Raw genomic sequence first — 57671 nt, forward strand, 5'->3', positions numbered from 1 at the left:
AAAGAATATATTCCTAGTGATATTTATACTCCTGATAATTTTAAGGTTGATTGGAAAAACGATGAAGAAGTGAAAATAGAAGTCATAAGGGAAAACAATAGAGGAGAGACCTATATAGAAGACACGATAAAGATTGTTTTATCAGAGTGAATTTTAAAAACTTTATCAACTTAAGGGTGCAATTGTTGAGTAAGAGGAACACAGAACATCTGTAACGTTCCTTCCTTTTTTGAAGTTAAAACGAATTAACGGAATTTCATGCCAAGATTTGATGTGTTCAATTAGAATACAAGTTTAGTAGAACAAAAAAATTAGGAGGATTTGATTTTGAAGTTAAAACCAATTTTAGGAAACATCATTTATTCTATTGGTTTTGTTTTCCTATTTATAATCATTAGTAAGGTATCTTTGTATTTTGATGAGATGCAAAGTCAAACCTATAGGATTTTTCCGTGGGTAATCTTGGTATGTCAACACTAAATCGAACAAATTTTTAAAGGTCCATTAACTTGTATTCAGTCGGTGCTAAATAATTTAGGGATCCGTGAATGCGAATATGATTGAACCAATGAACATAATCAAAAAGTTCAAGGTCAAGTTCGTGTTGGTTAAGAAAATAAGCCCCTTTAACAAACTCTGTTTTGATGGTCTTAAACGTAGCTTCTGCAACGGCATTGTCATAAGGCGTACCTTTTTCGCTTAATGAACGTTCAATGCCAAACGTTTCTAATGCCTGATCAATCAGTTGGTTTTTAAACTCACTTCCTCTATCCGTGTGGAACAATTCAAGATGGTGAAGATTGTAGGGAACGGATGCAAAGGCGCGTTGAACTAAGGCAGCACTTTTATGAGGTCCTGCACTGTGACCAATAATCTCGCGATTATATAAATCTACTAAAACGCAAATATAATGCCATTTCTGGCCAACTCTCACATAGGTTAAGTCGCTTACAATTACTTTTAGTTCTTGATCCTGGTCAAACTCGCGATTTAGGGCATTCCCCACTCCTGACTCATTACAGGATGATTTTGATGGCTTAAACTGAGCAACGGTATACTTGGAGACTAGTCCTTGTTTTTTCATGATTCGACCAATACGACGTCTGGAAACGGTCCAGCCTTTCTTTTTCAGTTCTACTTTGATCTTTCTCTGTCCATAATTACATCGACTTTTCTTGAAAATAGTTAGGATCAGATCTGTTAATTCTTCCTCTTGGTCATCACGAATCTTAGCTTCATAATAATACGTACTTCTGGCTATTTGCAGGACGCCGCACATTGCTGATACCGAGTATTTGTGTCGATTATTCCGAATCACATCTACTTTCGTCCCATGATCAGCGCGGCCTGCTTTAAAACATCGTTTTCCATTGCTAGTTTTTGATTTTCTTTTCGAAGTTTGAGTAACTCTTCTTGTTCTGGTGTACGATTGTCTTTTTCTTGAAACGATCCACTATCTTGATACTGTCGAACCCAATTATCAAAGGACGAAGGTGTTAACTCATAATCTTTAATGATTTCTGAGCGGGGTTTACCAGATGCATGTAGTTGAACCATTTGTTTTTTAAATTCCTTGGAAAAGCTTCTTCTAACTCTTCTGGCCATTTTATAAAACTCCTTGGTTTTTTATTTGAACCAAGTCTAACTGACCTTAACTAAATCGTCCAATTAAGTGTAACCGATTCAATCTATGCAAACTTAATATATATACTTATAGGACTGTATCTCAGGCTACCCAACTTTTTAAAAAATTTTAAAAAACCAGGGAAATGGAAAGTCAATTTAAACAATATTTTATTTATTTGTATCCCAATGCTTTATATTTCCTTTTATCATTACTTACCGTTTTCCTATCCCATTCCAGATATACTAATACATACAACTGGTTATTTTAGATTTGGAAGTATAATAACTGGATACTTTTTGCTAAATAGCATTAAAAAAGATTATTAAACTAAAAGCAATAGTTGGAACATGCTGTCGCTACCACTGTTGAACTAACGACGCAGTTATGTTGAATAAGAACGTTTTCAAAAATTCGTGATTAAATAATAAAATTAAAAAACAGATAGCTTAGAGTTGGTGAAAATATGTTAGATAGAAAGTTTGATTTATTAAAAGCATTTCCAGTTAAATTAAAGGAAGATGTCACGGTTGTCTTAAATATGATAAATCAATCAGATAAACTTGATTTCTCGGACAGTTTTGAGGTTGATTTTTCGGGAAGTACGTTAAATATTCCCGAACGTATTTACTACAATGAACCTTCATTATCTCAATACAATTCATTATCAGATAAACAACAAGTAATATTAAATTGTTTATTTACACGTCACCATGATGGTTACATTAGAGAACTAAATTTAAAACAGATAATTCATAAGTGCAATGATTACAATTGGATAATTCCGTATCTGATACGAATAACGGGTGAGTATGTAATTGAAATTTTGCAAGTGATAAAAGCTAATCTTGATAAGGTTGATAAAGGTATAATAAAAGAATTCATTACCGAAAATCCAATTTTTTATAATACAACGGAAAGCCGAGTAGTCAGTTATTGGGATAGTTATTACCGTAATAACTATCCAAACAAAGAGGATTATGTAGGTTATGAAATCATTAAGTATTTCAACTCATAATCAGTTCTTTCTTATTCTATTAACGGGAGCAATTGTTTACCAAGGGTATTCACCTTTTCTTGTTGAAGAAAGGCGCAGGTTAGTTGAACAAGTTGTCGAATTGAAAGGGAGGATAAAATGGATGAAATACAATGGAATATACAAGAAGTTAAGCATTTTAAAAAGAAGCAATTAGTCCAATACAATCTCGTAATGCTTTTGTTATTCGTGCTGTTTGGTTATTTTATCGAGAACGGAAATCCCCCCCTCCTCATTGGAGGATTTTGTGTGCTTTTATGGATACTAGTATCCATCACGTTCTACGCCCTAAAGACGGGAAGACCTATTGGTACAAAGACAACTAGAATGGTGCAGGAATTTGACAGAAATCGCTTGGGAGAGAAGCGTTGGAAGCAAAGAAAAATGACTGAGGCTATCATCATGAGTGTTATAAGTATTCTTATTACAGTTTCAGTGTTTGTTAAGGATTTTAACTCTGTAAGATTAGACTTTCCTATCAGTGCCTTCCCATTTATCGGGGCTTGGATAGGCTATAATATTGGAGAGATTATCAGAATGAACAATTTGTAAGAGTAATGGAAAAATAAGTAGAAACTCTTATTCAAGTAACGGGTGCTTTAGTTGAATAAGGAGTTGTTTTAGTGTCGCAGCTACTATTGCTTGTTGAGCTAGCGTGAAAGGATTGTTTAACAAGGATGTTACTATTACATGATAAAAATTGAATTAGATTATGTTTATGGAGGGGAATTTATTGAAAAAAATAATTATTGGAATAACTGTTTTATTAGGACTTTGGTTAATACTTGATTTGGCTAATATCAATACCTCATATGTAATTCCAACTCTGATTGAATGGCCTACAAAATTTATACTTCCATGGATTTTCCTTTATTGGTTTGTTAGATTAGTAAAAACACAAGAAAAATAATGAATTAAAAGAGGGATAATAAGTTTATTTAGCTAAAGGTTGCTTTAACACAATAAAATACAACCTATTCTTATTTAACTATAGGTCAAGATTGTGGAACAACGAGTTGAAAAAGGGGGAGGAAAATGAACTCTCACATTAAGGGGGAAATTAAATCACTAATAATCGTATTAAACATCGTTCTCGTCTTATTCGTTGTTGTTTTGTTCTATTGGCATTTCATAAAGTCAGATTATAAAGGTGTAATAACAAACCTACAAGAAGATAACTTTACTTTAGAACCGATAAATGCTGATGAAGAAGCAGAGTACAATGTATATAAAATCTTTTTTAGCAAAAACACAAAAATAAGAGGAAAAGGAACCACTGTGGATGACCTAGATGAAAGACAGCAAATAAAAGTTTGGGTAGAGAAAATTAACAAACGTATGGTAGCAAATAAAATTAATATTATTGAAGAGTAATAATAATTTCTTTTCTATCTAAATCAGCTAATTGATGCTCAGTGCTTATTGCGCTAACGAAGAGCTTATCTTCAAGAAGGATAAGTTCCATTTTTGTAAGCAAATTGCAGTTCAATTGGTGTGTATGAAGCTGCAAAAGGAGCCTTTACCGATATATCAGTCATGGTTACATTAAAAGGTGCTTACAACGGTACTAAAAAAGGAAAAGACGGCTCTGTTAACGGTGCAGATGGAAACGAAGATAGTTCCAAAGGTTGGGGCAAATACTGGAACGGATACTGGTACAACGACTCGTGCTGAACGTATGCTGAAACCTGGTGAAATTACGAATAGGATGGGGAAAGACGTATTTGGAGCATCTGGTTCTATCAATGGTTCATCAATGGGTCCAGGTGCTGCGATATTTATTCTTCCTAACCTTGTACTGGTTGATACATTAAAATTGGTTCCAAATATTTTCTTAACGTATATTTTCGTTAAAATGTTGTCTGTACCCCATAATTAAAAATAAAAAGGATGTTTGCTATGATTCCAGCTCAATCAGCATTTAGTCTAAAAGGAATTGGTATGTTATTACGACTAGTGGCCGTTGTATTCTCCAGTATAGCAACGATTCTATCTACGCTCCTGCCATTGATTTTCTATTATCAAATTTCGTGGATAACCTTATTGGAAACCACCTCTGTGCTTTTAGTAGGTGCTATTTTGATTCATGGTGTATTAACGCATGTGTTAAATGATATAGCGGATCATCAATCGGGAACAGATCAATATAGTCCAGGCATACTTTCTGGTGGAAGTAGAGTGATCCAAACGAATACAATGACTTTAACCATGCTAAAGCAGCTTGGCACATTGATGAGTGTTTTCTTAATTTTAATGGCATTTCTTTTTACTGTATTCGGTTATCTAGAATTCGCCATTTTAACCTTAGTTGGTATATGGGGTGCAGTGTCGTATTCTTTGAAGCCATTTCAATTTTCTTATATTCCTTTTATAGGTGAATGGTTCAGCTTATTTCCTACCATGCTAGCGATAGCCATTGCCTTGCCATGGATAATGCTAGAATCTATACCATATTGGGCATGGCAAAATGCGCTTGTTAATGCCGTTTGGTGCATGGCATGGGTCATGTTTCATCATATTCCAGACAGACATGCAGACCAAAAAGCAAAACCAATGAAACGAACGTCTGTCGTATGGGCAGTAGAACGTATGGGAACTAAAGGAGCCAAATTCCCTATTTTACTTTACTTCATGATTGTAGGATTGCTAATCATCTGGATTGCTTTTGCGCGTCCGGTTGCCGCAATAGGTGTTGGTATTATCTTAGTTTATGCAATCTGGATTGTCTTAAGAGTAAATGGAGAGAATATAGAGGAAGTAACAGCAGTTGAGAAGCGGCTGCTTTGTCTCGCTCTTGCTATCGCAATATGGTTAGGTATTTTTGTATAATGTAAGACTTCCATCGGTGAGGGGTTTAGGTCTGTTAAGTAAGTGATTAAAGGAGTAAAGTAGATGAATCAAAGGCAGTGGAAAAAGTGATTCCAGTTACTCTTGATTGTTTATTATTCTCATCATATATATCCTACCTAATCTCTCTATTCATAGGACCATTAACATAATACTCAAACAAATCCGCATAATGTTAATTAGATATTTAAGTTACATAGAAGAAAAATTTAAAAACCCTGATATTGCTTCAATGAATAGTAAGTAATCGAATGTACTCTGGATGACGTTTATTCAGAATTTAGAATTAAATAATGAAGCATTAGAAGAAAAACTGTAAAGTGTAGTCCATTTTATTCCTTGTTTAACAAACCGGTGCTTTCCTTGAATTAGGAATTGCATCCTTGTTCAATTAACGGGCAGGTTAGTTGAATAACAGAATTTATTTAAGAACTTTTACCATATTCGTTCCTATTATGGTTAGGAGGTGTATGTCGCATGAAATGGTTATTACTTCAAATCCTAACATTAGGTGCTATAGGAATATTGATGGGGGTATTAGAATGGAATGAGGGTAAGAGAGTCGTAAGCTCTTCTGCAAATTGGACCCCAGCAAACAACGTTTACATCACATTTATTATCGTAACAGTGGTTTTATCTTGCTTCTATTTAATTTTTTTATTTGAGGCAAAAAAGAGTAACAATATTTTAGAACGATCCTTTTGGAATTTGATGCCCAAGATTAGTATCTCGGTTGGTGTTTTATCTATAATTCTGTTTTTAGTAGGGGGAACTGTAGGACCCATTATGGCCTGGGTTGAACAGTGGCGGTCACTCTTATATGTTTTCCTTATATACTTTCTATTTTTAATATTTCTCTTTATTTTTTCTATTGAACATAAGAAACAGAGAAATAACAATCGTATTAACAAAACTATCTTTACTTCCTACATATGGACAATAGTTCTGTTCTTTGTAATCTTTTTTGTTTTTTAATGCACAAGTTTTGAAAAATTGCATGTAAACTTACGGGTGCAAATATTTAATAAGGAGTTGTCGATGCGGTAGCTCCTATTGTGTTAAAGCGGCAGAATTACTCAACTAAAAAGTAATAAAATGGAGGGATTTTGTGAGAAAATCTGTTGGAATATTTTTAGGAGCCTTTATAGGTAGTTTTATTCTTTTTATGATATTAAGTAACTTCTTTCAAGTGGATGGTGGAAATCCATTGGAACCTATCGTATTAGCAATTGGAACGGTCATCATTTTATTGCTTTGTTATTTAGTTACTTTAATCCATTACCTTATAAAACAACAATCCCATTCCAGAAATACTAATACATAAAACTGGTTATTTTAGATTTGGGAGTATAATAACTGGATACTTTTTGCTAAATATTATAAAAAAAGATTATTAAACTAAAGGTTCGTTACTTTAAGAAGGAGAAGGGGGAGTATAAATGGAGTTCAATATTGGAAATGGTGTTTCTATTGTTCTACCTCCTTTGCCTATAACTATTATTTCAATAGTAATCATCATACTTTTAGTGAGATGGAGTAAAGAATTAGAAACACGCCGTTTTACTATTTTCTTTTATTTTCTAATTAGCACTTATATTGCACCAATCTATTCTCAAAGCACAGAAAAAGGTGTCTTTGAGCTTTGGCTTCCTATTGGTTTTATATTAATTTTAATCTATATGTATGGTAATAAAAAATACCACCCATCAAAAATAAAAGCGAGTGTTTTAGGATTCTGTTTAGCTTTGTATCAGTTAATTCTTAAATATTTCGGTTAGATTGTCATATCATTTTGCACTATCGGGTCCAAGGGTGAAATAAAAGCTATAGATGTGGCAAATACTTTTGTGAAAAATGAATTTTATTTAAAATATGCAAGGGGGAATAACTATGACTATGAAGTTAGAGTTTCCTTTATTTATGTTCATCATGTTTTTAGTTCTTGCTTTCAACTATTTCGAATTATTTGAATTTTTAGGATTGTAGCAATACGTAATAGGTCCTATTCCTTTACTATTGCTAGTATGGATTTTATTCGACAAGTTAAAGCTTAATGAAAAGAAAGTTGGTAACGAAGTAGGAGTCATGATTATACTATCAGGTTTCATAATTTGCATACTTTTTGATTCGTTTTTATTTTACTAATTGACTTATTTCATTAACCCGACACCACAATATGTATTTTTGATTCGTTACATGAAATCATATGGCCATATATTAAAAATAAAAATGGTCTTTTTTAATTTTTATTCATTTTTATAAGTAATAGCTACAATAAACTTTAACAGGGCCTTTTATATAATAAAATAGGACAAGCCATTCACACTAATGATAAATGGCCTGTCCTTTGTATTAGCCTATTCAATTACTTCTATTCTTACATTCTTACGTCCCCACGCGAGTGCTTGGTTTTGATTTGGGATAAAAACATCAATTTCATTACCGTTAATGCCGCCACCGATATCTGCAGCAATTGCTGTTCCGTAACCTTCTACTTTTACTATAGAACCAAGTGGTATGACACTCGGATCTACCGCAATTACTTTCGCATCAGAATAGGTGTTTAAATTTAGTCCCATCTTTGTGACCCCAGTGCAGCCATTGCAGCTTGCAGTATATGCTGTACTTTCGACGGTTAATGTTTTACCTGCTGCTACATTACTTCTACTAGCAATACCATCTAACCTTGCTCGCGTATTTGGTCCCGCGATACCGTCAGCTGCAAGACCTTGTTGCTGCTGAAAGCTAGTAACTGCTTGTTTCGTCCCAGAACCATATATCCCATCAACAGCTGATTGATAATGCCCAGCCTTTTTCAACTGACTTTGAATATGTAGGACCTGCTTACCTATATTTCCTTGTCTTAATACTTGTACTGCATGATTTGTCTGGGGTCCAGCTATTCCATCCACTTTTAAGTTTCGCTTTTGCTGGAAATCCTTCACCGCTTCAACCGTGATATTTCCATAATATCCTGTCGCGGTATGATATGGAAACACACCTTTTGTCATTAAATAATCCTGCAGTTCAGTAACATCTGACCCTGAACTTCCATTCGTAAGTGTACGGTCACCTAATGCCGCTTCTGCAAGTAAAGGTGAAGCAACAAATAGAATAGCTCCCATCATTAATGCTGTACACCAAACTCTTAATCTTTTATACATTAAAAACAATCCTCCCTAATTTCTAGTTACTTCATAGATTTCGAGAGAATATATCGAGACATGGAGGTACCAATAATAAACACAACTTTACACCCGCGATCATCCATATTTTTGTAGTTAACCATTTAAGAAGGTGTAGTTCAATGTGCGAGTTTCTGCTAGTTTGATAAATCTCCTAAACCTTCCTCCCCATCACAACATTCCTATTCCTAAAAGTTAGTTCAAATCTATTTGAAGTAAGTCGTGAGAAAAGCGAATGAATGATATATAAACAGAAGCTTCTCGCTACAATAGTAAAAAAACAGTATCACTATAAAAGTGACACTGCTTTTAGTTGATCATTTATCTTAAAATTTTTGAATTGTTGTAGTAGATGGTTTTAAATTTACTCGCTTCACTTTACTCGCTTCTTTTATACTTTTCACACTTGGTTCTTTTAAGAAGAACGTACAAACGAAACAAACCACTGCTGCACAGCTAATAAAAATAAAGAAAATAGTTGGACTAACGAAGCTAAATACGGTTAAGAAAATCGTAGCACCTATATTACCAAATGCTCCAACCATACCAGAAATCTGTCCGGTAGCACTTTTATTGACGAGCGGAACCATGGCATAAACAGCACCTTCACCCGCCTGGACGAAAAATGAACATCCCATCGTTAATAAAATTGCTACCCAAATCGGCCAAGTAGAACCAATCAACGACATACCTATATAACCAATTGATAGCCCGGCCATTAATATGATAAGCGTTCTTCTTCTACCGAATTTGTCACTTAACCAACCACCACCAGGTCTAGAGACAAGGTTCATGAAAGCAAAACTACTAGCAATAAGACCAGCTTGTGCCACACTCACCAAAAACGTTTCTTGAAAGAATTGTGGTAAAACAGAAACTACTGCTAATTCTGAACCAAAGGTACAAAAATACGCAAATTGTAAAATAGCAACTTGCTTAAAGGAATACTTTTCTTCTTCTGGTACACCGTTTCTTAATCGTTCTTTATTTACATCCCAAATTTTATAGATATTGTATACAAGAAGTATCGCTAAAAAGCCATAGACGATAGCAGCGACACCATTGCTGATAAAATTTAATTGATAACTAAGTCTATAAGTCAAGAAACATAGAATCCCATACACCGGTAATGTCATCAAAATTAACCCGATTAAATCCTTATAGCTACAAATTTCCAGTGCACCACTTCTTTTCGGTCGTTGATAGGATACTCCTTCAGGCGTATCCTTGACAACACGCATAAAGATAAACCCATATACTAAAACGATTAAACCAGTTAGAGCAATCGCATAACGCCAGCCATTATCTCCACCAAAAATAAACGCTAATGTAGGTAGGGTCATTGCTGCTGCTGCGGAACCAAAATTTCCCCAGCCTCCGTAAATTCCTTCTGCTAAACCGACTTGTTTAGAAGGAAACCATTCGGAAACTAAACGAATACCAACGACAAACCCTGCACCAATGATGGCAAGAAACATCCTTGAAATCATTAACTGCATAAACGAAGTTGATAATGCAAATGCAAAACAGGGAATACTGAGTAGGATAAGTAATCCTGAATACACTCTTCTCGGTCCGAAGCGGTCTACTAAAACTCCTATCATTACTCTTGCAGGAATCGTTAGTGCTACGTTTGCAACTAGTAAAATAGCGATCTGATCATTGGTAAGTCCAAATACTTCTTTTAATGTAGTCATAAATGGCGCCATATTGAACCAAACTACAAAGGTTAGAAAAAACGCTAAAGTTGTGAAACCTAATACCTTTACATTCCCTTTATACATATTGTTTTCCATAGAAATCCCCCATTTCTAAAAAATAAACTGAATATTCCGATAATTTATATAAGCAATACTCCACCTCATGTAGAATATTGGTATAGTTGATATTTTCAAACTTCTTACTCTTTACTAGGCGTGATATTTACAGCACTTACTTTAAAACCTGGCATCTTACAGTATGGATCTAATTGATTCGATACCAATCGATTTACATTTTGAGATTCTGTCCAGTGGAATGGCACAAAAACGGTATCCTTTCGAATCGAATCGGACCATTTACTTCTCACAACGATCCATCCAAATTTAGATTCCACTTTTACAAGCGTGTTTTTCTTTATCCCATACTGCTTTGCTGTTTCTGGATGAACCTCCATAAAAGCTTCCACATTGTGTGCAGCTAGTGAAGGACTTTTTCTCGTTTGTTCTCCCGTTAAATAGTGCGACATTACTCTTCCCGTTGTTAATAGAAGTGGATACTTTCTACTAGTCTTTGGTTTCTTAACCTCTCCATGATTTGAAAAGAAAGCCATTTTTGCTTTGCCATCTGGATGTGCAAATGACTGTTCAAATAATCGCAACGTGCTCGGTTCTGTAGGACTTGGACATGGCCATAGCACTCCTTTTTCCTTTCTCAAACGTTCATAGGTGATACCGTAATAATCAGATTTTCCACCTTTACTCGTCAATCTTAATTCTTCGAAAATTTCTTCTACAGATTGGTAATTAAAATATTTTTCTTTTCCCAAAGCGTTAGCAATTTCACAAATGATTTGCCAGTCATGCTTGGCATTGCCTACGATAGGGTAGCTTGCCTCTCGTAACATGACCCTTCCCTCTACATTTGTCATCGTGCCCGCGTCTTCTAAATAAGAAGTTGCTGGTAACACAATATCTGCAAGTTTGGCAGTGTCAGATAGGAATAAATCCGCAACAACCAAAAAGTCTAATTTTTTTAATGCTTTCTTTACAAAATTCGCATTAGGATTGGAGATAATGGGATTAGAGCACATGATAAACATGGCCTGAATCTCACCCTCCTCGATTTTTTCAAACATCTCATATGCTGAAACACCTTTACGTGGCAGATCTTTTTCATCAATGCCCCATAATTTTGAGATATGTTCTCGATGCTCTTGATTTTCAATCGATCTATATCCAGGTAGTTGATCCGTTTTTTGACCATGCTCACGAGCACCTTGGCCATTTCCTTGGCCAGTAACAGCGCCATATCCTGAATAAGCTTTGCCAATTTTCCCTGTAGCTAAAAGTAAATTGATAAAACTTCTAACTGCTGCAGTGCCATCAAGCTGTTGTTCAATTCCGCGTGCTGTAAAAATCATTCCTGTGGTTTCTTTCCCAAAAACGATTGCTGTTTGATAGATTTGCTCTTTGGACACCCCTGTTAGCTCAGCTACTTCATCTAAATCAATAGATTCCATCTGCTCTTTTAGTTCTTCAAAACCATTAGTTCTAGCAGCTAAAAAATCTTCATCTAGTAATTTTTCATCTATTAATATCTTTAATAATCCATTAGCTAAGGCAACATCTGATCCTGGTTTATTTTTCAAATGAAGATCAGCAAAATTTGTTGTTGCCGTTTCTCTTGGATCAATCGCTATAATATAAGCCCCATTTTCTTTTGCCCGTTCAAAATAAGGCATGATCGTTGGTTGACACTCTGCAATGTTTGTTCCTGCTAAAATAATACAGCGTGTTTTTGGGATTTCATCTAATGTCATGGAAAACCCTCGATCCATCCCAAAGGTTTGATTAGCGGCTGTTGCAGCTGCTCCCATGCAAAGTCGGCCATTATAATCAATATACTTCGTCCCGAGGGCTACACGAGCAAATTTCCCTAAAAGATATGCTTCTTCATTCGTGATAGAGGCACTGCCATATACTGATAAAGCATTATTTCCTTCTGTTTGTTGTAGTGCAGTAAATTTCTCTTTGATAACCTCCAATGCTTTATTCCACGAAACTGGAACAAACGTACCATCTATTTTCATTAAAGGTTCTTTTAAACGATCTCGATGGAGCGCATGTTGATGTGCGTTTATTCCTTTAATACAAAGTCGACCTTCTGAGGTGGGGTTATCTTTCCCAATAGTCTTATGGATCTTTCTTGAGATAACAGTTTGCTCGATTAATTGCATTTTGCATTGCATACTACAGTATGGACACTGTGTATCATATACTTTTTCCTTTTGAACAGCGTCTTGTTTATCTCTAAAATATTTCAGCATTAGCTCTGTCACTGTTATTCCTCCTTCACCAAAAGGCCGCTTTAGCTTTTAACGACTACATGCATTCTCTGATTGCTATCTTTTTTCAAGCTCTCTACTAAATAGTGTAAAAGCTCTTCATTAAATAATACTTCGCGAAGATGAACCATCGAAACGCGATTGATCCATTCCCACGTTCGCTCTAAATAATGTGCTGATTCGCGGTAATATTGGATAAAGCCTAATGTAAGCTGCAAAACTTCTTCCGCAGTTGAAGCCACCGTAAGTAGCTGTCCGGTTCGTACATTTCTCCCGCTACTTCCTCCAATATATACTTCCCAGCCCCTGTTAATTTTAATAGCACCAATATCCTTTGTAGTGGATCCAGCCCCGTTATGCAAACAAGCGGAAACGCCCATTCGAATGCGATAAGGTACTTTTATAAATTCTGTCTTTCTTTCTAGCATGCTAGCTAACGCTATGGCAGGCTCTTTGTCACACGAACAATACTGATTACTATTTGTCGTTTTCACACTCTGAACCATATTTGCAGAAACAGAATGAAGTGGCATATCTAAATCCTTACAAAAGGAAAGAAAATCTGCTTTTGCTATACGACTAAGGTGAAGTCGTTGATCACTCGATAAAGATAAAGTAGTAATGTTATATTTTCGTGCTACTTCTACTATTTTTTGCAAATGATCCGTTTCTACTAATCCTCCATATAACTGTGGGACTACAGAATAGGTTTCATCTTCTCCTACCAGCGCATTCATTTTTTCATTAACATAAAGTGTTGCTTGATGCTTGTCATACTCGGGGTAAATCATTCCGATATAATATTCTAATGCTGGAAGACATTTTTCACATCCATCTAAATCCTTCCATTCAAGCTTTTGCATTACCTCGTGCGTACTTGTCAGTTTATATTTTTGAATAGCTGCCACCATTTCATTTTCACTTAGATCAGTACAACCACAAAAATTTGTTGGAGCTGACGTCTCATGGAAGTGATCACTTTGAATGAATGTTAATAACTCACTTACTACTGGCTTACATCCTCCGCAAGAACTAGATGCTTTCGTGCAGGTCTTAACCTCTTGAACAGTGGTCAGATTCTTTTTTAATACACAGTCTATAATCGCTCCCTTTGACACGCTATTACATGTGCAAACATAATCAGCTCTTGGCAGGGTTGCAGCATAGGATGTAGAGATATCCTGAGGCTGTAGTAATACTTGTTTTTTATCATCAGGAATAAATTTCTTTTTCACAATGACGTCTAAAATTCTGGATGCTTCACTTGTATCACCAAATAACACTGCACCGACTACTTTATTATCCTTAAAGAATACCTTTTTATAGGTGGAAGCTATTTCATCATGATATTGAATTGCCTTTGTCTCTTCATTCTTTGTAAAATCACCAACAGAAAATACATCAACTCCAGATATTTTCAGTTGTGTAGAAAGTGTAGAGCCTTCGTAGCCTGCAGTTAGTTTGTTACATAAATATTTGGCGAGAACAACACCTTGTTCATAAAGTGGCTTAACAAGTCCGTAAACCATCTCATTATGCTCTGCGCATTCGCCAACTGCGTAAATGTCTTCCACTTTAGTTTCTAAAAAATCATTAACGAGGATTCCTCGGTTTGTATCAATACCCGCTTCTTTTGCAAGCTTTATATTTGGTTTTACACCAACAGCCATCACAACTAAATCTGTTTCTACGATCGAACCATCAGAAAAGCGTAATCCCTCTACCCTTTTTTCTCCGACAATTTCTTTGGAAACTTTCTCTAGTAAGAAATGCATCCCTTGGTTCTCTAGTTCTGTTTGAAGCATCGTCGCAGCAGTTGGATCGAGCTGTTTATTCATAAGAAAATCTGCTAGATGCACGACATCTACTTTCATTCCTAAATTCAATAATCCTCTAGCAGCCTCTAATCCTAATAAACCTCCACCAATAACCACAGCTTTTTGATAATGCCTCGATGCTTCCATCATCGCTTGGCAATCTTGAATGGTTCGAAAGGAGAGAACCCCTTCTTTATCGATCCCAGGAAGCGGTAAAATAATCGGATCAGATCCGGTTGCAAGAATTAATTTGTCATAGTTCACTTCGTGATTTTTATCTGTTTTAATCGTTTTTTTATCTTTATTAATATCAATGACAGTTTCATTTGTATAAAGGGTTATTTTATTTTCTTTATACCAGTTCCAGTCATTAATGGTTATATCATCAAAGGTTGTATCACCTTGAAGAACAGAAGATAACATGATCCTGCTGTAATTTGCATGTGGCTCAGTTCCAAAAATGGTAATATCATATAACGTGTCGTCTTCTTTTAAAATATTTTCGATACAGCGTAAACCCGCCATCCCATTACCGACTAGCACTAACCTTTGCTTATGCATCCTTACAACCTCCAACCAAATCTACCTTAACTTGTAAAAAGAGTATCACTAATACATGTTTACCGTCATCTGCTCTGTAAGATAATATGACGGAGAAATATTTTTTCTTTTTCAGATATAGGAAGCCCAATCAGCCGGGGCTTTCATTTCCAATACATATTAGCAAGACTTCTAAGAACAAATAAAAAGCTACCAAATTATAATAAGGAGTTTGAATCTTCTCCGCTATAATCGGTAGCTCATAATTAATGAATTTATTCTAATACCATTCATTTTTTCATTAAATAAAAATCCCCTCCATTTAAAAACGAAGAGGATTGTTGTGCCTATTTATTTTCATATTTTGCTGCGAGCAATCCTAAAGCAGAGCCAAGTATTGCTCCACCTAAAACCTCAAGTGGTTGGTGACCTAGGAGTTCTTTTAGTTCCTTTTCATTTTCTACAAACTCTAAACTAGGAAAATCCTCTGAAATTACTGCGAAATGATCCTCTAAATTATTCACAAGTCGAGCTATTTCACCCGTATGCCTACGAATGCCTTGTGCATCATACATTACAATGACACCAAAAATAACTGCTATTGCTGTTTCAGTATGGCGGGACCCTTTATTGGAGGCTATGTAGGTAGATAGCGCAGAAACACCGGCAGAGTGAGAGCTTGGCATACCTCCTGTAGCGATTGCCTGTCTTACATCCCATTCCCCTGACACTTTTTTATGGGTTAATATTTTTAAACCTTGCGCAATACCGATTGCTGCTAAACCTGTAAATAATCCTTTATTCATTTTCCTCATTGCTGTATCCTCCTGACTTTTTTTCCTCTTCTTTTCATTACCCTATATGCGTTACTTTATTCAATATTTTTCATCTGGTGGCTCTGTTAATATTTAATATTGATATTTTAAAAAAATTGAACACTTATTATTGATATTTAAATTTTACAATAACTAAAAGGGGTTTAATTCCAAATATTGAAATATATGATAAACTAAGATTATCTAAATATACTGTTACACAAATTTAGACGAATTAATGTCTAATAAAGAATAATGGAAAATAATAAGATGTTAAGATGAAGCACATTAGTATTATTGAACGGTATAATTAAAAATATTTGGAGGAATAGTTATGTGGGTAATACTAGGGATTATTGCAATAATAGTGACTTTTATAAATCTTTATATGTATGCAGCGGGAAAGGATTATAAGCTTGCCATGGCGTTAGGATTATCATTTACAGCATTAACACTTTGTGCAGAATACAGTCTTGTATCAGATTGGGTAGAAGTGGAAGATTGGGCAGCTTTAATGGATGTAGTACCTGGTATGGAAAGGGCATTATGGTTTTTGACAATTGTTTCTATCTTACTAAATATAACACCTATACTTTTAGAACGAAAAGGTAAGAAATAATGAATTATTGTCGATCATTTATATAATATGCAATTTTTTTGTAAATCTTTATATATAACTAACTAATGCGCTAGTTCAATAAGGCAATAAATTAAACAGAACTCTCAATTTTATGGAAGTTCTGTTTTTTCTATTTTGCTAACCTAAAGCCAATTTGTTGTATTTCATTGATTGAATAATTTTCATATGATTTTTGGTATTCTATATTTAGTTCTTCATTTTTTGACATTTCCCATTCAACAGCGACTTTGGTTGGCTTGTAATGAGCTAAATAATCAACTAAATCTATTACTTTCTTTTCTTTTATTTCTATTAGTTCTTTATCCTGTTCAAAATGATAGGTTCCAACAAGTATTAATTCCTTTTTCAAGTATCTTTCCTCCAATTACCTCTCTATACATTTGCTCCAATTTCTATTATAAGGAAATGTGTTTAATACCTTTCAATAAAAATTAAATCAGCAGAAGGGGTTAGATATTCCTTTTCTCCTATTTTAAAATCAGCACCCTGACGTGCTACTTCAACATATTGATCAACTATTCCATCATTCATGAGCACTAATAGGTATATATCATCTCTATAGTCGATATTACTCGGATCATTAAAATTAACATCTAATCGTTCTTCAATTTCTTCTTGAGTAGTATAAGGTGTAAAAAGGAATGCCTTTTCCCAATCAAAGGACGTTAATGATTTAAGACTTATTTCACTACTGTTTTTATTTTCTACTATCGAATAAATCGTTTCACTTAAATCTGGATGGTGCTGGACATTATCACATCCTGCTAATAAAAGAGTGATAAGAACTACAATTAATTTCTTAATAACAAATCTCCCCTTACATTCATATCTAAAATCATTCATAATGGTCATTAACCAATTTTCCATACTTTCCCTTTTTTTGCATATTAGAAAGTCAATCTTTTACCATTTTCCTGCTCTTTAATTAATAAAAAAAAAGTGCACTTCTTATTTTAGATAAGCAATCGTTAGCTAGATTTCTACATTGACAATTCCTCGCTCCGCTTATGCGACAGTTATTTAAATTATGAGGTCTTTTACAACAACTTATATATCAATAATTGTTGAAATACACAGTGTCATCAAAAGTCATTCCAAAATGACTATATTCTATAGTAACATTATTTATTTCTTTATTATGAATGACACTAATTCCATAAATTTCATCATCTTTTGAATCAGCTTCATAATCTATTACCATGCCTTCTTTTATAGCTACCTCATCTATATTAACAAAATCATATTCTCTTGCTTCTTCACTTTTATAATCATCCAATATGATAAAACCTTGTACCGCATTACTAACTTGCAATTTTGTTTCTAAAGGCTCTTCATTATTATTTACCGAAACATTTAAAATTTGCACTTCACGAAAGCCATTATTACCAATACCGATAACAACGGATTTATTATATTCATTCGAAGCAATAGTGCCAACCTCCAATGGTGGATTAAATTTCAATAGAAAATAACCACCACCAATAATTATTACGAGAATAAGAATCCCAAAAAGTTTCCAATTTAAACCACCCACTAAATCAGCAAGATTACTCCCGTGAAAACTACTAGAAGGGTTTTCTAATTCTTTTTGCCTTATTTTTTCTCTTCTTATTTCAGGAGTTTCTTTATTTTCATTCATTTTAATCCTCCTTAAATTTAACTATAGCTAATAAATCTTGGTAAACGCTTCAGCTCTTTCATTTAAAAAGAAAACTAAACTTTATCTCGCTAAGAATTCCATTGTTTTTTTCCAGGCAAGGGAACTGTGGAAAAATAATAAAGATGCTACGGCACCAAATAGAAAGATCATATATATATTTGATGCACTATTATATCCACCAAGTAGAATTAAAAAAATTCCAATAATTAATAAACCACCCACTACATATACGATAAATTCAGTAACATATTTAAGAAGTTTATTACGAAACTGAATTTGGTTTAAATATATATCTGCGAAATAAGAGTAAATACTCCCGCCTATTAAATATACAGGGCATGAGTAAATAAAATATATGAAAAGTAATCCTGTAAAAGAGAAATAACCAACTCCAGCTTGCTGCTCTGCTACAGGCGTATATTCCGAAAAAGCGAAGGTTAGCGAAAGAATTAGTGCAGAAAGCACTGAAACAATAATTTTCTCTAAAAATATCATTTATTCATCCTCTTTTCCCCAAATACTAAAACTGATAAAATTAATTTATACAAACCTTTATTGATTTAAAAAATAACGAACCTGTTTAGCACAACAATTAATACTTTGTTTCTATGATTTAATCAAGAAGATAATTGCCACCGCTATAAGCATTGGTGTTAACATACTTTTAATTTTATTTATCCTCCACATGTCCACTGTAATCGTAAGCCCCGCTATCATTAATAAAAAAATCCCAAGGAACTTAATGCTATTTAGGGTCAGTAGATTTCCAAAAGATGCGAATAAATAACCTATTACAAGTAAGCCAATAGTGAAAATAAAATGTGGTGACTTAAAATCTTCCTTTGCAGAGTCCCTTTCATCTGTATCCATTTTTAAATAAGTTCTAACAACCAAAAAAGTTGGTATTCCCCACGTAATAAGGAATGTAACCAATGAATCAGTATCTATCTTCAAATCCACCCCCCCTGCCAAAATTCACTCTTCAACTATTGATATCCTTTAATTTAGAGACACCATTTCACAAAGTTGGAATCATTACTTAGGATTTTAATCGTGTTTTATTTCTTCTATTTTTTCATTAGTCCCATCTTCATGATTATAAAAAACTTCATTATCTTGTATTGGGCTTATGGCATACCAAAATCTTTTATCTCCTTCAACTTCCAAAATTTTTGCTTTTTCTGTCCCTACAAATACCTCTGATATTGAATTGTCGCTAATTGGACCAGAATATATATAAGGCGGTTGATTCGTAGCAGACCATTTATGAGGTGAATTCCACTCGGAGCCTCTTGTATCTTTCCATTTCCATTGTTTATCTTGTTTTTTGAAATAAGCTATGAATATTTGTTCTCCCTGCTCATTTTGCTCCTTAAATACTGCGATAGCATCATTTTCACTAATTACATTTAACTTTGTGTGAACAAGAGAATACGTATAATTTTTTTCTCCTTTATGCATTTCTGTCATTTTTTGATGAAAAAAATCTTCGAATGTTTGTTCTTTTAAACACCCAGATAGAAATAATATAAACAACAAAAACACAATGGCTGTCTTTCTGTTCATTTGATTTCCTCCTAAAAACTTCTTCTTTCACATTTCTGCCCTTTGTTGAAGAAGGAAAAATGCTTATTATATGAATTCAGATAACCAAATTTTATCATAAAATTCCCTATTTTGTATGTAATTCCCTTTAATAGTACAAATGCTTTAAGATTGAACTTTAATGCTTGAATCTGTTCGGTGAACTAATTGCTGGATAAAAATAAGAAATGATCATTTTTGGTTGATAATGAATTATTTTTTCATTTTTTTGATCAATAATTGTGATAGCAATAAAAAAAGTGATCCCTATTTATTTAGAGATCACCCTTCTGATTCGTAATTGTTTTTATGATAGTTATTGGATTTAGTTTAGCTGACTTTTCTTAACATTAATGTTGTGAATTATACTTTTTATCATTCATGATAAAACCAGCTTTTTCATAATGGAAATACTCCACATCCACATAGCCGCCCAATTGCTTTTTTGCGTAATTGAAAATGCCAACGCGGTAGCCCATGAAGTGATCTAATGTATATTTCATTTTTAAATCGTTGCCTATTTTGTTCCAGCTCTTTCCGTCTTCCGAGTAATAAAATTGCGCAAGATCAATACTATCATCAAAGTTAAAATCTATTTTAAAATAAACGGTATCACCTTTAAAAGTAACCTGTTCGACTATTTCTTCTTTTCCATCTCCGTTATTAACCGTTGCAGTTATATACTGCTCACTATCTTCGCTAAGCGTTATCCCTACTGTACCAAAGCTATTTTGCAGCGCAACTAAACCAGCATAGTCATGGGGTTTCATATGAGATACATCCATCTTTATACTTGCAATACATCTTGGACCTTCGGTGCGCTGTGTTAAAGTATTGCGTGCTGTTAAAATAGAATCGGTGATATTGGCTGTTTCTAAATGTAAAAAACCAGGTCTTTTTGTTAACGACCATTTTGTTTGATCAGGATAATGATTCCATTGCCAATTAAGCGTTAATTCATTTTTTTGATAATCAAAATTATCAGGGATGACTAATGCTTTACTTTCTTTAGCTGGCATGGCTAAATCCATTTGCTCTGGAGCTTTTCCATCTATTCCGATCATCGGCCAGCCATCCTTCCACTCCACAGGAAGTACGTATGGTATTCTGCCTACTGCATCATGATCTTGAAAAAGCATGGCAAACCAATCTCCGTCTGGTGTATCAAAAATTTCACCTTGAGCAATACCTTTATTATGATATCCCATATCATCATCAAAGATAATTTTTCGTTCATAGGTTCCTAAAAGCTCCTGTGAACGATAACAAATTTGGCGACGTCGCTGATTGCCATCTGTCGGCCACTCAATAAACAGGAGATAATACATGCCATCAATTTTGTGCGCATGACAGCCTTCACAACGCAACCCAATATTTTCTTTTTTTGTTTCCATCAATAATTGATTCACACCATTTTCTTTTACAGCGGTTACATCTTCTGTTAGCTCTGTTATCCGGATCTCCCCACAACCATATATGACGAAAACACGATCATCATCAAACAGCAAAGCGGGATCATGGTAAATACCGTCAATTGTCGAACGTTCCCATGGGCCATTTTCAATATCTTTCGTCTTATATACATAAAAGGTTTTGCTATCATTACTGGAAAAACATACATAAAAAGTATCCTTATGATGACGTAGACTTGCCGCCCATGAACCTTGTCCATAAATTCCTTTTCCATCTAAAAGGTTATGCGCTGCATTTTCTTCTAATCGATCAAATACATATCCGATAATTTCCCAATCAGCTAAGTTTTCCGATTTCATAATAGGACAACCCGGAAACGTGTGCATGCTTGTACTAACCATATAATAAGCTTTTCCTACACGAATCACATCAACATCTGGTACATCTGAATAAAAAATCGGATTCGTTAACGTCGTTTTTGACATCGTTTGTTCCTCTCCTTTTTCAATAAAAACTCTTACAAATTAAATGAATGCACCATTACTATAGCACAAACCACACTACAAAACTAAACAAGCACAATTTTGGTCATTAAAATACACTTTTCTATTTCAAAAAAATTCCTATTATGTTTACTAATAAATAAAAATGTTTAGTTTCCAGATCTGTTAGGAAAATTCTTATTCTATATGTGCAATCTCATCCTCTAAAGAATCCTATATTTTTTTAGTGCTAAAAAAAGTCTGTTAAGTAACCTTACAGATATATACAAAAGATGAAAATTAAGTGATAGCCTTGCAGTACATACTAAAAAGTAAATTTTAGGAGGGGATCTCATGAAAAAAAAGACGATTAACCCAATTCTATTTTTAACACTAGTTGTAAAAATGGCTTTTGCTAAATAATTAATTTAAAAAATTATCATAATGTTCTAACTGTACTTCAACTTAAAATGATCGATAATAAAAGTGTCCTAACTCCTATTCTAACGGAATTAGGACACTTTTTATGTTGAATTTTTAGCACATTAACCCAATTCCATCATAGTATGATTTCGAAAGCCTATGAAAGGAATGAAGAATATGTATAACCCTAATTACATGTATCCATTTCCATATCCAATGAGTTTGCCAAGTCAAAATCCTTATCCCCCTCAATATTTTATTGAGGCACCAAGGCACAACCCTGATTTTATTTATCCGTCCTATCACGCTAATATCCCTTTTCAAGAAGAAAGCGTAGTGGAAGATGACGAACGAGGTTGGTTCCATCACTCGATTAAGGACTATGGCCCGGAACCATATGTAGTGAATATAGAAAAGGTTACCTCGAAAAACAATACTTTTCGCACTGCACTATGGTCGGGGAAACATTTGCAGGTTACATTAATGAGTATTAACGTTGGTGAGGATATTGGGTTAGAAGTACATCCACATCTAGATCAATTTATTCGAATTGAACAAGGAAACGGACTTGTGAAAATGGGAGACACAAAACAAAATTTGGATTTCCAACGAGATGTTGCTGATGATTTTGCCATAGTGATACCAGCTGGAAAGTGGCATAATCTGATTAACACAGGTAACAGACCATTAAAATTATATTCCATTTATGCTCCACCACAACATCCTCATGGAACCGTACATCGAACCAAGGCTGAAGCTGAAGCAGCAGAGCATCATTAATTTTTCTTGTAGAGATGAGGCACCCGCATATTTACATGTCGGTGCCTTGTTTAAATTTTAAAGTAACTAAAGAAAATGCACACATTTCTGTACACTTCTCATCTTCATCTAATCTAAGTGGTTTGGCGGTTTTGTTATATGTTGTTTTTTTTCAATTTCTGCAAAAAGAGTATCCTGATCTTCTGAAGGAGTTGTGGGTCTTTTTAAAGGCTGTGATGTATCACGTTTGTGGATAGCTTCATTTAGCAGATCTAATTTTTGTTCCAACACATCAGTTATCTGCTTAAATTCTTTTTTCGTAACAGGTTGAACATCTTCATTTAGAACTAACGCTACACGTCCATTCGCTTCTAACGTTGCCCACTTAACATCAGATATTTTTTGGACATTTTGTTGTCTTAAATTCATCTCTAATTGATCTACGGTTAACCTGAAACCCATTAAATTTTTTTCTTGTAAAATACCATCTTTAATTAATACCTTAGACTTACCAGTGAGCAAATTCTCAAAAAAATCTCCTTTCACTTGGATATATTCCATGAAGATTAATGTTAATACGAGCATCAAACCGACTAATAATGTGCTCCAAACCCCTGCACCAGCTATCGGTTGAATGAGCAAGGAACCAATACCAATCATAATTACTGTTTGTGCCAAAGTCATTTGGGAGATTGACTTCCTGCCAGCAAACCGCAATAAGAAGGTACCACCTATAACAATAATGACTGATTTCCATATTAAATCCAAATCCATCTATTAAGCCTCCTTCTAAAGTTAATACGTATTTAAATAACTGCTAACGCGCTTATTATAAATATTTTTTTATTTTTCCACCTTATTTTTTACGAATAATTGGGTTATATACTCATGGCAAAAAAGGAATGGTTGAATAACCTATCTACTGAGTCTAATAACTATTCAGGAGGAAGATAGAATGCATTTTGATCAAAAACTAAAAGATTTATTAACAGAAGCTAGTCTTTACGGATTACTTGCAAAAAAGTACGAATATACAGACCCACAAAGACACATGTATTTTTATCAAAAATACTTCGATATTGTCCAAAAAATCGAAAAACATTACATGATGCATCAAGGAAACAAATCCAGCCATCACATGATGCCTGGACAGTATCCGATGTATTAATTATTTTATTTATGGCTGACTTATTTGTCAGCCTTTTCTCTTTTAGTATTATGCTGCTTTTAATCGTATGAATTTTGAAACGATGGCAATTAAAATCAGCCCTAGAATTCCACTTATAATAAAACTTCCGTTTAGAAAGTTATGCATGGAAATTGACATTAGAGGTGGACCAGCTGCTACTCCGATGAACCGTGATGAACTATAAAAAGAACTAATGGTACCTCTTTCTTCTTTCTCAATCCTTTCTGTAATCATCGCATCAAGTGTTGGAAGAATACATCCAATTGCACTTCCTAAGATACTTGTAACAAATAAAAGTATGATAAGTTGACTTTTAACAAACCCAATGAAAACAACGCTCCCCACCATTAAAATTAAGGAGGTAATAATTACTTTTTTCATCACCCCAACATCGCCTTTAATTTTTTTACCTGTAATAAACGATGCAACACAAAGTGTGAATAGCGGAATTGCTAAAACAAAGCCTTTTTTCACACCTTTAATAGCATGAATTTCCTCTAGCATATCGGACATAAAAAATAACACAGAAAATAAAATCAGCATTACATAAGCGCCTAGAAGAAACGTTGTGTATAGCCAACTTTTTTCGTTTTGGAAAATTTCTTTTGTTTTTTGAATAAACTGACCTAAAGGCTGTGGCTTTTTTTCACTCCCCTTGGGTACACGAATAAAGAAAAAAACAAGAATAATTGAAATTAAACTAAAAAAAGAAATAGAAAAAAACGGTAAAAACCACAGATATGCAGCTAATAATGAGCCTAATATCGGACTTAGTACCTTTCCTAAGGTATTCGAGGTTTCAATAATGCCTAGGCATGAGCTTGTTTTTTCGTCATCTCCCTTGTATATATCCCCAACGAGCGGCAATATAATCGGGGTCGCACCAGCAGCGCCAATCCCTTGAATAACTCGTCCAACAATAATCCAAAAAAATGGATCATCCAATTTCCAAGAAGCATAACCGGTAACAATCCCACCAATCAAAGCAAAAAACAGACTAGGCAATATCACCATTTTCCTGCCAAACCTGTCTGATAAATAACCTGCTATCGGAATAAGTATGATAGCTGCTATGGAATAACTGGTGATAATGGTACTCGATTGGAAAGATGTAATACCAACTTTATCTTCAAATATTGGCAACACTGGTATAAGCATGGAATTTCCCAGTGTCATAATTAATGGAATAGAAGCCATGCTTACAATACACCATTTACTTACCTTGTTTTCCATTTCAGCACCTCTTTATATATTTCATCCAAGTTAGAATGTCCAATACAATGGAAATTCACTTATAAAAACTCAAATTTCCAACATCCATTTACAGGAAATAGGGGGAAATAAGTGAAACTTTTCATTTTTCTTATTTCTCCTACTCTTTTCAAAAGTACACGATAGCATGCATAATTTATCTGATTTATCGAATAATAATTTTGGATGAAAAATTATGAAAGGGTGATAAAATTTTGGGTATTTTAAGCGGTAATCAGAAAAAAGAACCCCTGCATTATGGGGAAGTATACAGCCTTTGGAGTTATTTATCAGCAGCAAAAGGAACTGACATAGCTTATCAAACGATGTATAATCATGCTGGAGATAAAGATCTAAAAAACTTAATAGAAGAACTTGTTCAAGGAATTAAAAAGGAGACTGAGGAAGTAGAAGAAATTTTAAAAATGAATGAAGTAGTACTTCCTCCATCCCCCCCTGAAAGATCAACTGCTAATTTAGAGCAAATTCCTGTGGGTGCAAAGTTTAACGACCCAGAAATAAGCGCAGCTATTTCTGTAAAAATTGCAGAAGGACTTGTAGCTTGTAGTGCTGCAATCGGTCAATCAACAAGAGAAGATATTGCGATGTTATTTGGGAAATTTCATATGGATAAAGCACAAGCAGGTGCAAAAGCGTTAAAGTTAAACAAAGAAAAAGGTTGGTTAGTACTCCCTCCACTTCATAAAACTCATTAATTAAACAAATTAGCATAATAGGAAGGTCCAACACCATCGTTGAACCTTCCTTTTTTTAAATATAGATACTGTATGATAATTTAATCCTACTGATCAGTCATCTATTCTTTTTCTGCCTCTTCATCATGTGGAGGATGTGCACCCTCCATTTGCCTTGGAATATCTTTGTGTAAACCTCTATTTTCATAAACAAAGCTACTGTAGTATTGTTGCCCTTCTTCCCAAGGTGTTTCTTTGTTTTCAACTGAGGCATTCTCTCCTACTGGATGGCCATATGAACCTTCTGGAAACTCTTCAGAGGCAAGGAAATTATTTTGTGTCTTTGCATTTGATACATCTTTATATTTTTTCTTTTTTCTCAAATGTATAACCTCCCATTAGCTATATTTTCTGTAGTGACTATATTTATTATCCACACAAAATATTGGGATTTATAACATTTATTGTTTTGGAATCTTCCATCAATGTAAAAAATATCATGAGATGTAAGTCGTGAAATCAATTGATATACTTAATGCACCTGTAAATTTAGTTTGTTAGCATAGCATCGAATAACTACTTAATAACTTATAAGGAAATCCTTTATTTTGGATATCGTGATACAATATGGTTAATTAGATTTTCAGAAGTTTATTTTATTAAAACATAACGAATTATTGGAGGTTAAATATTATGAAAAAATTATATCAACACAATGTAATTGATAATAGAGGTGAAGAGCATGAATTAATGTTAATTATTTCAACGCTATTATCAATTATTACCTTCAAAAAGATTAAACGATTAGAAAACTACAGAAAAAAGCTTAAAAATTCATTTACTCCATACTAAACAACTTTTTTGAGACTCTTTTATAACTCTAGCTCCTCGCTTAAAACCCAGGATTTCCGCACAAAAAAAAGACGATAGAAGAAAAGTTATCCTCTATCGCCTTTTAAAATATTTTTATAAATGATCTACAGCAGCTCTTTCAATTGCAAGACCTTGCTTGTAACGAGTCATAAACTGTTCAAAGCCTTCCACGTCTTTTGCTTCAGGTGAAACTGTTTTAACCGCTTGATCTGCAAATACTCTTTGAGTTAAATACTCATCTAGGGTTTCATTGTCTTGTTTGTTGATCATGTAAGAGGCAAGTAGTGCAATACCCCACGCTCCACCTTCACCCGCAGTTTCCATTACAGAAACAGGCACATTAAGAGCACCAGCTAAAATACTTTGTCCTACACCTTCTGTCTTGAAAATTCCACCATGACCTAAAATTTCATCTAATTTCACTTGTTCTTCCTTAATAAGAATATCCATACCAATCTTCATTGCGCCAAATGCTGTAAATAAATGCACTCGCATAAAGTTAGCCAAATTGAAATTACTGTTAGATGAACGAACGAATAACGGGCGACCTTCTTCAAAATGAGTCATGTGTTCCCCAGAAAGATAGCCATATGATAATAAACCACCAGCATCTGGATCACCTTTAAGTGCTTGTGTAAATAACGTTTCATACAACTTATTTTTATCGACTTCGATGCCCATTGATTGCGAAAACTCTTCTAACATTCCGATCCATGCATTTAAGTCTGACGTACAGTTATTGGAGTGAGCCATCGCTACCAAGTTACCAGTAGGCGTTGTCACAAGATCAATCTCCGGATAAACCTTCGACAAATCTTTTTCCAGAACGATCATCGCAAAAGCTGATGTACCAGCTGAAACGTTACCTGTTCTTTTTGCTACACTATTTGTGGCAACCATACCAGTTCCTGCATCACCTTCAGGTGGACAAAGTGGAATTCCTGCTTCTAATTCACCACTAACGTCAAGAAGTTTTGCTCCTTCTTCTGTAAGTGTTCCTGCATTTTCCCCAGCAACTAAAACCTCAGGAAAGATATCTTCTAGCTTCAATGACACATTCTTTGAAGCAATTAGCTCATTAAACTGAGCAATCATCTTTTTATTGTAGCTTTTGGTTTCTAAATCAATTGGGAATACACCAGACGCTTCGCCAACTCCCAAAATCTTTTTACCGGTAAGTTTCCAGTGAATATATCCCGCTAATGTTGTTTGAAAGTTAATATCTGCTACATGCTCTTCTTTATTCAATATTGCTTGATACAAGTGAGCAATACTCCATCTCTGCGGAATGTTATAATTAAAAAGCTCTGTTAATTCTGTGGAAGCTTGTTCTGTGATATTATTTCTCCATGTACGAAAAGGAACCAAAAGCTCATCCGCTTTGTTGAAAGCCATATACCCATGCATCATCGCACTAAAACCGATGGCACCAACTGTTTGGAGCTTCACACCATATTGCTGCTTCACGTCATTGGCCATTTCTTGATAGCTCTCTTGTAGACCCTTCCAGATATCTTCTACACTATAGGTCCAGATATTGTCTACATAACTGTTTTCCCAATCGTGACTACCAGATGCGATTGGTTCATTATTTTCCCCAACAAGCACTGCTTTAATTCGAGTAGAACCAAACTCAATACCAAGTACTGTCTTTCCATTTTCAATAGCTTGCTTTGCATTAAGACTCATATTAATTTCCTCCAATAACTAATTTGTTGATGTATATTTTGATCATTGTAAATTGATACCAAAATGGCTAGATACGTTGGATTTATCTTCCTCTTATAATTTATAAGCCGACCCGTTTCCGTTTTTAAAGCGCTTTCCCCATCATTGATAGGTATTCACGTGCGATGTAAGTCAAATAGGATAACTTGTCGGTACAACTAATTCATACCATTTTCCATTAAAAAAAAAAGCTATCCACTTACCTATCAAGGATTTTTGTTTATGTAATTTAAAAACAGTCCGCCTTCTCTTATCATATCACTTTGCAGACAAGAGCGTCAATCTAAATTCGTCCGTACGTGTAAGTTTGAACCGGACTTTTATGCCCTGCTTCTAAATCCAGAAAAAATTCATACCAAAAAGAACCTTCCCTCTTTTTTAAAAAAGGCTTAGTTTCGATTATAATGTTACATCCTTTATAGGGTCTTCCCCTTTTTCTTAGCATCAGCATCCATGGATGTGCCAAGCCCTATTCCAATCGCCATTCCTATTGGAATTCCAAGTGCAATATTATCGAAAATTGTAAGTCCAAATACAACACCCAGACTCATACCTAAGGACATATAGATAGCCATATAATGTCCATCTTGTATAAGTTTATGCTCTTTACCTAAATGAGCAATTGTCACTGCTCTTACTTTTTGGTGTTCTTGAATCACTTCTTTTGTCAGTTCTCTTGACTTTAAAGTAGCAATTTCTTTTTCCAAGCTGATCAATGATTCAGCACAAGTTTCACATGTTTCTGAGTATTCATCTAATCTCTTTGCCACTCTTTTAGTAAGATTAGGATCAAGTTTCTGAAGTGTTTTCTTATCTGTATTGTTCTCAATTTCATTCATATAATTTTCTACACTTTCAAGTATTGTCATCGCATATTCCTCCACTATTCAATTATGGTAAAAATAGAATGATATATCGAACTACAAGTGTTATTTTATTCATCTAATGGATCCAAGAATCAAACTGTCCTAGCTGATTTTTTATATTGATACATTTTTTTATCCACTGTAGTATAAAGCTCATCAACCGTCATCCGTTGAGTATAAGGCTGATATCCATAACTAAAAGTCATTTTTCTAATCAACTCATCTTCATTTTTTTCTAAGATATGATTAATTTCCTCAATATAATGGTCCACATTAGTTTCCTTACTTTCTATTACTACAATAAATTCATCCCCGCCCAGCCTTGAGACTAGTGCTTTTTTTGGAAAAACTTTTTTTAGTGTTTTAGCAAAGGCAATTAACATTTGATCGCCTTGATGATGACCATATGTATCATTAATAATTTTAAAATCATTCAAATCAATTAGGATAATACCAAACGGTGTCTCAGATTCCAGCAAATGTTGAAGGTATAAATCATAACTTTGTCTGTTATATAATTTTGTGAGAAAGTCTTCTTCTGTTGATGTAGATTCTAAAAAGATATAGGTAACCAAAATACCTAATACGATCGATGTCCATGAAAAGTGCAGCTTTGAATTAAATAACTGAATAATCATTCCAATAATAGGCAGCATAAAGAAAACGAGAAATATAGTTAATACATATAATTGTAGTCTATTTTTATTCTTTATCACAAAGAAAATCATGTAGATATATAGACTTGCGAGGACTAGATAGTGAAGCTCTTTAAAATCACCACTACTAAAGCTATTTCTTACAGGATGTACTTCAAAATAAATGGGATAGAATAAATTGAAAATTAAGAGGAAAAATGTAAAGATACTTAAATATTGATAGAATCCTTTTTTATAGATTCTTTTCGGATCTTTGAAAATATGATAATCGACATAGGATAGCATAAGCCCACCTAACACTGGTCCAATCAAAAATAAAACAAAATTTGTGGAATACTCAAGAAAAAATGAGCCAAAGAACTGCATACCATCGAAGATCCAGGTTAAAGGCTCGACTATAATTGCTATTGCTGTAGCTATCATTACTATTTTTAGCAGTCTTTTGCCAAAACTCTTTACTTTGGATTTTTTCTTAATAATAATATAAAGTACAATTAAAATCATCATCGCAAATACATTAATTTGAAATTGCACCAAGTAATCCATTTATTTTGCTCCCATCATTTTTTTATTGTATTCCGAAAAAAATATATGCCTCGACTTTTATATTTGATTAATTATATCCTGCTTCTTAATTAGTGTCAAAGTCCTAATTATGTAGCGGAGAGTATTTAATAACAATCACTTTTGTACTAGTTCCGTTAGATTTGCACGTAATTTATTAATAATTTGTTTATAAGTAAGAAACTTATTTCTCACAAAAGTATTTAATATCATAAAATAAATCGTCTCTACACCCTACATGAAGGAGTGGTAAAAATGAGGAGAAGAAAAATACATATTATAATAGCAGTTCTGTCTATTATAATATTTTGCTTTATTGGTTGGTTTATTTATACTTCTAATTATCATTTCGTAGCAAATGCTAACCTAGGGAATGAGCAGATTGGAGATATTAACCTTAGTGATTCTAGCTTAGAAAATGTGGTTTCTTCTATTCAAGAAGAATTTACAGAAAATAAAGGGACACCTTATTATTATTCTGTCAGTTCTCCTACCTTTACTTTTGGTGCTAACAAAGAAGGGAAAATTATCTATATGCAATCAAGGTCTGAAATATTATCGACTATGAAAGACATAACTATCGGCTCAAATATAGAGAATATTAAACAAAAATATGGAGAGAATTATATTCAAGGAAAAGAAATGGGTATAGGGAATTACACTATGTATGTTGATAGAGCATCAAATAAAACACTTCGATTTTGGAGTCAGAATGAGCATGTTATTCAGATAGATTTTGAATCTATCAAATAACTATTTAAACTATCAAACTTTTAATGAAACTAAATTAGTTTAACTTAATTTATCAGAGGTTATAACTAAACTTGGAGCAAATTTAAATTATCCATATCATTCTAGCATATTACCCACGCTCACCAGTTATGCTTAGGAAAAATTATCTAAATATGATACATTACATAAAAAGGAGCTGAATTTAATGGACGAATCAAATAGATTTTTAAAGTTTATTGGTGGAAAAAACATCTTTTACATATTAGCATTTTTTATATTAATCGGAATTACGGTATTTATATATACAAAGATATCCTTTATCTTTCACCCTTTTCAAGTCATACTATCAACAATAGCACCTCCCGTTATTTTAGCTTTTGTTGCTTATTATTTATTAAATCCTATCGTTGATATTCTAGAACGATTTCGTATTAAGAGAATATGGGGGATTATCCTACTTATTCTAGGTATTAGTGGTGCGTTGACTGGTCTTATTCTATTAACTGCCCCCTCGATCGAGGCTCAGGTAAAGGATTTAGTTCAATCTTTTCCACAATATCTTGGACAAATAGGTAATAGTTTTACAGAATGGGTGCAAAATTCATTCTTGGGACCTTATTATGATGAAGGATATAATTGGTTAATGGAACGGTTAGGAGAACTGCCAGAGATAATTGGAACCTATATCACGAATGGTTTTCAAGGTGTACAAAATATTGCTAGTACAATTACAAGCACCGTTGTATCAATCATTACTTTTCCATTCATCCTATTTTTCTTATTAAAAGACGGTAAGAAATTTCAACGTTTTACGATTAAAGTATTTCCACCAAAATTTCGAGAAGATACGAAGCAAATCTTAAACAATATCGATACCCAAGTTGGTTCGTATATTCAAGGGCAAATCATCGTTGCCTCTGTCATTGGTATACTACTCTTTATTGGATATCTAATTATTGGACTGGATTATGCATTCACTCTAGCGATAGTTGCAGCGGTTACGAGTGTTGTTCCTTATTTAGGGCCGACCATTGCCATTATTCCAGCAGCAATCATTGCGATTGTTGACTCACCATTTATGTTATTAAAGCTAGTTATTGTGTGGATAGCCGTGCAATTTTTAGAAGGAAATTTTGTATCACCGAATATCATGGGAAAAACAATGCAGATTCACCCTTTGACAATTATCTTAGTTTTACTCATTGCAGGTAACTTATTCGGTGTGATTGGGGTCATTTTGGGTATTCCTGGTTATGCTATTGTAAAGGTTATTGGAGCCTATCTTTATTATAAATTCAAAAAACGATACAATAAATATTATGGTGAAGATCGTGGGAAATATGAAATGGAAGAATAAGAGAGACACATCTGCTATCCTGAAAAAGGATGGCAGGTGTTTTTATATCAGTTTTTCTTTTATATCATTATTGAATGCGTATTCATTAATGTTTAGTTCTAAGATTATAATATAAAACAAGAGGAGTATAACAAATGAAAAAACAAACGAACTGGGCAGGAAACTTAACATATCAAGCAAGCAGGTGGTACGAACCTGAAACACAAGAGGAAATTATTGATATTGTAAAAAAGAGCAACAAGGTAAGAGTGGTGGGTTCCAGGCACTCCTTTAATGATATTGCAGACACAGAGGAAACGATTATTTGTCTTAAAAAGCTAAATAATGTAATAGAACTAGACCAAGAGAATTTGACTGTAACCGTGGAAGCTGGCATTATCTATAGCGACCTAGGTAAATATCTACAGAGCAATGGTTTTGCTTTAGAAAACATGGCATCCCTGCCCCATATTTCAGTCGCAGGTGCTTGTGCTACCGCCACTCATGGATCAGGTAATGATAATAATTGTCTTTCCACTTCAGTCCGCTCCATGGATATTATTACTGCAACAGGAGAAATTATTAATTTGTCACGCGAAAAAGATGAAGAGGAAATGAACGGGGCAATAGTTGGCCTTGGAGGCTTAGGAGTGGTTACGATGCTTACATTGGATGTGGTCCCTACATTTAACATTAAGCAGGAAGTATATGAAAATTTATCTCTTGAAACTCTTAAAGATAATTTTGAGTCTATCTCAGCAAGTGCCTATAGTGTTAGTTTATTTACAGATTGGAAAGATGGAATGTTTAATTATGTATGGTTAAAACATTTGGTGAAAGAAAATACTGATTCCATTAAAGCAGATGATGATTTTTATGGCGCATCACTTTCTAAAGAAAATAGGCACCCTATTCCAGGAATTGAAGCGGATCATTGTACAGAACAATTAGGTGTAGTGGGACCATGGTTAGATCGCTTACCACATTTTAAAATGGATTTCACACCAAGTAACGGAGAAGAATTGCAAAGCGAATACATATTGCCGCGTCAGCATGCATTTGAAGCCTTATCTGCCGTCAATGACATTCGTGATCAATTATATCCTTTACTCCATATTTCCGAAATCCGCACGATCGCTAGCGATGATTTATGGATGAGTTCATGCTACAAGCAAGAGTCAGTAGGCCTACATTTTACATGGAAGGATAACTGGGAGGAAGTACAGCAGGTCTTACCAAAAATAGAAGAAGTTCTTGCCCCATTTCAGGCTCGTCCACATTGGGGAAAATTATTTACGCTTGCGCCTGAAAAAGTTCAATCTCTTTACGAGAAACTTCCAGATTTTAAGCAATTACTGAAGAAGTATGATCCAAACGGCAAGTTTAGAAACAAGTTTATGGATAGCTATATCTTTGGAGAGAAATAAAAGAATTTACAAATTAAAGTGCATATAGACAAAAGAGTAGGAATGAGGCTCCTACTCCTTTTCTAATGCAGATTATTCAATCATGACGTTAAAATATCTCTATTTCATCGCCTTGCTTACTTTTAATTTTTTCCCTTTAACTTTGGTATGTTCCATCGCCTCTAAAACGAGAGAGCCTTTTCCATTAAGAATATCTACATAGGACCAATTATCTTTAATATTAATAATTCCAATATCCTCTGCAGTTACATTGGGAATATTCGATATGGTACCTACAAGATCAACAGCGCGAATTTTTTTCTTTTTTCCACCACTAAAGTGCAGCTTCATTATATCTTGATTGATTCTTGCTGTTTTATTATTTTTCACAATACGTTGTTCGGTACTTTTCACATCGAAAGCTTCTCTTCTTTCTGATACTTCTTCTGCTGTAGGGAGTTCGCTACGCTTAAGCTCAAATCCAATGTATCTTTCAATGGATCTCACGTACTTTCCTTCATAGTCTGCTGCAAAGGTGATTGCCTTCCCTTTTTTTCCTGCACGACCTGTTCTACCTGTTCTGTGTACATAGCTTTCTTTTTCCATTGGTACATCATAGTTAATAACTAAGGACACATTGTCCACATCTATTCCTCTAGCAGCAACATCTGTTGCTATGAGATAACGAAATTCACCCATTTTAAAGCCATTCATAACAGCAAATCGATCATCTTGTTCTAAACCACCATGAATCTGCGCACAAGCATATTGAGCTTGCTCTAATTCCGTTAATACTTCATTTACCTGGCCTTGGGTATTACAAAAAATAATACAACTATCAGGATTTTCAATAATAGTTACATCTTTTAGTAGGGACATTTTCTTCTCTTTTTCGATTTCGAATAACGTGTGCTCCGTATTTTCCGTTGTAACTTCTGTTGTTATTTCTATATTGATAGGATCTTGCATATATTTATGGCAAAGTTTCTCTATTTGAGGAGGAATCGTAGCGGAGTAAACCATCGTAACTCTGTTTAGCGGTAACTGTTCGATAATTTCTTCTACCTCATCTAAAAATCCCATTTTCAGCATTTCATCCGCTTCATCTATCACAAGATACTTTACTTGATCTAAATCGATTGTTCCTCTATCAATATGGTCCATCATTCGACCTGGTGTCCCTACAACCACATGTGTTTTTTGCTTTAATTCATCCTTTTGAGTAGCAAATGGTTCTTTTCCATAAACAGCTAAAGCTTTAATTCGTTTAAATCTTCCAATATTCGTTATATCCTCACGAACCTGAGCAGCAAGCTCTCTTGTTGGTGTTAGCACTATTGCTTGCGGTTCGTTTTCTTCCCATACAATTTTTTCACAGATAGGAATACCAAAAGCGGCAGTTTTCCCACTTCCAGTTTGTGATTTAACGATTAAATCTTGGCTTTCCAACACTCTTGGAATTACTTCCCTTTGAACGTCAGTAGGCTCATTATACTTCAATACATCTAATGCTTTTTGTAATTCTGTACTTAATTGATAACTTTTAAAATTCATTTCATTCATTTGTATACCTCATTTATATTTAGTTTACTTTTAACATTTGCTTTGTCAGTTAATCATATGCAATTATACCAAAATAAAGGTACCTAAACTAAACCTTGCAGTTAAACTAGGCTAAAAATCTCGTGTTAAAAAACTATTTCATCTCTTTTAAGGGTTCTTTACCTTCTACATTGAAGTTTGTTTTAAAGTCTATTACTTAGGAAAGGGAGGAAACAGTATAATATAACTGCTAAATTAGAAAACTTGCATTCGCTCGTCCTTTAGCGAATGTTTTCGTTTTTCTTATACTTAGTAGGTTAAATTTTCACTACGTTGATTACGCTTCTGAGTGAAAAATTTATACTCGCTTAATGTAAAATAAAAAAGGGCTCATAATTTGAGCCCTTTCAATAATTATGCTTTATTAACGTTAGTAGCTTGAGGTCCACGTTGACCATCTTCAGTTTCAAATGTAACTGCTTGACCTTCGTCTAAAGTTTTAAAACCGTCACCTTGAATAGCTGAGAAATGTACGAATAAATCTTCGCCACCTTCTACTTCGATAAAACCAAAACCTTTATCTGCGTTAAACCATTTTACTGTACCTTGTTGCATATTTGTTTCCTCCTGCGTGGATATTTTTCCACAAGTTAATACTATAATTGCTCAATGTAGATAAAAGGTAAAAAGTGCGATACTTATTCTTTACTCTCAGACTTAAACCGAACAAAAATAATTCTTCATAAGCATATCAGATAAAATAATAAATAGCAAGAAATAGTTGGAAACTACATGACGACCCTTTTTCTTGCTGTAGTTGTGAATAATTCTATTCCCTGATAACATGCGATAACTATTATTCAATTTAATTGGAATTATTTACCTATTAATAGTATAATAAAAATCATTAGTGTAGTACGTACTTTGAGTAAAAATCATGAGAGAGGGATGGATTTGGGATTAACTTCAATTCTAATGGTAATTTTTGCGATAACCATAATTACTATTATCGTATTGCCCTTTCTTTTAGTAAGAAAACACGGCAAAGGCGCATCTCCTTATAAGGGAACTTATATTATATATGGTCTACTTATTATCCATTGGATACTATATGTATCAGGTTTTTATGTTTTGTTGCCTATTAGTGTTTCCGACTTAATTTTTATTCCAATATGGTTTGTCCTATGTACTTTAGGCGCCATATATACCGTATTAGAATTTAAGAATAACATAGCATTTGCAGTGCAACTTGCTGGTTTTACTTTCCTAAGTTCAGTTTTTGCCATCCTTTTAAACGGTATATCTAAAATGTTAGGTTGAATAACTAGGTGGTGATTAATCCGACGAGAGGTAAGCCTGAAAAGGACTTGTTCCCACTTTTAACATTGGTGTTAGAAGAAATCTAGTAAAACAGACAACAATAATTTTAAAAAAGCATCTTACTATCTCGTGAAAATCACCTTTGTTTAAATAAAAATTATTCAAAATAGGATGAGATAAATGAGGAAACTCTTTTCGGTTTTATCATTAACATTTACGCTACTGGGATTAAGTACAATTATTTTTTTATTGCAGGGTGGAAGTCTTTTTGAAATCTTAACATTTGGAACTAAAGGTACATCGTTTATTGTCTTTTTAAATCTGTATAATTTGCTAGGTCTTTTATTTGCTTTTCCTGCGGAGAGAAATAAGTATAGTGTACTATTATTTACTTTTAGCATCATTATGCTTTTAAATAGTCTAATACTAACCTTTGTAGCTGTTTACGGTTTTCAAGAACCCTAAAAACTTATCTTTCACTTAAAAGGAAATTTGCATTAACAAGCTTAAAATTCAAAAAACTTTCAATATACACCATTTTCACATTGGTAATATGTTGCAGGTCTTCTCAAAAGAATTTAATATATATCTTCCCAGCCTTCTATCATCCCAAAGCAAGACCTTGCCGTAATATTATCCTCTATATCTAATAGCTAGTCCTTTTAAGAAATTCCTCGCGAACTTGTCGCCGCATTCTCTATAATTTTTATGTCCTTCTTTTCTTAACAAAGCACCCAACTCGCCTTTTGTGACTCTGATTCCCGCTTCCTCAAATATTTCAAGCATATCCTCAGTGGTTAAAGTGAGCGCTATTTTAACTTTCTTTAATAGCACATTATTCATGTTTACCTTTCTCTTAATCGAAGCTTCCGGCTTATCTGATTGCGTTGGTTTGTTTTCTTGCTTTCCTCTTTTATAAGTAATGAATCCACTTAAAAATGAATCTAACATGATGTTATCACATTTTATTTGATCGTCATTTTCCTCGTCATCTTCATCAGATTTAGTTAGAATCATTATCACTTCTGGCACAGAAACATTGATCCCACCCAATTTAAATATATCTACCATTTCCTTATTTTTTATTTCCAAGCCGTATCTTAAACGAATTAGTATATCGTTATTATCCATTATAAAAACTCCTATTATTTTTATTCATTCTGCCATTAAAATTTACAGACATCATTGCTTCCAATCTATCCTAATTTGCGCACGCTGTCCACATTTCATGTAGTTAATATAATGTGATGAAATATCATTAATTCTTTCCGCATTCGTGTTTCATAAAAAAATGGAGATGCCAATTCTTTTTCGAATCAACATCTCCATTTTACATCTCTCATTTTTTCACTTAAGAAAACTTAACGAATCTATTACAAGCCTAGTCAAGATTTTCCCCATTAGATTCAATTACTTTCTTATACCAATAAAAGCTTTGCTTTTTACTTCGTTGTAATGTGCCATTTCCTTTATTATCTCTATCTACATAAATATAACCGTAACGTTTTTTCATTTCACCAGTTGAAGCACTAACAATATCAATAGGACCCCAACTTGTGTATCCAATAATATCTACACCATCATTGATCGCTTCTTGCATCTCTTTTAGATGTTGACGTAGATAAACGATACGGTAATCATCATTTATTTCCCCTTGCGCATCAGGTTCATCCACTGCACCTAGACCATTCTCAACAACAAATAATGGTTTTTGATATCGATCATACAACTGATTAGCAGTGATACGAAAACCTTTTGGATCAATTGTCCAGCCCCACTCAGACGTTTTTAAATATGGATTAGTTATTGATCCAAATATATTTCCACTTGTTGTATCCTCTTGCACTTTAGGATCAGTGCTTGTTACTCTACTAGAATAATAACTAAATCCAATATAATCAACTGTGTAATCTTTAAGAAGCTTTTCATCCTCTTCTTCTGTTTTAACCACAATATTATTATCCTTAAAAAAGCGTTTCGCATAGCTAGGATATTCGCCACGCGACTGAACATCAATAAAGAAAAAGGATTCACGATCTTTATCCATTGCGTCCATTACATCATCCGGATTACTTGAATACGGATAAGTCATACCCGCTGCAAGCATGCACCCAACTTTAACGTCCGGTATAATCTCATGTGCCGCTTTCACCGCTAACGCACTTGCAACTAGTTGATGGTGAGCTGCTTGATATTTCACTTGCTGCTTATCTTCACCTTCACTAAATACAAGACCTGCTCCAATGTAAGGCAAATGTAATAGCATATTGATTTCATTAAAGGTTAACCAGTATTTCACTTTATTCTTATAGCGTGAAAATACTGTTTTTGCATACTTCTCAAAAAAACCAATGAGCTCTCTGTTTTTCCAGCTTCCATACTCTTTTACTAAATGAACCGGAACATCAAAGTGCGCTAATGTAACAAGTGGCTCTATATCATTTTTCTTTAATTCATTAAATAAATCATCGTAGAATTGTAATCCAGCTTCATTTGGCTTGTTGTCATCTCCATTTGGGAAAATTCTAGCCCACGAAATAGAAACACGCAATGTTTTAAAACCCATCTCTGCAAATAATGCAATATCCTCTTTGAAACGATGATAAAAATCAATCGCTTCATGGGAAGGATAATATTCTCCTTCCATTGGTGAAAAAGATGGAAGACTTCCTAGCATAATCGGAAATCTATTTTCACCTGTTGGTAGAAGGTCAACTGTAGTTAAGCCTTTTCCATCTGTTAAATAAGCACCTTCTGATTGGTTTGCAGCAATGGCTCCGCCCCACAAAAAGCCTTCAGGGAAAGCATTTATTTTTTTCGTCATATCGATTCTCCTCTCTGTTAATGAACAATATCAGCGAGGAACCCCTCACTGATATTGTTTTACTTTATAAGTTTTTTCCGTTTGAAGAAATAACATCCTTATACCAGAAGAACGATTTTTTACGTTTACGTTCTAATGTACCGCTTCCGTCATCATGCTTATCAACATAAATGAAGCCGTAGCGTTTCGAATATTCACCAGAGGATGCACTAACTAAATCGATACAGCCCCAGCTCGTGTAACCAAGTAAGTCCACACCATCCTCAACAGCTTCGCCCATTTGTTCAATATGCTCACGAAGGTATTCAATGCGGTAATCATCATTAATCGATCCATCTTCTTCTACTTTGTCATAAGCTCCTAGTCCATTTTCAACAACCATTAAAGGCTTTTGATAACGTCCATAAAGTTCATTTAAGGAAACCCTTAAACCCACAGGATCGATTTCCCATCCCCAATCGCTTGCCTTTAAGAATGGATTTTTAACTCCACCGATTAGGTTTCCTTCACCAATTTCTTCTGGTGTTTTTATCTTTTTATCCGTTCGTGACATGTAGTAGCTAAATGAAATGAAATCAACAGTACCTTCTTTGATTATTTCAAGGTCCCCTTCTTCTATATCTAGTGTTACATTATTCTCATCAAAGTATCTATCCGCAAAGTATGGATACTCTCCGCGCACCTGAACGTCACCGCAAAGGAAATTGAAAATATCTCCTTCTCGTTTAGCGTGCATTACATTTTCCGGATTAGAATCATACGAGTACACAGGTGCATAAATCAACATACAACCAATTTGGGATTCTGGGATAATTTCGTGTCCTAATTTAACTGCTTTTGCACTAGCAACAAATTGATGATGTAATCCTTGAAAACTATCTTGAAGACGTGTTTCTTCCTTCTCAGGAGAAAATCCAAGACCTAATAATGGCATATGTGTTGCGCCGTTTATTTCATTAAACGTAAGCCAGTATTTAACCTTATCTTTATATCGTGTAAAGATAGCTCTTACATAGCGGTCAAAGAATTCAATTAATTTACGATTTCTCCACCCCCCATATTCTTTTATAAGGTGCAATGGTGTTTCATAATGTGCTATCGTTACTAATGGTTCAATTCCGTGTTTGTGAAGTTCATCAAAGACACGGTCATAAAAAGCCAATCCAGCTTCATTAGGCTCAAGCTCATCACCATTAGGGAATATGCGACTCCAGGCTATACTCAAACGGAATACTTTAAATCCCATTTCCGCGAATAATGCAATATCTTCTTTGTAACGATGATAAAAGTCAATTCCTTCGTGATTTGGATATGTGTATTTTGAATGATCAATTTCAAAATCAAAGCCAGTTTGTGCCAGTAGTTTTAGTCTTCCTTTACCACCAGGAAGCACATCGGCAAGATTCAGACCTTTTCCACCTTCGTTATATCCACCTTCAAATTGATTAGCAGCTGTAGCGCCACCCCATAAAAATCCTTTTGGAAATTGTTTCGTCATCATTTATTCCTCCTAATTGATCAAGCAATTGCGATTCTATTTTTTAAAGGAAAAGTAATTTATTTTAACCGAACACTTTTCCTTTTGAGTTATCATTATTTTGCTTTGAGTTCTATTAATAAATCTTGAGACTTAATTTCTTGTTCGTTTATTGTTGTGATTTCAAATTGACTGTGATTTGTAATTACTACTGGTGTTGTTAAATCGAAACCATCTTTTTTAATGCCATTCATATCAAATTCAATTAATATTTGATTTCTCTCTACACGATCTCCTTGTGCAATATGCGCTTTAAAGTGTTTACCGTCTAATTGTACAGTATCCATTCCGATATGAATCAGGACTTCTGCGCCCTCGTCAGATGTGATACCAATTGCATGATGCGTTGGGAACAGTGCTGTGACAGTTCCTGATACAGGTGCAAACAATTTTCCTTCCGATGGTTCGATTGCTACGCCTTGTCCTAGTGCACCTGATGCAAATGCTGTATCATTTATATCTGCTAGATTTTTAACTTTTCCTTTTAATGGACTTACAATTACTTCATTTTTTACATCATTTTTAGTTTTATCTGTATCAGGCTCTGCAGGCGTTTCTGTTATTGCGGTATCATTTTTGTTAATATCACCAAAGAAGAAGGTTAAAACGAATGCTAGAATTGATGCCACCAACGCTGCGATTATAGCACCAATAACTGTTATATCTATACCTTCACTAGGAATAAAACTTGGGAGCTGGAATACACCAAGACCACCCATTACATATCCAGTTGTACCGAATAAACCTAATAACGCTCCACCAATTGCTGATGAAATAATAACGAATATAAATGGTCGCTTAAGTGGTAAAGCTATACCATACATACCAGGTTCGGTGACCCCGAATATACCTGAGATAATAGCTGGTGGACTAAGTGTTTTCATTTTTGGATTTTTAGTTCTAATCCATACAGCTGCAATTGCAGCGGCTAAAGCAAAGGAGTGCGCAAAAATTAGTGCTAATACAGGATCATAGCCTTGACTTGTAAAGTTATTAATTGCAATAGGAACAAGTCCCCAATGCAAACCAAACATAACAAATACCAACCAAAACCCACCAAGGAAAAACCCTGCAATTACTGGACTTAACGAATACGCTGCAACAGTAGCTTGTCCTAACAACTGACTAGCCCAAGTTGCAATTGGACCAATTATAATAAATGTTAATGGAATAATAATAAGCAACGTGAACATTGGAACCAAGAACATTTTAACAACCGAAGGAATTACCTTCGCAAAGAATTTTTCTATTTTTACTGCAAAAAATGCTGAGACGATAATGGGTATAACTGACATAGAATAAGTCATTAAGATAACCGGAATTCCAAAAAATTCAATATATACCGGTGATTCAAACACAGTTCCTGCAAATAAGGTGTACAATGGGTCGCCCGCTGATGGTATACCTTCTAAAGCTGGATAAACCAAAGCCATTGCAATAACCATCCCTAAGAACGGGGTCCCACCGAACTTTTTCATTGCAGTGTAACCTAGTAATATAGGTAGGAAGTAAAATAACCCATCACCAATTGCATTTAAAATTTGATACGTGCCACCAGTGTTATCTAACCATCCAATAGCAACAAACAATGCATTGAAGCCTTTAATCATACCGGAAGCAGCTAACACCCCGAGGATTGGAGTAAAGATTCCAGAAATCATATCGATAAAGCGATTTAGTACACTACCTTTTTCACCATCTGCATCTTCTGGATCTACTGATTTTTCAGATTGAAAACCACCTTCTTCAACCACTGCTTTATATACATCTGGTACATGGTTACCAATAACTACTTGATACTGACCACCACTTTTCATCACCGTGACAACATCATCCATATTTTTTAACACTTCCGTGTTCGCTTTACTTTCATCTTTTAATTTAAAGCGAAGACGAGTGATACAGTGAACAACACTTTTAACGTTTTCTCTTCCTCCGACATTTGCAATAATATCTTTTGCCAATTGATTATATTTCATAACAGGCCACCTTCTCTTTTATTTTTTTGGTTTTGGGCAAATAAAAAACCTGAATCAAATGGAATAGACACACAGAGATAGTGTCAATTCTATTTGATCCAGGTTATGCCCAAAACAGGTAACATTCCTAAATTTTTAATATGCATTTTTTAAGTCACTTAAGTCGTTAATTAATTAACAACTAAAATTTATCATGCTTTTTATGTGCTGTCAACTAAAATTTAAAGCGCTTTTATAAATTAATCATTTTTCTTTAGTTCTTGTTGACGAAACGTTACTCGGTGAATGTGCACCGTTAAATAAACCTTCTCATCTTGCGACAAAGTCCAGTTAAAATTCTTTTTTAAATAGATATTTATTTTTTCTGTACAAGCATATGCATTTCGATATTTCCTTTGCACTTGCTCATAAAGAAAATCATCTACGGTGTCTTCCATTTTCTCGTTCCTTATAAATCGAATAGCAAAATAACGAAGATGTGTTACAAATCGCTCGTAATTAATAGAGCTTTCATCCAATTCAACCTGATAATGATACTTCACTATATTTAAAATATTATTCACCGTCTCCGTAACTTGGACAGCAGTTTCCATATTTTCTCCAGAAATTTGACTATTAACTAAGTGTAATGCAATGGAACCTGCATCATCTTCATCTAAGCGAACCCCAGTGTGCTTTTCAATGATATCCAAGGATTTTAACGCAATTTCATACTCTTTTTTATAGTATTTTCTTATTTCATATAAAAGGCTGTTTTTCAATTCAATGCCCTGTTCATGTCTGGCAATAGCAAAGCTAAGGTGATCCGTTAATGCAATATATAAATATTCATCTAACTTGTATGGCAGAATCGACTGAGCATAGGCTAAAATTTCAGAAGATATATCTAAATATTTTTCAGAGGTGTATTTCAATAATTGGTCTAGCTTTTCTGAAATTCCAGTATTTTGGAGTACAAAGGTTTTCTCAACTTGACTATCATCAATTTGTCCTCCTGCTTTCTTTTGAAAGGCTATACCTCTCCCCATCACAACCATTTCTTGGTTATACTCATTTTCCGTTACAATGACGTTATTGTTCAGTACTTTCTTAATTATCATCTAATCACCACCTCTTACTGTATAGTATATCAATTTATATCTTCTTCAATATGGCAAAATAAAAAACCTAAATCTGATCACAAGAATATCACTGAGATACACCTGTAACAAACTTAGGTTTTGCCTGCCGAACAGTAACAATCCTTTTAAATTGTAAACGGTTAACTTATTTTTATCATAGCTTTTAAAAAAAGTCAAGAAGCTATTTTAATATTACCTATTCAGATTGCTATACCAAATATTTACACTCTTCTTTTCTCAAAAATCTCTTTTCCATTCTTAAATATGGTAAGCAGGAGAGCAAGTATAGGTGAGAAAGTAGGCTTAGTAGATTTTCCTTTTCCGATTCTTACGAGTTGTTGGTTATACCATGTTAATTCAATTAATCCCTTATTATCAATAAAAGGAAGTCCAGTTTTAACTGGCTTGATAGAAAGATTGGAAACTTTATTTTCTAGCAGCTTATTCGGATAATCAGGATAGAGCGCCATTGGCCGTGCTAACCCGATAAAATCTGTTGCGCCAGATGTTAGTGCCTCGTTCATAGCTGATGAAGTCCTAAACCCACCTGTTAGTATGAGGGGAACATTCGTAATTTCTTTTAACTTTTCCGTGTATTCTAAAAAGTATGCTTCCCGTTTAACAGTGGATGGTTTTGCGTCTTTTCCAAATAATGCTGCTTTTTCATACGTTCCACCGGAAATTTCAATAAGATCGATACCCAACTTTTCTAATTCAGAGATCACAAATTGAGAATCTTCTTCAGTGAAGCCAGCTTTCATAAAGTCAGAACTATTTATCTTCACTCCTATCGGAAAATCATCCCCAACTCTAGCGCGAATTGCTTGATAAATTTCAGACAGGAACCTAAAACGGTTTTCAATGGTCCCACCCCACTTATCCTTTCTCTGATTATGTCTAGGGGAAAGAAATTGGCTTATTAAATATCCATGTGCCGCGTGAATCTGTACACCAGTAAAGCCCGCTACCTTGGCAAGCTCGGCCGTGGAGGCAAATCGTTGAATAATCTCTTCAATTTCCTCACAGGACAGTGCCCGACATTTTGGAAAAAATCGTTGTAGGTCAGATTTAAATGGAATTGCTGAAGGTGCAACTGCTTCCTTTACAACGCCTTTAAGCACTTGTTTTCCAGGATGATTAATCTGCATAAAGAAATGCGTATTATTACTTGTGCCCGCTTCGGCCCATTTCTTAAATAAATCTATATCTTCACTGTCCTCTAATACGATGTTTCTCGGTTCACCTAAAGCTTTGCGATCAATCATTACATTTCCTGTAATGAGTAATCCAACTCCACCATCCGCCCAGGTTTTATAAAGTCTTATTATATTGTCGGTTGGTAGATAATTTTCAGAAGCCATCCCTTCACTCATCGCTGATTTTACGATTCTATTTTTAAAATTAATATTCTTATTTTTCAACATATAAGAGGCTGAAATGGACGGTTGAGTCATTTAATTAAGTCTCCTTTACTATTTCTACGATATAATCATTGTCTCAGATTTAATTGCACAAAGATACTTTTCATGCTAGTTCATAAGCGTGCGAAAAGTAAAAAAAGCATGTAAAATCTATAATTATTCCTATTCGGGGATAGATTTTATGCCCCAACATCAAAACCTCCTCCTAAATAGGACTATGAACCTATCTTTTTTCTTATTTTCTGTTATAATAAAGGTTACCACGAAACCACCTAATGAAACAGAAGAACCATCCTGATGTTTTATAGCTTCCAAGAAAATGGGTGACTTTATGAAGCTTAAGTTAATCACATTATTATTTTTCATTTTTATATTACAAGCATGTGACCTGCCTGCACAGATATCCTCACAAGATAAAGTTGCTATGAATGGGGAATTAGATTTATCTGAATGGAAGCATGAAGATAAATTAATTCAGCTAAATGGTGAATGGAAATTTTATTGGAAACAACTATTAAATCCTGAGGATTTTTCTGAAGGTTCTTCAAATAGTGAAGCTCGTATTATCGATTTACTAGGAATTTGGAATGATCCTTCCATAAAAGATAAACCACTATCAAATGATGGTTATGCTACATATCGATTAAAAGTTTCTAACACGACATTAAATGAAGTATTAAGTCTAAAGATTCCATATATGTATTCTAGCTATAAATTATGGGTTGATGGTCAGCTGATGGCTACAAATGGGCAAGTTGGAATCGACAAAAGTACCAGTATACCTGACAAGAAACCTCAAGTAATTCACTTTTCGCCCAACACGGATACCTTCATCATTACCTTACAAATTTCCAATTTTCATCATATAGATGGGGGCATATTGGATCCTATTATTTTTGGAACTTCAAAAAACATATATGCTAGTCATGAAAAAGATATTTTTTTTCAATCTATTTTAATCGGATTTTTATTGTTAGCTGGAATTTATCATATTGGTCTTGGCGTATTCCGTAAAGTAGAGCCCTATTTCTTTTATTTCGGCGCGCTATGTTTAGTAGCTGCTTTTCGTAATTTGATGGTTGATAATGTTTTTTTCACTAAAATATTTCCTAATATACCTTGGGAAATTGTAAATAAATTAGATTATATAAGTTTGTATAGCCATGTCCCATTATTAGCTATGGTCCTTTATCCTCTCTACCCAAAGGAGAGCTCTAAATGGTTTACTATTGTGACGATCGTTGTCACAGGTATATTTAATCTCCTTACGTTATTTACAGGATCGAAAATATTTCTGTCCATCGAGGTCTTCTTTCATATTTTTATGATTATATGTGTCTGCTATGTATTTATCGTCCTCATCAGATCTTTGAAAAGCAAACATGAGGAACGATACTATTTACTAATCGGAATCGTATTATTAATGGTCAGTATTCTATTGGATTTAGCCGTTGAATTCCTACTACTGCCTGACGTGAATTTATATCCAATTGGCCTTGTCTTTTTGATGATATGTTTGTCTTTGGTAATTTCAAGAAGGCTATCTCACTCCTTAGATCTCTCTAAAAATTTGGCCACTGACTTAGCTCAGTTAAATAGTGAACTTGAAGAAAAGGTTGAAGCCCGTACCAATCAATTACTGCATACAAATAAAAAGCTCGCGGAATTAAACGATAAGTTAAAAAATATGGCATTAATTGATGGGTTAACCAATATACCGAACCGAAGACAATTTGATGAATACTTTAAAGAGCAATATGAGGCTTGTGCTAAAAACAACATACCTCTTTCTATTTTATTTTTAGATATTGATTATTTTAAATTCTTCAATGATTTGTATGGACATCAAAGAGGGGATGAGTGTCTAAAGCAGGTTGCACAGGAACTGGATAAACAGCTTCACGCATTGCCTAACGGATTAGCTGCTAGATATGGTGGCGAGGAATTTGTTTGTCTGATTCCTAAGTTAAGACAAGCGGAAGTAGGGCGCATTGCCAACAATATCAATAGGAAAATCGAACAATTAAAAATAGCACATGAAAATTCTCCATTATCTGAATATGTAACACTAAGCATTGGTGTATTTACAGCCACTCCTAGTGCGCAAATCGACAAGGATACCATGCTAAAATACGCAGATGATGCATTATATCAAGCAAAAGATAAAGGGCGAAATCAAGTAGTACAACACGGGGACGGTTCTGGCGTTTCATAATAAGTTTCGTGCACAATTGAACCGGTTCTCGTGTTTCAAAAATAAGACTGGTTTGTTAAATTAAGCTACTTTGCATAGTTTCGAAATTTGGACCAGTTTTTGCTTTTTTAAGCTATAAATGAGCAGCATATCATTTTATTTGTGATTGTGATTATTCAATACGAGATAAGCATTTTATTCTATATTTCAATTTTAAATAAATTGATTATAGTTCCCTCTAATTTACGTATTTACCGTGATACGGAATTGCAATACTATCGAATTCGTTTACTAACTTCTCCAAGCTCTCTGACAATAATTTTCCATCCATATGCATCCCATGTCCAGTAATTGCTACAGATGGGTTCAGAGCTGCCAACTTCTTCACGGATTCTCGGGCTGCTTCCCAATTTGTTGTAAGATACCTTGGTGGTCCACTTATTTCTTGTTGTTGGGTTAATACCTTATATAACGAATCCTGTTTAACGGTCACAAATGCATCTCCCGCTAGTAGTGTTGCATCTTTCTCTCTGAATAAAGACACATGCCCTGGCGTGTGGCCAGGTGTGTGAACCCATTTGAATTCTGGCATATAAGGAACAGTTCCATCATATGGGAGGGATTGTATGTTTTCACCTAAGTTTATAGGATTGTTCGGAAACATCTGAGATAATTTTGCTATCATACCACCTTCGACAGTGGGATCTGGTTCCGGGTAGCTATTTTGGCCTGTGAGGTAAGGTAATTCTAATTCATGTGCGAAAACAGGAACTTCCCAGTGGTTTATTAATTCAATTATAGCTCCTACATGATCAAAATGACCATGTGTTAAAATAATCGCTTTTGGACGAGTATTTTTTCCAAAACGATCTTCTGTAGCAGAAATAATTTCATCCGCAGAATTGGGCATTCCCGCATCAATTAATACAAAATTATCCGTTTTAGGATTCCCCACTAATTGAATATTAACGATTTGAATGGTTTGATTAAATACGTCAGGTAGCACTTCTATTCCTAACCCACTGCTTATAGAAGTGGCAGGGATATATTTATAATCACTTCCATAACTAGTATGTTTATCTACATTAGTCATTTAGAATCCTCCTAAAATAAGCAAACAAAAATATTCCAACATCTTAAATACTACATCGTAAAATCGTTTATACTTAATCTAGAATAATTTTGCCATTACTTTTTTCGTTTTCTAATATCTGGTTCTAGTTCCTCGCTAACTTCTGTTTGGAAATTTACTGTATGCCCATAGTTTGATGAACTATCTACATTTGTATACACCTTGTTGCGCAAATAACGATGATATATTAACTCACCCACTGAAATCACTAAGGCAGCTAAAAAGGCTGCTGTAAGTAAAGGAAACATCCCGTCAAAGATAGAGGCACCAATAAACCAGATAGCCAAAAAACATAGAGCAAAATCACCGATTACCGCAAAGACATTGCCAATTTTCGGCATGACAAAAACATCTGCGGCAAAAGCAATAGGAGTTAGAATAATACTTATTAATAAAACATCTCCGAAATTCACTCCGTAAAACAAACTAAAAACAACCCATAGTACTGCTGTAATCATCACAAACTTTATTATAAATGCAGTAATGTACTTCATAGTTATCATCCTTTCGATTTTATCCATCTCTATATTTTAATATGACTTTTCAAGCGGATAATATTCATGCGTATTTGTAATTCCATTTTCTTTCGTTTGAGACTACTACGTCATATATATTTTGGAAAAATTGAAAATATCAAACAGGAGAATTAATTGCCACCTTTTTTGTCCTTTTCACTTATAAAAAGAGAGCCATCTTTCTGAACTTGTGCAAAAAACACATCAGAAATGTAACCAACTTCAGATTGTTTTAATTGGCCTAGTACCCAATTTTGATCAAGATTTAACTTTTCTAAATTTTTAACAAGTAGTTTTCCATCAGATATAATTCCTGTTGGAATTGAATATACATTTGATTTCCTAACTTTATTCATATCCTTATTTGTTACCGGTTTTTGATTATCTTTTGGCATAACTGATAATGTCCCGTTAGTTTCAAATACAGCATAATCCACATCCGGAATTGCAAAAATACTCTGTTGTCTTAGCATTGCATTCAAAAAATCTAAGTCAAGTCTACTTTTGCGAAGTGCTTTTTCGATAATACGCCCTTCCCGGATGACAATAATCGGACCACCAGTTACCACTTTCCTTCCCTTTATAGATTTAATATCGATATAGTCCATTAGTAAAGTAAATATAGTCCAACCTGTCAGTGCCAAAACACCATTACGGATACTGAGATTTGAATTAACAACAAGATTTGCAGTGATTGATCCAATTGCAATTGCCGATACAAAATTAAAAAATGTCATTTGACTTATTTCTTTTCTACCTGAGATTCTCGTTAAAATAAAGAGAACAAAAAAACCGATAGCAATTCTAATCAATAACTCATTTATTTCCATGTCATACACCCCTCTCGTGATTTTTTAATTATTATAGGTAATTTAAAGGATTATAAACTTATATCAGCGAAGGAGGTAATGAGATCATTAATTGAAAATAAGGATAAAGTTGCTTTAGAAGGATATATCTTTGTTATTAAGTAAAAAAAAGATATTAAATAATGAAAAAGAAGGTGTGAAACATGCAATTTACTAAGAAGAAAACATTATACAATGTTAGCCTCATTACAGCATCTTTAATTATTTTTCTAATAACTTATCCGAAAACCTACGCTCAGTTTTTTATGTTAGTTGCATTAATTGGGGTAGCTTTTACTCTCGCAAGTCTTGTATCACCAGAAAAAAATAAAGTATAGAGTAATAGCCATATCGTTCTTAATAGGATTCTTCATAATCTTAGTTACATCCTTAAACGTATAAAAATGCTTTGAAATAAGTGGTTTAAGCTAAAAAAATCCGAACTTTAATTCGACTGCAGAATTAAAATAGTTCGGATTTTTCGCTTTTAACATATTATTTGTAAATATCCATTCACAATTTATTTATATAAAACTCTCTATATAAATAGGCACTTCAAGATTTTTTTATGAGATATTGAACTTTCGTAAAATCCACATTACCTATTCCATAATTATTTTAATAAATTTAATTCAATAGGTAACAATAGAATTGAATTTTTAAAAAGAAAAGAGGCGACCTGGTGAATGTTACGAAAGTATAAAAACTTTTTTTCTGTACTAATTCAATGGATTGTCTTTGGAAGCATAATTGGTATAATTGTTGGTTCAACAACCACTTTCCTTTTAGAAACAAATGATTATCTAGGAGATGAAATACGAGAAAAAAGAGATTGGCTCATCTTCCTCCTTCCCTTTGGAGGAGTCCTCATAGGTTATATATATATGAACTACGGCAAAGTTTTTTTGAATTATACTTTAAATGACACTGCTAAACTAAATAATTTGGTAATAGACTCGGTTCATGAAAAAAAAGAGGTACCACTTAGAATGGGCCCTATCGTTTATTTCGGGACTTTTATCACTGTCCTTTTTGGAGGGTCTACGGGTAGAGAAGGTGCAGCAGTCCAAATGGGAGGAAGTGTAGCTGCTGCGGTCAACAAATTTTTTAAGGTAAACAGATTAGACAAGAAAGTTTTAATGATGAGTGGTATTAGTGCTGGTTTTGGTGCTGCTTTTGGAGCACCAATAACAGGTGCCGTATTTGGTATGGAAATGGCTGCATTAGGAAAGCTGAAATTTGAAGCACTTGTTCCTTGCCTAACTGCAAGCTTTGTGGCCCACTACGTAACTACAGTAGCTTGGGAGCATAAACACGAAGAATTTATCATACAAACCGTACCTGAGATAACCCTTATGACATTTATAATAGTTATACTTCTATCTATAATCTTCAGTTTAATTAGTGTTTTATACTGCCAGTTGAGGCATGGAATAGAAAAATTTTCAGAGAAACTTTTCAATAAAAACCATATGAAAAGAGCTTTTTTTGGAGGAGTTGTCATTGTTGTATTAACTTTAATGGTTAGTTCCCAAGATTACAATGGCCGAGGGCTACAGATGATAGAACAATCTTTTATAGAAGACGTTCCACCCTTTGCCTTTTTAGCTAAACTAATTTTCACTGCAGTAACGATTGGTACAGGGTTTGTTGGGGGTGAAGCTATCCCTTTATTTTTTATTGGTGCAACATTAGGAAATAGCTTACACTCCTTCATCGATTTACCTCTGTCATTTCTTGCAGCATTAGGATTAATTGCTGTTTTTTGTGGAGGGTCTAATACGCCTATAGCAGCTTTCCTGCTGGCAATGGAAATGTTTGACGGCAAAGGTTTAGAATATTTTTTTGTTGCATGTATAGTCAGCTATCTATTCTCCGGACATCACGGACTATGGCCGTCTCAAAAAATATATGAACCCAAAAGCAGGCTATATAATACTCCACTTGCAGAGACTATTGAAAACGTTGAACAAAAGAAATAACTTCTGCAAATTTTTATATTTGTGTGTCTTTTTTCACCTTTTGATATTAATATCAAAATTCTCTAGTTTATACCAAGTAAAAGGCTCACCATCCATAACCCATGTAACCTCAGCACGGTTAGCAATTTTAAGCCCATCTACTATAGTGTGTCCTTTGATTTTCCCAATACATGGGATTCTCTCTGCCTCATCATCATTTTCTTTATATCTAAGGCTTTCCTGCTTAATAAGGTTTCCCTCTTCGTCAAAATAAAAAATAGCTTCCACCGTGATACCTTTAAAAGATAAAATCCCCTTTGCACTTTGCGTGTCGATTTTTTTCCAGGTCATATAATCTTCAAGGGCTGCTGTAGGATACCATGGCAATTCTAAAAGAAAACGGTGCAGAGAGGATTCATTAAGTTTGTCACTACTTTTTTCATTAACTACCGGTATCAAAGAGCCAATACGAATCTCCATAGCTCCTTCCCCATCATAAAATAGATCCCTTCCTTTAGTATTAAGAACAGGAATAACAGGGAGATCGACATGCCATAAATAACCTGGCTCATCCACTCGAACGTATTGTTTTGCCTCTGAATCCATCCAATTTTCTTGATCCGGCTTTAGTTTCATTTTCCCACGTTGAGAAAAGCTTATGGCGCGAATCCTTTCTTGTCCAACTATTCCAATAGATTTTAACCATTTTTCCACTGGTTTAGGTAAACCTTCTAAATCTTTTTCTTGTATTTTAGCAGCTGGTTTTTCATTAATTTCTTCTGATGCTTCCGACAGAAGTTCTACCTCTTTAGCAATTTTACGATTCATATAAACATTTCCAATAATAAAAGCTATAATAACTAACCCTATTAAAGCAACAACTATAATCCACCAATAACTCGTTATTAAATTCTTAAATTCCATCCTACCCCTCCTTCTTTATTACTATTTTCTTTAAATCTAAACAAGGCTCTTTGTTGAATGTTCTAGCAATATGTAATCATATTATATAATAGCTTTTCGAACGGTATCTATTAAAATCAAAGCATTATGCCAATTCCACGTGTATAAATTGTGACAATCTTAAATTCAAGATAAATTAACAATTTCTATACTGGGAAATAAAATCTAAAAACAAGCAAAAAAAAATAGACAAAAGCGAGGTTTTATCATCAATTTTAATTGAACAATTTTTGTTCATTATCTCCGAACAGTTTTTATCATTAAATATAGAGCTTTTAATTGAAGCTTTATTTGAAGTCAAAATAATGGAGGAAGCTTTCAATAATTCGCTTCTTCAAAAAACTATAGAAAATATATGTATTAATTACTATTATCACTGTACCCGCTCCTAAATTAATAACTTGCTATTATATATTTTACCCTCCTTGCAATGCTAAATTCCATGCCAAGCATAATTCCGAAACAGATAAATATCTCTTACTCCTATCTTTTTCAACAGCTTTTAATGCAACTTCATATAGAGCTTCATTTGCATCCCATTTAGAAAATGAATGATCAAGCTCTCCTCCTAATAAACAAAAAGCCATCGCACCCATGTTAAAGACATTGGTTCTTTCATCAATAACAGCGCCCAGTTCAAACTCTTCTGGAGACATAAACCTTGATGAACCCCAAAGTCTTCCCATTTTATTTTGAAAAGGCTTTTTCTTATATAAGTCAATATCACAAATTTTAGCGATGTTACTTTTAAAATCATACAGAATGCTACCGTCATAAAAATCAACAGCTACGTAACCCTTGTTTTCTACATACTTGTGGAATTCCAATATACACTTTATCGATTTTAGTCGGGATTCAACAGGTAGATTTTTAAATAGAAAAAAAGGTGAGTCGGGGTGCTCATACTTCTGGGGTGGAGGAAAAGACCAGTGAGAATGAAGACACTCTCCATCAAACCATTCGAATATTAATACATATCCTTTTTCCGTCTCAAAATGGTCCAACAATTTTATTAAGTGTGGGTGTTTTAATTCCTGATATAGTATAATAGACTTTTTTAAAGTTGCAATTGCATCTTTGGGATCCCCTTGAAACTCAATAGTCTTTGCACCTGCATACTTAACAAACTTTTTTATACCGTCTTTCTCTATACCAAAACTTATATTTCCAGAGTCTTGTTCATCAAAAACACAAAATACCTTACCAAGATTTTTAATCCACTCAAAACTATGTTCTCCTTTTAACCGATATGAAATATCATCTATATAGAATACCTCTAAATTGTTCATGTATATCCTCCAATTTTATTAAAATTGCATCGTCGTATCACAAAGGTCTTACTTACATTAATTGTCGACTTCTGATCTTTTGCTAATTTTTTAGTGTTTAATTTAGTGTTTATGTGCATTTATAAATAGCTCTGATATTTCGATTATAAAAAAAGGTTCCTTCATTCCAGTATTCGAATATGCTTCACTAGCAACATTCCAATTTCTCAACACAATCGATGTGCCACTTATGGTTAGTAGTATGCTGTCTATAGGAAGCTCTCCTTTAATAGAATAATATACACTATATTCTCTTCTTTTTTTGTGAACATCAAAACCCAATTCCATAATTTCTAAAGGAAATTCAATATTAACTCCAAATTGTTCTAGAAAGACCACTACTTCCGGATAATTAGATCTAAAGTTTAATCTGAAATTTTGACACTCATAACAAAAACATTGTTCAGTGTACTTATCATTATAATTATTAGTGGTTTTTACATCACAGATAATGTCATGCCCTTGAATTTTCATTTTTTCACCTATTCTATTTTTCTAAAAATTTCCTATTATCTATTGTTTAAAGTATCCTGACGATTGTTAATTTCCCTTTCTTCTACATCCATAGATTTTGAGATGATATGACAAAAATTTCTATATCCTAGGAATTGCTATAATTAACGCAGATAAAAGTTTCGAAGCTTGGAGTCGAATGATTAGAAAAAGATCTTTTCAGTTATAAGTTCAATGAATATACAAAACCTGAATTCTGATTGTTTTTGTAATTTCAAAAGAGTAATTATATAATTGACTTAAACTACAATCATTTATTTAGTCCACATAAATTATTAAGTAAAGCATGTTAACATGAAGGTGTCGCGCTTTAAAAACAGGTGAATTTCAGGGGTGATTGAGTGAAAAAATATTCTTGGTTAAGCTACTGTTCTTTTGTTTTAAGCTTATTTCCAATACCTTTTCTATTTGGGATGATGTATGCAGTTATAAGAATTCACCCTTCTCTAGGATTTTTTCTTATTTCGTTGTCCATAATATTATCTCTATTACTTGGTTTAATAGCTCTTTTTAAAAGAACTGAAAAAAATGCATTGGCATTAGTAGCTATTATCATTTCTTTTTGGAGTGGATTATTCTTCATTTTTGGTTTATTGATGTCGCAAATGGCCTGAACGGGAACCCTCCAGCTTATAATCTTTAGAAACATAACTAAGCTGCCATTATGAAAATTTCTTTCCTGTAATACCCCTGACTAATTTGCAAAAATCCTCCCACTCTCGAGGATATTTGTTTACTCCGTGTTTTTTAATGTTTCGACAGTCTCTAGTAAGCTCCAGGCTCCAGCTTGTACCATCAAGCATACCCGGTTCTATATATTCCTTTTTCCAGTTCAGAGGGTTGATTATCTGCATTTCTTCTATAAAATTTTTAACTGTAGATCCTTTAACAATCTTAAACTCTTCATCTACTACTTCTCCATTATTCCAATGGCTCCAAGTAATCCTGCCAGTAGTTAAATCAACCACAACACTGTAAGAACCACCAAAGTATCCACCAACTGAAGCTTTAAGCTCTTTAATATTTTTGTACGCGGCATCAATAGCGTGCTCTTTATTCCATTCATTCTCACAGTCATTACAATAGTATTCCGGTCCACCAACTATAAGGGAACATCCACCAAGTTTAATTTTTCCTGCTTCAGCTTGTTCCATAGCCACATGGCTTGGCATGCCATATAAGATTTTCAACGTATTATTCGACTCACATTGTGGGCACTGCTTGTAGTTAATGGCCATAGAATATTCCCTGCCTCATCATTTTATTTAAAGATTATGTTCTCTATCCCATCTTGAATCCTACCACTTCATTAATCATTTTGAGACTTTTTAATATATTCTTTAAAAACTCTAAAACACTTTATAGTTTAATGAACTATATATAGTATACTATTTTTACCAACTATTTTGAGGTGAAATTATGTGGAATATTTCAAAAGATGCAAAAGAAAATTTTTCAAAATATAACCTTCTCCCAATTCATGAATCCGACGACGAATGGGAGGTAACGTTAAGAGAAGCAAAAGAAGAAGGGGAAGATATCATTACCCGTTTGAACGAAGAGCTTGAAGAGGTAAAAGAGGAATTGTTATCAGTCTTGCCAGCCCGTTTTATTCCTTATGTAGAAAATGGTATATTAAATCAACCTACACTACCAAAAGCAGTGCGTGAAGATTATTTACAATGGATGCGAGAGACGGACAAGGAATTTGAAAAAGTATTAAGTGCCGCCTATGAAAATACTAAGAAAGCGATAAAATACTTGCCAGCTTCCACACAAGATGTCTTTGAGGAAAGTTTGCATGATTCAACTATTGCACGAATTGAACGTGAAAACGATACACTTCACCTATACGTTAATACAGAAGGTGGTTTTTCTTCAAAATCGCTTATTCATTTCACTTTCAAAGGAATTAAATCTGAGGAAACAGATGAACCATTGCAAGTTGGACAATGGTTTATTTATGATGAGTTACAGAAAACCGATGATGGTTTTGCATTTCGAGTATTATTTGAATCTCCAGAAAGCCAGTGGACAATTGCGATGAAGGAGTTAGATACCCAGTATTTTTATCGTCCAATGGAATTTACGAAATTGAGAGATGAAGAAAAGCTTGAGGATATTTCATTTACTGATTATACCAAAAAGTTGAACACAGATCATCGCTATTGGTTGATTACACCACATGTAAAATGTGCAATTCAATCATTAGAGGAAAGTATCACCATAGATAATGGGTCGATTGAATTTGGGAAAAACGAAATGATTATTACTATAGGGAATGAACGTTTCTTCTATGATTTAAAT

57 protein-coding genes (1 of these 57 running past the window's edge) are annotated in these 57671 nt (G+C 34.0%); 23 read left to right on the forward strand and 34 right to left on the reverse strand.

The window, feature by feature from the left end:
• Positions 1-493: 493 nt before the first annotated feature.
• A protein-coding gene (locus tag DFR57_RS14930) for an IS3 family transposase (RefSeq protein ID WP_114354021.1) occupies positions 494-1605 on the reverse strand; the annotation gives its coding sequence in 2 pieces (ribosomal slippage) (positions 494-1356 and positions 1356-1605; 1113 coding nt in all).
• A 485-nt stretch (positions 1606-2090) separates the two neighbouring features.
• Between DFR57_RS14930 and DFR57_RS14935 the strand changes: the two genes are divergently transcribed.
• From DFR57_RS14935 to DFR57_RS14975, 8 genes are all read left to right on the forward strand, one after another.
• Positions 2091-2642 carry a hypothetical protein gene (locus tag DFR57_RS14935; protein WP_114354022.1) on the forward strand — a complete coding sequence of 184 codons (552 nt, stop codon included), beginning with the start codon at positions 2091-2093 and terminating at the stop codon, positions 2640-2642.
• Between the two features lie 117 nt (positions 2643-2759).
• Positions 2760-3212: a hypothetical protein gene (locus DFR57_RS14940; protein ID WP_114354023.1), complete on the forward strand. Its 453-nt coding sequence runs from the start codon at positions 2760-2762 to the stop codon at positions 3210-3212.
• A gap of 181 nt (positions 3213-3393) precedes the next feature.
• Positions 3394-3570 carry a hypothetical protein gene (locus tag DFR57_RS14945; RefSeq protein ID WP_245937488.1) on the forward strand — a complete coding sequence of 59 codons (177 nt, stop codon included), beginning with the start codon at positions 3394-3396 and terminating at the stop codon, positions 3568-3570.
• Positions 3571-3695: 125 nt separating this feature from the next.
• Positions 3696-4034, forward strand: coding sequence for a hypothetical protein (locus tag DFR57_RS14950; RefSeq protein WP_114354025.1), 339 nt, complete (start codon positions 3696-3698; stop codon positions 4032-4034).
• Between the two features lie 178 nt (positions 4035-4212).
• Entirely contained in the window at positions 4213-4539 is a 327-nt protein-coding gene (locus tag DFR57_RS14955) for a hypothetical protein (RefSeq protein WP_114354026.1), read from the forward strand.
• A 20-nt stretch (positions 4540-4559) separates the two neighbouring features.
• On the forward strand, positions 4560-5489 hold the full coding sequence (locus DFR57_RS14960; RefSeq protein ID WP_114354027.1) for a prenyltransferase: 930 nt from the start codon (positions 4560-4562) through the stop codon (positions 5487-5489).
• A gap of 1126 nt (positions 5490-6615) precedes the next feature.
• Positions 6616-6831, forward strand: a complete 216-nt coding sequence (locus DFR57_RS14970) for a hypothetical protein (RefSeq protein WP_114354029.1) — start codon at positions 6616-6618, stop codon at positions 6829-6831.
• A 115-nt stretch (positions 6832-6946) separates the two neighbouring features.
• Entirely contained in the window at positions 6947-7285 is a 339-nt protein-coding gene (locus DFR57_RS14975) for a hypothetical protein (protein ID WP_114354030.1), read from the forward strand.
• A gap of 579 nt (positions 7286-7864) precedes the next feature.
• On the opposite strand, the gene DFR57_RS14980 is transcribed toward DFR57_RS14975, so the two are convergent.
• The 5 genes from DFR57_RS14980 to DFR57_RS15000 form a co-directional block, all read right to left on the reverse strand.
• Positions 7865-8671, reverse strand: coding sequence for a peptidoglycan-binding protein (locus tag DFR57_RS14980; RefSeq protein ID WP_211315374.1), 807 nt, complete (start codon positions 8669-8671; stop codon positions 7865-7867).
• Positions 8672-9018: 347 nt separating this feature from the next.
• Positions 9019-10488 carry a NarK family nitrate/nitrite MFS transporter gene (locus DFR57_RS14985; protein ID WP_211315375.1) on the reverse strand — a complete coding sequence of 490 codons (1470 nt, stop codon included), beginning with the start codon at positions 10486-10488 and terminating at the stop codon, positions 9019-9021.
• A gap of 104 nt (positions 10489-10592) precedes the next feature.
• Positions 10593-12731 (reverse strand): assimilatory nitrate reductase catalytic subunit NasC, encoded by a 2139-nt coding sequence (nasC, locus tag DFR57_RS14990; RefSeq protein ID WP_114354032.1) that lies wholly within the window; start codon positions 12729-12731, stop codon positions 10593-10595.
• Positions 12732-12760: 29 nt separating this feature from the next.
• Positions 12761-15115 carry a nitrite reductase large subunit NirB gene (gene nirB, locus DFR57_RS14995; RefSeq protein ID WP_114354033.1) on the reverse strand — a complete coding sequence of 785 codons (2355 nt, stop codon included), beginning with the start codon at positions 15113-15115 and terminating at the stop codon, positions 12761-12763.
• Positions 15116-15441: 326 nt separating this feature from the next.
• A complete protein-coding gene (locus tag DFR57_RS15000; protein WP_114354034.1) occupies positions 15442-15909 on the reverse strand; it encodes a divergent PAP2 family protein in 468 nt (155 codons plus the stop codon).
• Between the two features lie 334 nt (positions 15910-16243).
• Between DFR57_RS15000 and DFR57_RS15005 the strand changes: the two genes are divergently transcribed.
• Complete coding sequence (locus DFR57_RS15005; RefSeq protein WP_114354035.1) at positions 16244-16528, forward strand: hypothetical protein; 285 nt, start codon at positions 16244-16246, stop codon at positions 16526-16528.
• Between the two features lie 130 nt (positions 16529-16658).
• Here DFR57_RS15005 and DFR57_RS15010 read toward each other — a convergent pair whose 3' ends face one another.
• The 7 genes from DFR57_RS15010 to DFR57_RS15040 all read right to left on the reverse strand — a co-directional run bounded on the left by DFR57_RS15010 (position 16659) and on the right by DFR57_RS15040 (position 21691).
• Positions 16659-16898, reverse strand: a complete 240-nt coding sequence (locus DFR57_RS15010) for a hypothetical protein (protein ID WP_114354036.1) — start codon at positions 16896-16898, stop codon at positions 16659-16661.
• Between the two features lie 62 nt (positions 16899-16960).
• Entirely contained in the window at positions 16961-17416 is a 456-nt protein-coding gene (locus DFR57_RS15015; protein ID WP_245937489.1) for a hypothetical protein, read from the reverse strand.
• A 187-nt stretch (positions 17417-17603) separates the two neighbouring features.
• Positions 17604-18188 carry a DUF6366 family protein gene (locus tag DFR57_RS18625; RefSeq protein WP_342768848.1) on the reverse strand — a complete coding sequence of 195 codons (585 nt, stop codon included), beginning with the start codon at positions 18186-18188 and terminating at the stop codon, positions 17604-17606.
• Between the two features lie 81 nt (positions 18189-18269).
• A complete protein-coding gene (locus DFR57_RS15025; protein ID WP_114354037.1) occupies positions 18270-18704 on the reverse strand; it encodes a hypothetical protein in 435 nt (144 codons plus the stop codon).
• Between the two features lie 111 nt (positions 18705-18815).
• Complete coding sequence (locus DFR57_RS15030; protein ID WP_114354038.1) at positions 18816-19163, reverse strand: hypothetical protein; 348 nt, start codon at positions 19161-19163, stop codon at positions 18816-18818.
• 93 nt (positions 19164-19256) lie between these two features.
• Complete coding sequence (locus DFR57_RS15035) at positions 19257-19775, reverse strand: hypothetical protein (protein ID WP_245937490.1); 519 nt, start codon at positions 19773-19775, stop codon at positions 19257-19259.
• Between the two features lie 368 nt (positions 19776-20143).
• Positions 20144-21691, reverse strand: coding sequence for a glycoside hydrolase family 43 protein (locus DFR57_RS15040; RefSeq protein WP_114354039.1), 1548 nt, complete (start codon positions 21689-21691; stop codon positions 20144-20146).
• 597 nt (positions 21692-22288) lie between these two features.
• Here DFR57_RS15040 and DFR57_RS15045 point away from each other — a divergent pair.
• Entirely contained in the window at positions 22289-22891 is a 603-nt protein-coding gene (locus tag DFR57_RS15045) for a cupin domain-containing protein (RefSeq protein WP_114354040.1), read from the forward strand.
• 108 nt (positions 22892-22999) lie between these two features.
• Here DFR57_RS15045 and DFR57_RS15050 read toward each other — a convergent pair whose 3' ends face one another.
• Positions 23000-23644: a DUF421 domain-containing protein gene (locus tag DFR57_RS15050; protein ID WP_114354041.1), complete on the reverse strand. Its 645-nt coding sequence runs from the start codon at positions 23642-23644 to the stop codon at positions 23000-23002.
• Positions 23645-23825: 181 nt separating this feature from the next.
• On the opposite strand from DFR57_RS15050, the gene DFR57_RS15055 reads away from it, so the two are divergent.
• On the forward strand, positions 23826-24038 hold the full coding sequence (locus DFR57_RS15055; RefSeq protein WP_114354042.1) for a hypothetical protein: 213 nt from the start codon (positions 23826-23828) through the stop codon (positions 24036-24038).
• A 48-nt stretch (positions 24039-24086) separates the two neighbouring features.
• On the opposite strand, the gene DFR57_RS15060 is transcribed toward DFR57_RS15055, so the two are convergent.
• Complete coding sequence (locus DFR57_RS15060) at positions 24087-25292, reverse strand: MFS transporter (RefSeq protein ID WP_114354043.1); 1206 nt, start codon at positions 25290-25292, stop codon at positions 24087-24089.
• A 233-nt stretch (positions 25293-25525) separates the two neighbouring features.
• On the opposite strand from DFR57_RS15060, the gene DFR57_RS15065 reads away from it, so the two are divergent.
• On the forward strand, positions 25526-26026 hold the full coding sequence (locus DFR57_RS15065) for a DUF3231 family protein (RefSeq protein WP_114354044.1): 501 nt from the start codon (positions 25526-25528) through the stop codon (positions 26024-26026).
• Positions 26027-26127: 101 nt separating this feature from the next.
• Here the strand turns inward: DFR57_RS15065 and DFR57_RS15070 are convergent, their stop codons facing one another.
• Positions 26128-26388 carry a hypothetical protein gene (locus DFR57_RS15070; protein WP_211315376.1) on the reverse strand — a complete coding sequence of 87 codons (261 nt, stop codon included), beginning with the start codon at positions 26386-26388 and terminating at the stop codon, positions 26128-26130.
• Positions 26389-26698: 310 nt separating this feature from the next.
• On the opposite strand from DFR57_RS15070, the gene DFR57_RS18315 reads away from it, so the two are divergent.
• A complete protein-coding gene (locus DFR57_RS18315; RefSeq protein WP_170133000.1) occupies positions 26699-26857 on the forward strand; it encodes a hypothetical protein in 159 nt (52 codons plus the stop codon).
• A gap of 114 nt (positions 26858-26971) precedes the next feature.
• Here the strand turns inward: DFR57_RS18315 and DFR57_RS15075 are convergent, their stop codons facing one another.
• The 3 genes from DFR57_RS15075 to DFR57_RS15085 all read right to left on the reverse strand — a co-directional run bounded on the left by DFR57_RS15075 (position 26972) and on the right by DFR57_RS15085 (position 30674).
• The gene (locus tag DFR57_RS15075) at positions 26972-28567 is read right to left on the reverse strand and encodes a xylulokinase (RefSeq protein ID WP_114354046.1); all 1596 of its coding nucleotides are present in this window, start codon (positions 28565-28567) and stop codon (positions 26972-26974) included.
• A gap of 455 nt (positions 28568-29022) precedes the next feature.
• Complete coding sequence (locus DFR57_RS18500) at positions 29023-29475, reverse strand: glycine zipper domain-containing protein (RefSeq protein WP_245937491.1); 453 nt, start codon at positions 29473-29475, stop codon at positions 29023-29025.
• 89 nt (positions 29476-29564) lie between these two features.
• Positions 29565-30674, reverse strand: a complete 1110-nt coding sequence (locus DFR57_RS15085) for a GGDEF domain-containing protein (RefSeq protein WP_114354047.1) — start codon at positions 30672-30674, stop codon at positions 29565-29567.
• A gap of 273 nt (positions 30675-30947) precedes the next feature.
• Between DFR57_RS15085 and DFR57_RS18505 the strand changes: the two genes are divergently transcribed.
• From DFR57_RS18505 to DFR57_RS15100, 3 genes are all read left to right on the forward strand, one after another.
• Positions 30948-31445: a hypothetical protein gene (locus DFR57_RS18505; protein WP_245937492.1), complete on the forward strand. Its 498-nt coding sequence runs from the start codon at positions 30948-30950 to the stop codon at positions 31443-31445.
• Positions 31446-31629: 184 nt separating this feature from the next.
• Positions 31630-32781: an AI-2E family transporter gene (locus DFR57_RS15095; RefSeq protein ID WP_114354048.1), complete on the forward strand. Its 1152-nt coding sequence runs from the start codon at positions 31630-31632 to the stop codon at positions 32779-32781.
• Between the two features lie 134 nt (positions 32782-32915).
• Positions 32916-34187: an FAD-binding protein gene (locus tag DFR57_RS15100; protein ID WP_114354049.1), complete on the forward strand. Its 1272-nt coding sequence runs from the start codon at positions 32916-32918 to the stop codon at positions 34185-34187.
• A 99-nt stretch (positions 34188-34286) separates the two neighbouring features.
• On the opposite strand, the gene DFR57_RS15105 is transcribed toward DFR57_RS15100, so the two are convergent.
• Positions 34287-35729 carry a DEAD/DEAH box helicase gene (locus DFR57_RS15105; RefSeq protein WP_114354050.1) on the reverse strand — a complete coding sequence of 481 codons (1443 nt, stop codon included), beginning with the start codon at positions 35727-35729 and terminating at the stop codon, positions 34287-34289.
• Between the two features lie 393 nt (positions 35730-36122).
• Positions 36123-36323: a cold-shock protein gene (locus DFR57_RS15110; RefSeq protein WP_114354051.1), complete on the reverse strand. Its 201-nt coding sequence runs from the start codon at positions 36321-36323 to the stop codon at positions 36123-36125.
• 339 nt (positions 36324-36662) lie between these two features.
• Here DFR57_RS15110 and DFR57_RS15115 point away from each other — a divergent pair, with 339 nt between their 5' ends.
• Positions 36663-37028 (forward strand): hypothetical protein, encoded by a 366-nt coding sequence (locus DFR57_RS15115; RefSeq protein WP_114354052.1) that lies wholly within the window; start codon positions 36663-36665, stop codon positions 37026-37028.
• A gap of 180 nt (positions 37029-37208) precedes the next feature.
• On the forward strand, positions 37209-37493 hold the full coding sequence (locus DFR57_RS15120; RefSeq protein WP_114354053.1) for a hypothetical protein: 285 nt from the start codon (positions 37209-37211) through the stop codon (positions 37491-37493).
• Positions 37494-37661: 168 nt separating this feature from the next.
• Here DFR57_RS15120 and DFR57_RS15125 read toward each other — a convergent pair whose 3' ends face one another.
• From DFR57_RS15125 to DFR57_RS15150, 6 genes are all read right to left on the reverse strand, one after another.
• Entirely contained in the window at positions 37662-38159 is a 498-nt protein-coding gene (locus DFR57_RS15125) for a YehS family protein (RefSeq protein ID WP_114354054.1), read from the reverse strand.
• A gap of 250 nt (positions 38160-38409) precedes the next feature.
• On the reverse strand, positions 38410-39852 hold the full coding sequence (locus tag DFR57_RS15130) for a 6-phospho-beta-glucosidase (protein WP_114354055.1): 1443 nt from the start codon (positions 39850-39852) through the stop codon (positions 38410-38412).
• A 64-nt stretch (positions 39853-39916) separates the two neighbouring features.
• Positions 39917-41353, reverse strand: coding sequence for a glycoside hydrolase family 1 protein (locus DFR57_RS15135; protein ID WP_170133001.1), 1437 nt, complete (start codon positions 41351-41353; stop codon positions 39917-39919).
• Between the two features lie 92 nt (positions 41354-41445).
• Complete coding sequence (locus tag DFR57_RS15140; protein ID WP_114354057.1) at positions 41446-43368, reverse strand: beta-glucoside-specific PTS transporter subunit IIABC; 1923 nt, start codon at positions 43366-43368, stop codon at positions 41446-41448.
• 239 nt (positions 43369-43607) lie between these two features.
• Positions 43608-44468, reverse strand: a complete 861-nt coding sequence (licT, locus tag DFR57_RS15145) for a BglG family transcription antiterminator LicT (RefSeq protein ID WP_114354058.1) — start codon at positions 44466-44468, stop codon at positions 43608-43610.
• Positions 44469-44710: 242 nt separating this feature from the next.
• Positions 44711-45943 carry an NADH:flavin oxidoreductase/NADH oxidase family protein gene (locus tag DFR57_RS15150; protein WP_114354059.1) on the reverse strand — a complete coding sequence of 411 codons (1233 nt, stop codon included), beginning with the start codon at positions 45941-45943 and terminating at the stop codon, positions 44711-44713.
• 298 nt (positions 45944-46241) lie between these two features.
• Between DFR57_RS15150 and DFR57_RS15155 the strand changes: the two genes are divergently transcribed.
• Positions 46242-48125 (forward strand): sensor domain-containing diguanylate cyclase, encoded by a 1884-nt coding sequence (locus DFR57_RS15155; protein ID WP_170133002.1) that lies wholly within the window; start codon positions 46242-46244, stop codon positions 48123-48125.
• 217 nt (positions 48126-48342) lie between these two features.
• On the opposite strand, the gene DFR57_RS15160 is transcribed toward DFR57_RS15155, so the two are convergent.
• From DFR57_RS15160 to DFR57_RS15170, 3 genes are all read right to left on the reverse strand, one after another.
• Positions 48343-49197, reverse strand: coding sequence for an MBL fold metallo-hydrolase (locus tag DFR57_RS15160; protein ID WP_114354061.1), 855 nt, complete (start codon positions 49195-49197; stop codon positions 48343-48345).
• Between the two features lie 95 nt (positions 49198-49292).
• Positions 49293-49730 (reverse strand): YndM family protein, encoded by a 438-nt coding sequence (locus tag DFR57_RS15165; protein WP_114354062.1) that lies wholly within the window; start codon positions 49728-49730, stop codon positions 49293-49295.
• A gap of 152 nt (positions 49731-49882) precedes the next feature.
• A complete protein-coding gene (locus DFR57_RS15170) occupies positions 49883-50581 on the reverse strand; it encodes a YetF domain-containing protein (protein ID WP_114354063.1) in 699 nt (232 codons plus the stop codon).
• Between the two features lie 182 nt (positions 50582-50763).
• On the opposite strand from DFR57_RS15170, the gene DFR57_RS18320 reads away from it, so the two are divergent.
• The gene (locus DFR57_RS18320; protein ID WP_170133003.1) at positions 50764-50937 is read left to right on the forward strand and encodes a hypothetical protein; all 174 of its coding nucleotides are present in this window, start codon (positions 50764-50766) and stop codon (positions 50935-50937) included.
• Positions 50938-51285: 348 nt separating this feature from the next.
• Positions 51286-52581: a voltage-gated chloride channel family protein gene (locus DFR57_RS15175; RefSeq protein ID WP_114354064.1), complete on the forward strand. Its 1296-nt coding sequence runs from the start codon at positions 51286-51288 to the stop codon at positions 52579-52581.
• 33 nt (positions 52582-52614) lie between these two features.
• Here the strand turns inward: DFR57_RS15175 and DFR57_RS15180 are convergent, their stop codons facing one another.
• The 3 genes from DFR57_RS15180 to DFR57_RS15190 form a co-directional block, all read right to left on the reverse strand.
• Positions 52615-53484 (reverse strand): DUF6920 family protein, encoded by an 870-nt coding sequence (locus DFR57_RS15180; protein ID WP_114354065.1) that lies wholly within the window; start codon positions 53482-53484, stop codon positions 52615-52617.
• Positions 53485-53939: 455 nt separating this feature from the next.
• On the reverse strand, positions 53940-54812 hold the full coding sequence (locus DFR57_RS15185) for a protein kinase domain-containing protein (protein WP_114354066.1): 873 nt from the start codon (positions 54810-54812) through the stop codon (positions 53940-53942).
• 102 nt (positions 54813-54914) lie between these two features.
• Positions 54915-55325: a hypothetical protein gene (locus DFR57_RS15190; protein ID WP_114354067.1), complete on the reverse strand. Its 411-nt coding sequence runs from the start codon at positions 55323-55325 to the stop codon at positions 54915-54917.
• A 380-nt stretch (positions 55326-55705) separates the two neighbouring features.
• On the opposite strand from DFR57_RS15190, the gene DFR57_RS18170 reads away from it, so the two are divergent.
• Positions 55706-55978, forward strand: coding sequence for a hypothetical protein (locus DFR57_RS18170; protein ID WP_147269790.1), 273 nt, complete (start codon positions 55706-55708; stop codon positions 55976-55978).
• Positions 55979-56026: 48 nt separating this feature from the next.
• On the opposite strand, the gene DFR57_RS15200 is transcribed toward DFR57_RS18170, so the two are convergent.
• Entirely contained in the window at positions 56027-56602 is a 576-nt protein-coding gene (locus tag DFR57_RS15200; RefSeq protein ID WP_114354069.1) for a hypothetical protein, read from the reverse strand.
• A gap of 181 nt (positions 56603-56783) precedes the next feature.
• Here DFR57_RS15200 and DFR57_RS15205 point away from each other — a divergent pair, with 181 nt between their 5' ends.
• A protein-coding gene (locus DFR57_RS15205) for a DUF4085 family protein (protein ID WP_114354070.1) crosses the window boundary here: on the forward strand, positions 56784-57671 show its 5' portion. The gene runs 309 nt beyond the window's last position; the window shows 888 of its 1197 coding nt (coding positions 1-888); its start codon is at positions 56784-56786; its stop codon lies beyond the right edge, outside the window.

It is taken from the genome of Saliterribacillus persicus (assembly GCF_003337485.1).
In the GTDB taxonomy this organism is placed as follows: domain Bacteria; phylum Bacillota; class Bacilli; order Bacillales; family Amphibacillaceae; genus Saliterribacillus; species Saliterribacillus persicus.

Excerpts from the sequence above, each read along its gene's own strand:
- DFR57_RS14935 (WP_114354022.1), top strand. The coding sequence starts at position 2,091 with ATGTTAGATAGAAAGTTTGATTTATTAAAAGCATTTCCAGTTAAATTA.
- DFR57_RS14940 (WP_114354023.1), top strand. The coding sequence starts at position 2,760 with ATGGATGAAATACAATGGAATATACAAGAAGTTAAGCATTTTAAAAAG.
- DFR57_RS14950 (WP_114354025.1), top strand. The coding sequence starts at position 3,696 with ATGAACTCTCACATTAAGGGGGAAATTAAATCACTAATAATCGTATTA.
- DFR57_RS14960 (WP_114354027.1), top strand. The coding sequence starts at position 4,560 with ATGATTCCAGCTCAATCAGCATTTAGTCTAAAAGGAATTGGTATGTTA.
- DFR57_RS14975 (WP_114354030.1), top strand. The coding sequence starts at position 6,947 with ATGGAGTTCAATATTGGAAATGGTGTTTCTATTGTTCTACCTCCTTTG.
- DFR57_RS14980 (WP_211315374.1), bottom strand. The coding sequence starts at position 8,671 with ATGTATAAAAGATTAAGAGTTTGGTGTACAGCATTAATGATGGGAGCT.
- DFR57_RS14985 (WP_211315375.1), bottom strand. The coding sequence starts at position 10,488 with ATGGAAAACAATATGTATAAAGGGAATGTAAAGGTATTAGGTTTCACA.
- nirB (WP_114354033.1), bottom strand. The coding sequence starts at position 15,115 with ATGCATAAGCAAAGGTTAGTGCTAGTCGGTAATGGGATGGCGGGTTTA.
- DFR57_RS15000 (WP_114354034.1), bottom strand. The coding sequence starts at position 15,909 with ATGAGGAAAATGAATAAAGGATTATTTACAGGTTTAGCAGCAATCGGT.
- DFR57_RS15005 (WP_114354035.1), top strand. The coding sequence starts at position 16,244 with ATGTGGGTAATACTAGGGATTATTGCAATAATAGTGACTTTTATAAAT.
- DFR57_RS15015 (WP_245937489.1), bottom strand. The coding sequence starts at position 17,416 with ATGGAAAATTGGTTAATGACCATTATGAATGATTTTAGATATGAATGT.
- DFR57_RS18625 (WP_342768848.1), bottom strand. The coding sequence starts at position 18,188 with ATGAATGAAAATAAAGAAACTCCTGAAATAAGAAGAGAAAAAATAAGG.
- DFR57_RS15025 (WP_114354037.1), bottom strand. The coding sequence starts at position 18,704 with ATGATATTTTTAGAGAAAATTATTGTTTCAGTGCTTTCTGCACTAATT.
- DFR57_RS15035 (WP_245937490.1), bottom strand. The coding sequence starts at position 19,775 with ATGAACAGAAAGACAGCCATTGTGTTTTTGTTGTTTATATTATTTCTA.
- DFR57_RS15040 (WP_114354039.1), bottom strand. The coding sequence starts at position 21,691 with ATGTCAAAAACGACGTTAACGAATCCGATTTTTTATTCAGATGTACCA.
- DFR57_RS15045 (WP_114354040.1), top strand. The coding sequence starts at position 22,289 with ATGTATAACCCTAATTACATGTATCCATTTCCATATCCAATGAGTTTG.
- DFR57_RS15050 (WP_114354041.1), bottom strand. The coding sequence starts at position 23,644 with ATGGATTTGGATTTAATATGGAAATCAGTCATTATTGTTATAGGTGGT.
- DFR57_RS15055 (WP_114354042.1), top strand. The coding sequence starts at position 23,826 with ATGCATTTTGATCAAAAACTAAAAGATTTATTAACAGAAGCTAGTCTT.
- DFR57_RS15060 (WP_114354043.1), bottom strand. The coding sequence starts at position 25,292 with ATGGAAAACAAGGTAAGTAAATGGTGTATTGTAAGCATGGCTTCTATT.
- DFR57_RS18315 (WP_170133000.1), top strand. The coding sequence starts at position 26,699 with ATGAAAAAATTATATCAACACAATGTAATTGATAATAGAGGTGAAGAG.
- DFR57_RS15075 (WP_114354046.1), bottom strand. The coding sequence starts at position 28,567 with ATGAGTCTTAATGCAAAGCAAGCTATTGAAAATGGAAAGACAGTACTT.
- DFR57_RS18500 (WP_245937491.1), bottom strand. The coding sequence starts at position 29,475 with ATGACAATACTTGAAAGTGTAGAAAATTATATGAATGAAATTGAGAAC.
- DFR57_RS15085 (WP_114354047.1), bottom strand. The coding sequence starts at position 30,674 with ATGGATTACTTGGTGCAATTTCAAATTAATGTATTTGCGATGATGATT.
- DFR57_RS18505 (WP_245937492.1), top strand. The coding sequence starts at position 30,948 with ATGAGGAGAAGAAAAATACATATTATAATAGCAGTTCTGTCTATTATA.
- DFR57_RS15095 (WP_114354048.1), top strand. The coding sequence starts at position 31,630 with ATGGACGAATCAAATAGATTTTTAAAGTTTATTGGTGGAAAAAACATC.
- DFR57_RS15100 (WP_114354049.1), top strand. The coding sequence starts at position 32,916 with ATGAAAAAACAAACGAACTGGGCAGGAAACTTAACATATCAAGCAAGC.
- DFR57_RS15105 (WP_114354050.1), bottom strand. The coding sequence starts at position 35,729 with ATGAATGAAATGAATTTTAAAAGTTATCAATTAAGTACAGAATTACAA.
- DFR57_RS15110 (WP_114354051.1), bottom strand. The coding sequence starts at position 36,323 with ATGCAACAAGGTACAGTAAAATGGTTTAACGCAGATAAAGGTTTTGGT.
- DFR57_RS15120 (WP_114354053.1), top strand. The coding sequence starts at position 37,209 with ATGAGGAAACTCTTTTCGGTTTTATCATTAACATTTACGCTACTGGGA.
- DFR57_RS15125 (WP_114354054.1), bottom strand. The coding sequence starts at position 38,159 with ATGGATAATAACGATATACTAATTCGTTTAAGATACGGCTTGGAAATA.
- DFR57_RS15130 (WP_114354055.1), bottom strand. The coding sequence starts at position 39,852 with ATGACGAAAAAAATAAATGCTTTCCCTGAAGGCTTTTTGTGGGGCGGA.
- DFR57_RS15135 (WP_170133001.1), bottom strand. The coding sequence starts at position 41,353 with ATGATGACGAAACAATTTCCAAAAGGATTTTTATGGGGTGGCGCTACA.
- DFR57_RS15140 (WP_114354057.1), bottom strand. The coding sequence starts at position 43,368 with ATGAAATATAATCAATTGGCAAAAGATATTATTGCAAATGTCGGAGGA.
- licT (WP_114354058.1), bottom strand. The coding sequence starts at position 44,468 with ATGATAATTAAGAAAGTACTGAACAATAACGTCATTGTAACGGAAAAT.
- DFR57_RS15150 (WP_114354059.1), bottom strand. The coding sequence starts at position 45,943 with ATGACTCAACCGTCCATTTCAGCCTCTTATATGTTGAAAAATAAGAAT.
- DFR57_RS15155 (WP_170133002.1), top strand. The coding sequence starts at position 46,242 with ATGAAGCTTAAGTTAATCACATTATTATTTTTCATTTTTATATTACAA.
- DFR57_RS15160 (WP_114354061.1), bottom strand. The coding sequence starts at position 49,197 with ATGACTAATGTAGATAAACATACTAGTTATGGAAGTGATTATAAATAT.
- DFR57_RS15165 (WP_114354062.1), bottom strand. The coding sequence starts at position 49,730 with ATGAAGTACATTACTGCATTTATAATAAAGTTTGTGATGATTACAGCA.
- DFR57_RS15170 (WP_114354063.1), bottom strand. The coding sequence starts at position 50,581 with ATGGAAATAAATGAGTTATTGATTAGAATTGCTATCGGTTTTTTTGTT.
- DFR57_RS18320 (WP_170133003.1), top strand. The coding sequence starts at position 50,764 with ATGCAATTTACTAAGAAGAAAACATTATACAATGTTAGCCTCATTACA.
- DFR57_RS15175 (WP_114354064.1), top strand. The coding sequence starts at position 51,286 with ATGTTACGAAAGTATAAAAACTTTTTTTCTGTACTAATTCAATGGATT.
- DFR57_RS15180 (WP_114354065.1), bottom strand. The coding sequence starts at position 53,484 with ATGGAATTTAAGAATTTAATAACGAGTTATTGGTGGATTATAGTTGTT.
- DFR57_RS15185 (WP_114354066.1), bottom strand. The coding sequence starts at position 54,812 with ATGAACAATTTAGAGGTATTCTATATAGATGATATTTCATATCGGTTA.
- DFR57_RS15190 (WP_114354067.1), bottom strand. The coding sequence starts at position 55,325 with ATGAAAATTCAAGGGCATGACATTATCTGTGATGTAAAAACCACTAAT.
- DFR57_RS15200 (WP_114354069.1), bottom strand. The coding sequence starts at position 56,602 with ATGGCCATTAACTACAAGCAGTGCCCACAATGTGAGTCGAATAATACG.